The sequence below is a fragment of the Kitasatospora sp. NPDC096204 genome (assembly GCF_044763205.1).
Lineage (GTDB): Bacteria > Actinomycetota > Actinomycetes > Streptomycetales > Streptomycetaceae > Kitasatospora.
In genome coordinates this window covers 53,649-110,350 of the sequence record NZ_JBIWFT010000007.1, presented here as the reverse complement: position 1 = coordinate 110,350, position 56,702 = coordinate 53,649, and the positions used below count along the sequence as shown (strand labels likewise).

General features: G+C 74.1%; 48 protein-coding genes and 1 pseudogene (2 of these 49 cut by a window edge). 23 read left to right on the top strand and 26 right to left on the bottom strand.

The genetic code is table 11. The annotated features are described in order from the left end of the window. The 4 genes from ACIQ87_RS09790 to ACIQ87_RS09775 form a co-directional block, all read right to left on the bottom strand. A protein-coding gene (locus ACIQ87_RS09790) for an MFS transporter (RefSeq protein ID WP_402404149.1) crosses the window boundary here: on the bottom strand, positions 1-502 show its 5' end (the start). Its footprint begins 914 nt before the window's first position; only the first 502 of its 1,416 coding nucleotides appear in the window; it begins with the start codon at positions 500-502; its stop codon lies off the left edge, out of view. 375 nt (positions 503-877) lie between these two features. Further along, complete coding sequence (locus ACIQ87_RS09785; protein WP_402404542.1) at positions 878-1,543, bottom strand: TetR/AcrR family transcriptional regulator; 666 nt, start codon at positions 1,541-1,543, stop codon at positions 878-880. A 56-nt stretch (positions 1,544-1,599) separates the two neighbouring features. Further along, positions 1,600-2,562: a quinone oxidoreductase family protein gene (locus ACIQ87_RS09780; protein ID WP_402404147.1), complete on the bottom strand. Its 963-nt coding sequence runs from the start codon at positions 2,560-2,562 to the stop codon at positions 1,600-1,602. Between the two features lie 130 nt (positions 2,563-2,692). Next, the gene (locus ACIQ87_RS09775) at positions 2,693-3,580 is read right to left on the bottom strand and encodes a MerR family transcriptional regulator (protein ID WP_402404144.1); all 888 of its coding nucleotides are present in this window, start codon (positions 3,578-3,580) and stop codon (positions 2,693-2,695) included. A gap of 307 nt (positions 3,581-3,887) precedes the next feature. On the opposite strand from ACIQ87_RS09775, the gene ACIQ87_RS09770 reads away from it, so the two are divergent. Then, a complete protein-coding gene (locus ACIQ87_RS09770; RefSeq protein ID WP_402404141.1) occupies positions 3,888-7,796 on the top strand; it encodes a phosphodiester glycosidase family protein in 3,909 nt (1,302 codons plus the stop codon). A gap of 240 nt (positions 7,797-8,036) precedes the next feature. Then, positions 8,037-9,875, top strand: a complete 1,839-nt coding sequence (locus ACIQ87_RS09765; RefSeq protein ID WP_402404138.1) for a serine/threonine protein kinase — start codon at positions 8,037-8,039, stop codon at positions 9,873-9,875. A gap of 104 nt (positions 9,876-9,979) precedes the next feature. Here ACIQ87_RS09765 and ACIQ87_RS09760 read toward each other — a convergent pair whose 3' ends face one another. Further along, the gene (locus tag ACIQ87_RS09760; RefSeq protein ID WP_402404135.1) at positions 9,980-13,021 is read right to left on the bottom strand and encodes an AfsR/SARP family transcriptional regulator; all 3,042 of its coding nucleotides are present in this window, start codon (positions 13,019-13,021) and stop codon (positions 9,980-9,982) included. 200 nt (positions 13,022-13,221) lie between these two features. Here ACIQ87_RS09760 and ACIQ87_RS09755 point away from each other — a divergent pair, with 200 nt between their 5' ends. Beyond that, complete coding sequence (locus tag ACIQ87_RS09755) at positions 13,222-13,737, top strand: aegerolysin family protein (protein ID WP_402404132.1); 516 nt, start codon at positions 13,222-13,224, stop codon at positions 13,735-13,737. A 146-nt stretch (positions 13,738-13,883) separates the two neighbouring features. Here ACIQ87_RS09755 and ACIQ87_RS09750 read toward each other — a convergent pair whose 3' ends face one another. After that, entirely contained in the window at positions 13,884-14,744 is an 861-nt protein-coding gene (locus ACIQ87_RS09750; RefSeq protein ID WP_402404130.1) for an alpha/beta fold hydrolase, read from the bottom strand. A 157-nt stretch (positions 14,745-14,901) separates the two neighbouring features. Here ACIQ87_RS09750 and ACIQ87_RS09745 point away from each other — a divergent pair, with 157 nt between their 5' ends. The 3 genes from ACIQ87_RS09745 (at position 14,902) to ACIQ87_RS09735 (ending at position 17,040) form a co-directional block, all read left to right on the top strand. Continuing rightward, positions 14,902-15,207, top strand: a complete 306-nt coding sequence (locus ACIQ87_RS09745) for a hypothetical protein (protein WP_402404128.1) — start codon at positions 14,902-14,904, stop codon at positions 15,205-15,207. Positions 15,208-15,709: 502 nt separating this feature from the next. Then, the gene (locus tag ACIQ87_RS09740; RefSeq protein ID WP_402404125.1) at positions 15,710-16,720 is read left to right on the top strand and encodes a hypothetical protein; all 1,011 of its coding nucleotides are present in this window, start codon (positions 15,710-15,712) and stop codon (positions 16,718-16,720) included. Next, entirely contained in the window at positions 16,717-17,040 is a 324-nt protein-coding gene (locus tag ACIQ87_RS09735) for an RICIN domain-containing protein (RefSeq protein WP_402404122.1), read from the top strand. Before ACIQ87_RS09740 ends, ACIQ87_RS09735 begins: the two co-directional genes overlap by 4 nt. Positions 17,041-17,165: 125 nt before the next feature. On the opposite strand, the gene ACIQ87_RS09730 is transcribed toward ACIQ87_RS09735, so the two are convergent. The 5 genes from ACIQ87_RS09730 to ACIQ87_RS09710 form a co-directional block, all read right to left on the bottom strand. Continuing rightward, on the bottom strand, positions 17,166-17,690 hold the full coding sequence (locus ACIQ87_RS09730) for a GNAT family N-acetyltransferase (protein ID WP_402404120.1): 525 nt from the start codon (positions 17,688-17,690) through the stop codon (positions 17,166-17,168). A gap of 48 nt (positions 17,691-17,738) precedes the next feature. Next, complete coding sequence (locus ACIQ87_RS09725; RefSeq protein ID WP_402404117.1) at positions 17,739-18,131, bottom strand: hypothetical protein; 393 nt, start codon at positions 18,129-18,131, stop codon at positions 17,739-17,741. 9 nt (positions 18,132-18,140) lie between these two features. Then, positions 18,141-18,275 (bottom strand): hypothetical protein, encoded by a 135-nt coding sequence (locus tag ACIQ87_RS09720; RefSeq protein ID WP_402404114.1) that lies wholly within the window; start codon positions 18,273-18,275, stop codon positions 18,141-18,143. 266 nt (positions 18,276-18,541) lie between these two features. After that, entirely contained in the window at positions 18,542-19,093 is a 552-nt protein-coding gene (locus ACIQ87_RS09715; protein WP_402404111.1) for a hypothetical protein, read from the bottom strand. 14 nt (positions 19,094-19,107) lie between these two features. After that, complete coding sequence (locus ACIQ87_RS09710; RefSeq protein WP_402404109.1) at positions 19,108-19,527, bottom strand: ATP-binding protein; 420 nt, start codon at positions 19,525-19,527, stop codon at positions 19,108-19,110. A 159-nt stretch (positions 19,528-19,686) separates the two neighbouring features. On the opposite strand from ACIQ87_RS09710, the gene ACIQ87_RS09705 reads away from it, so the two are divergent. The 3 genes from ACIQ87_RS09705 (at position 19,687) to ACIQ87_RS09695 (ending at position 21,008) form a co-directional block, all read left to right on the top strand. After that, on the top strand, positions 19,687-20,517 hold the full coding sequence (locus ACIQ87_RS09705; RefSeq protein ID WP_402404106.1) for a helix-turn-helix domain-containing protein: 831 nt from the start codon (positions 19,687-19,689) through the stop codon (positions 20,515-20,517). Continuing rightward, positions 20,514-20,726 (top strand): DUF397 domain-containing protein, encoded by a 213-nt coding sequence (locus ACIQ87_RS09700; RefSeq protein WP_402404103.1) that lies wholly within the window; start codon positions 20,514-20,516, stop codon positions 20,724-20,726. Before ACIQ87_RS09705 ends, ACIQ87_RS09700 begins: the two co-directional genes overlap by 4 nt. A 72-nt stretch (positions 20,727-20,798) precedes the next feature. Continuing rightward, on the top strand, positions 20,799-21,008 hold the full coding sequence (locus ACIQ87_RS09695) for a DUF397 domain-containing protein (protein WP_402404100.1): 210 nt from the start codon (positions 20,799-20,801) through the stop codon (positions 21,006-21,008). Between the two features lie 8 nt (positions 21,009-21,016). Here the strand turns inward: ACIQ87_RS09695 and ACIQ87_RS09690 are convergent, their stop codons facing one another. Next, the gene (locus tag ACIQ87_RS09690) at positions 21,017-22,294 is read right to left on the bottom strand and encodes a serine hydrolase domain-containing protein (protein ID WP_402404098.1); all 1,278 of its coding nucleotides are present in this window, start codon (positions 22,292-22,294) and stop codon (positions 21,017-21,019) included. A 317-nt stretch (positions 22,295-22,611) separates the two neighbouring features. Here ACIQ87_RS09690 and ACIQ87_RS09685 point away from each other — a divergent pair, with 317 nt between their 5' ends. Both ACIQ87_RS09685 and ACIQ87_RS09680 read left to right on the top strand, forming a co-directional pair. Continuing rightward, the gene (locus ACIQ87_RS09685) at positions 22,612-22,821 is read left to right on the top strand and encodes a DUF397 domain-containing protein (protein ID WP_402404095.1); all 210 of its coding nucleotides are present in this window, start codon (positions 22,612-22,614) and stop codon (positions 22,819-22,821) included. A gap of 283 nt (positions 22,822-23,104) precedes the next feature. Continuing rightward, positions 23,105-25,645, top strand: coding sequence for a collagenase (locus ACIQ87_RS09680; RefSeq protein WP_402404094.1), 2,541 nt, complete (start codon positions 23,105-23,107; stop codon positions 25,643-25,645). A 562-nt stretch (positions 25,646-26,207) separates the two neighbouring features. Here ACIQ87_RS09680 and ACIQ87_RS09675 read toward each other — a convergent pair. From ACIQ87_RS09675 to ACIQ87_RS09665, 3 genes are all read right to left on the bottom strand, one after another. Then, positions 26,208-27,800 carry a methyltransferase domain-containing protein gene (locus ACIQ87_RS09675; RefSeq protein WP_402404092.1) on the bottom strand — a complete coding sequence of 531 codons (1,593 nt, stop codon included), beginning with the start codon at positions 27,798-27,800 and terminating at the stop codon, positions 26,208-26,210. A gap of 233 nt (positions 27,801-28,033) precedes the next feature. After that, the gene (locus ACIQ87_RS09670) at positions 28,034-28,756 is read right to left on the bottom strand and encodes a hypothetical protein (protein WP_402404090.1); all 723 of its coding nucleotides are present in this window, start codon (positions 28,754-28,756) and stop codon (positions 28,034-28,036) included. Between the two features lie 139 nt (positions 28,757-28,895). Next, a complete protein-coding gene (locus ACIQ87_RS09665; protein ID WP_402404088.1) occupies positions 28,896-30,284 on the bottom strand; it encodes a uracil-xanthine permease family protein in 1,389 nt (462 codons plus the stop codon). Between the two features lie 613 nt (positions 30,285-30,897). On the opposite strand from ACIQ87_RS09665, the gene ACIQ87_RS09660 reads away from it, so the two are divergent. The 6 genes from ACIQ87_RS09660 (at position 30,898) to ACIQ87_RS09635 (ending at position 36,773) form a co-directional block, all read left to right on the top strand. After that, positions 30,898-33,696 (top strand): BTAD domain-containing putative transcriptional regulator, encoded by a 2,799-nt coding sequence (locus ACIQ87_RS09660; protein WP_402404086.1) that lies wholly within the window; start codon positions 30,898-30,900, stop codon positions 33,694-33,696. Positions 33,697-33,786: 90 nt separating this feature from the next. After that, positions 33,787-34,269: a hypothetical protein gene (locus ACIQ87_RS09655; protein WP_402404083.1), complete on the top strand. Its 483-nt coding sequence runs from the start codon at positions 33,787-33,789 to the stop codon at positions 34,267-34,269. After that, on the top strand, positions 34,266-34,568 hold the full coding sequence (locus ACIQ87_RS09650; protein ID WP_402404080.1) for a hypothetical protein: 303 nt from the start codon (positions 34,266-34,268) through the stop codon (positions 34,566-34,568). The genes ACIQ87_RS09655 and ACIQ87_RS09650 overlap by 4 nt, the downstream gene beginning before the upstream one ends. Positions 34,569-34,764: 196 nt before the next feature. Next, positions 34,765-35,670, top strand: coding sequence for a SigB/SigF/SigG family RNA polymerase sigma factor (locus ACIQ87_RS09645; protein WP_402404078.1), 906 nt, complete (start codon positions 34,765-34,767; stop codon positions 35,668-35,670). Between the two features lie 85 nt (positions 35,671-35,755). Continuing rightward, a complete protein-coding gene (locus tag ACIQ87_RS09640) occupies positions 35,756-36,151 on the top strand; it encodes an STAS domain-containing protein (RefSeq protein ID WP_402404075.1) in 396 nt (131 codons plus the stop codon). 142 nt (positions 36,152-36,293) lie between these two features. Beyond that, entirely contained in the window at positions 36,294-36,773 is a 480-nt protein-coding gene (locus tag ACIQ87_RS09635) for an ATP-binding protein (RefSeq protein WP_402404072.1), read from the top strand. Positions 36,774-36,793: 20 nt separating this feature from the next. Here the strand turns inward: ACIQ87_RS09635 and ACIQ87_RS09630 are convergent, their stop codons facing one another. Further along, entirely contained in the window at positions 36,794-37,882 is a 1,089-nt protein-coding gene (locus ACIQ87_RS09630; protein WP_402404070.1) for a YihY/virulence factor BrkB family protein, read from the bottom strand. Between the two features lie 349 nt (positions 37,883-38,231). Between ACIQ87_RS09630 and ACIQ87_RS09625 the strand changes: the two genes are divergently transcribed. Further along, on the top strand, positions 38,232-41,351 hold the full coding sequence (locus ACIQ87_RS09625) for a phosphocholine-specific phospholipase C (protein ID WP_402404067.1): 3,120 nt from the start codon (positions 38,232-38,234) through the stop codon (positions 41,349-41,351). A 110-nt stretch (positions 41,352-41,461) separates the two neighbouring features. Next, positions 41,462-42,778 (top strand): M14 family zinc carboxypeptidase, encoded by a 1,317-nt coding sequence (locus ACIQ87_RS09620; RefSeq protein ID WP_402404064.1) that lies wholly within the window; start codon positions 41,462-41,464, stop codon positions 42,776-42,778. A gap of 15 nt (positions 42,779-42,793) precedes the next feature. Here the strand turns inward: ACIQ87_RS09620 and ACIQ87_RS09615 are convergent. The 6 genes and pseudogenes from ACIQ87_RS09615 to ACIQ87_RS09590 form a co-directional block, all read right to left on the bottom strand. Further along, positions 42,794-43,117: pseudogene (locus tag ACIQ87_RS09615) on the bottom strand (MMPL family transporter); the annotation flags it as partial. Positions 43,118-43,395: 278 nt separating this feature from the next. After that, positions 43,396-44,421, bottom strand: a complete 1,026-nt coding sequence (locus ACIQ87_RS09610; protein WP_402404062.1) for a TIGR03571 family LLM class oxidoreductase — start codon at positions 44,419-44,421, stop codon at positions 43,396-43,398. Positions 44,422-44,493: 72 nt separating this feature from the next. Continuing rightward, the gene (locus tag ACIQ87_RS09605; RefSeq protein ID WP_402404059.1) at positions 44,494-45,330 is read right to left on the bottom strand and encodes an aldo/keto reductase; all 837 of its coding nucleotides are present in this window, start codon (positions 45,328-45,330) and stop codon (positions 44,494-44,496) included. A gap of 88 nt (positions 45,331-45,418) precedes the next feature. Then, positions 45,419-45,844 carry a heme-binding protein gene (locus ACIQ87_RS09600; protein ID WP_402404056.1) on the bottom strand — a complete coding sequence of 142 codons (426 nt, stop codon included), beginning with the start codon at positions 45,842-45,844 and terminating at the stop codon, positions 45,419-45,421. Between the two features lie 47 nt (positions 45,845-45,891). Further along, entirely contained in the window at positions 45,892-47,094 is a 1,203-nt protein-coding gene (locus tag ACIQ87_RS09595; protein WP_402404054.1) for an MFS transporter, read from the bottom strand. Between the two features lie 252 nt (positions 47,095-47,346). Continuing rightward, positions 47,347-47,814: a MarR family winged helix-turn-helix transcriptional regulator gene (locus tag ACIQ87_RS09590; RefSeq protein ID WP_402404051.1), complete on the bottom strand. Its 468-nt coding sequence runs from the start codon at positions 47,812-47,814 to the stop codon at positions 47,347-47,349. A 358-nt stretch (positions 47,815-48,172) separates the two neighbouring features. Here ACIQ87_RS09590 and ACIQ87_RS09585 point away from each other — a divergent pair, with 358 nt between their 5' ends. From ACIQ87_RS09585 to ACIQ87_RS09575, 3 genes are all read left to right on the top strand, one after another. Then, positions 48,173-48,763, top strand: coding sequence for a lytic polysaccharide monooxygenase (locus tag ACIQ87_RS09585; RefSeq protein WP_402404048.1), 591 nt, complete (start codon positions 48,173-48,175; stop codon positions 48,761-48,763). Positions 48,764-49,017: 254 nt separating this feature from the next. Next, positions 49,018-50,115, top strand: coding sequence for a chemotaxis protein (locus ACIQ87_RS09580; RefSeq protein ID WP_402404045.1), 1,098 nt, complete (start codon positions 49,018-49,020; stop codon positions 50,113-50,115). A 361-nt stretch (positions 50,116-50,476) separates the two neighbouring features. Further along, on the top strand, positions 50,477-50,647 hold the full coding sequence (locus ACIQ87_RS09575) for a hypothetical protein (RefSeq protein WP_402404043.1): 171 nt from the start codon (positions 50,477-50,479) through the stop codon (positions 50,645-50,647). 68 nt (positions 50,648-50,715) lie between these two features. Here the strand turns inward: ACIQ87_RS09575 and ACIQ87_RS09570 are convergent, their stop codons facing one another. Both ACIQ87_RS09570 and ACIQ87_RS09565 read right to left on the bottom strand, forming a co-directional pair. Next, positions 50,716-53,604 carry an ATP-binding protein gene (locus tag ACIQ87_RS09570; RefSeq protein ID WP_402404040.1) on the bottom strand — a complete coding sequence of 963 codons (2,889 nt, stop codon included), beginning with the start codon at positions 53,602-53,604 and terminating at the stop codon, positions 50,716-50,718. Between the two features lie 238 nt (positions 53,605-53,842). Beyond that, a complete protein-coding gene (locus tag ACIQ87_RS09565) occupies positions 53,843-54,220 on the bottom strand; it encodes a recombinase family protein (protein WP_402404038.1) in 378 nt (125 codons plus the stop codon). Between the two features lie 262 nt (positions 54,221-54,482). On the opposite strand from ACIQ87_RS09565, the gene ACIQ87_RS09560 reads away from it, so the two are divergent. After that, positions 54,483-55,580: an alpha/beta fold hydrolase gene (locus tag ACIQ87_RS09560; protein WP_402404035.1), complete on the top strand. Its 1,098-nt coding sequence runs from the start codon at positions 54,483-54,485 to the stop codon at positions 55,578-55,580. A gap of 186 nt (positions 55,581-55,766) precedes the next feature. Here the strand turns inward: ACIQ87_RS09560 and ACIQ87_RS09555 are convergent, their stop codons facing one another. Beyond that, complete coding sequence (locus ACIQ87_RS09555) at positions 55,767-56,390, bottom strand: RICIN domain-containing protein (protein WP_402404032.1); 624 nt, start codon at positions 56,388-56,390, stop codon at positions 55,767-55,769. Between the two features lie 83 nt (positions 56,391-56,473). Next, on the bottom strand, positions 56,474-56,702 hold the end of the coding sequence (locus ACIQ87_RS09550; protein ID WP_402404029.1) for a ricin-type beta-trefoil lectin domain protein. The gene runs 386 nt beyond the window's last position; only the last 229 of its 615 coding nucleotides appear in the window; the start codon falls outside the window, past its right edge; its stop codon occupies positions 56,474-56,476.

Genomic DNA, 56,702 nt, shown 5'->3' with positions numbered 1-56,702 from the left:
CGGCCAGCTCCAGGAAGAGGTAGCCCACCACGTAGGCGAGCACGGAGCCGGCGTACCAGGCGATGATCTGCTGGCCGAGCAGCCGGCCGCGGTGCTTGGCGGGCAGCCACTCGGCGAGCAGCGAGGTGGCGATGGGGTAGTCGGCGGCCACGGCCATGCCGAGCACGAAGCGCAGCACGGCGATCGCCCACACCGCGTCCACCCAGAAGGAGAGCACCGAGCAGGCGACCATCACGAGCAGGTCGGCGGTGTACATCACCTCCCGGCCGATCTTGTCGGTCAGCACGCCGAAGAGCGCGCCGCCGACGAACATTCCGACCAGGGCGGCGGCGCCGATCAGGCTGACCTCGGCGGTGGACAGCCCGAGGTCCGGGCGCATCCCGATCAGGGCGACGCCGACGATGCTCAGGATGTAGCCGTCGAGCAGGGGTCCGCCGGAACAGGCGAGGGCCAGCCTGCGGTGGAACGCGGTATACGGGGCGTTGTCGATGGTCTGGGACATGTGCTTGGGGTCCTCCGGAGCGTACGGCGCGCAACCGCGCACCGTGCGCCGGGTAGACGGCAGGGGAAGACGCCGCCCACCTCGGACGGCGCCATCGCCCGGTCACAACGGGCGACCGTCCACGGTTGCCCGGCCGTCGTGGGGCCGCCACCGGGTCGAAGGTCGAGGGGATTCACGACCAAGGTCCCGAAGCGGACAGGGCCTTCGCCCGTGCCGGATCGCCGCCCGCCCAGTCCTGCCGGGACGAGGCGCCGTCGCGCGCCCCGAACGCGCACCGGGCGTGACCCTCGTCACCCGAAGCCCCCAACAGGCCTGGGAATGTGGCCCATTGCACACCCGGGCGGTTCCCGTCCGTACGGAAGCGACCCCGCTGCGTCACCCCCGGGGCGCTCGCGCGCGCCCCGCCGTCAGCTCCCCGTCAGCTCCAGGTCGGGACGTGAGCCCGAGCCGGGCGAGGCCCGAGTCCAGCGCCGCCTCCAGGTGGTCGATGGAGCCGGTGGTCATGAGGATCAGCACCCCGCCCTGGATCCCGGCCAGCAGCGCCGCCGCCTCCCGCTCGGCGTCCAGCCCGGCGGCGGCCACCCCGCCGGCCTGCAGGTGGCGCACGCCCGCGGCGAGCCGGCGCTGCCACTGCCCCAGCAGCTCGGCGGCCACCGTGCGGCCCGCGCCGGTGGCGGTGCCCAGCTGGGACAGCGCCACGTGCAGCGGGCAGCCGACGCCCTGGGCGCGGTAGCGGGCGAGGACCTTGTCGCGCCACTGCCACCAGGCCTCCCGGGTGGTGAGGGCGCCCAGTTCCGGCTGCTGGTCGTCGAGGATCCGGGCCGCCTCGAAGCGGGCCACGGCCAGCAGCAGCTCGTCCTTCCCGCCGGGGAAGTAGTGGAACAGCTGGCTCTTGCTGGTGGCGGTGCGGGCCATCACGTCCTCCAGGCGCAGCGCGAACACGCCTTCCGCGCGGATCTCCCGCGCGGCGCCCTCGATGATGCGCTGCCTGGTCGCGGCGCCCTTGCGGGTCGGCGGGACGTGCTCCTCCGGCGTGTTCACGGCGTTCACGGTGTTCACGGCGTTCGCGGCGTTCACGACCGCGCTCGCGAGGGCGTTCACGGCAGCAGGACCAGCTTGCCGGTGGTGCGCCGGGACTCCAGGTCCGCGTGCGCCCGGGCGGCCTCGGCCAGCGGGTAGCGGCCGGTGACCCGCGGGGTGAGCCCGCCCGCCAGGACGAGGTCGAACAGCTCGCCGGCGCGCCGTACCAGCGCCTCGCGGGTGGGGACGTGGTGGTGCACCACCGGGTACGTCAGCAGGATGCTGTTCGGCAGGTCGGTGGGCCGCAGCTCGGGCACGCCCATGAAGGGGCCGTAGTAGGCGTGCACCCCGTGCGGGCGCAGGGCCAGCTGGGAGGAGCGGAAGGTGTCGGCGCCGCCGCCGTCGTAGACGACGTCGGCCCCGCGCCCGCCGGTCAGCTCCCTGATCCGGTCCTCGAAGCCGCCGCCGGAGTGGACCAGCACGTGGTCGGCGCCGGCCTCCTTCGCGACGGCGGCCTTCTCCTCGCGGGAGACCAGGCCGATGACGTCGCCGCCGCGCGCCTTGACCAGCTGGGTGAGCAGCCGCCCGACGCCGCCCGCCGCCGCGTGCACCACCGCGGTGTCGCCCGGGGCGATCGGGTAGGTCTCGGTGCTCAGGTGGCTCGCGGTCAGGCCCTGCATCAGCAGGCCGCCCGCGACCTCGTCCGGCACCCCGTCGGGCACCGTGACCAGCGAGTCGGCCGGGACGGCGAGCAACTCGGCGTAGCTGCCCGGGTGGTAGAACCAGGCCACCCGTTCGCCGACGGCCAGGCCGTCCACCCCCGGGCCGAGGGCGGCGACGTACCCCATGCCCTCGGCGCCGAGCACCGCCGGCGCCGCCCAGCCCGGGCCGCCCTCGGCGCGGGCGCCGACGTCCATGTAGTTGACGCCGGCGGCGCCCAGGCGCACCAGCGCCTCGCCCGGGCCGGGGACCGGGTCCGGCAGCTCGGTCCAGCGCATGACCTCGGGGCCGCCGTGCTCCTCGATCCGGATCGCGTGCATGGGCTGACACCTTTCTGTACGGGCTCGTCCGCAGGAGTCCGAGAGGGGAGAAGGGGGGTGAACAGCACCGTAGGCAGCCGAAAATGGACCCACAAGTCCAGAAATCCGTACGGTGACGGGCAGTTGCCCGTCACCCCGCCGCCAGCGGCACGGCGACGTCCGCGACGTGCTCCTCCGGCCCGGCGGTCGCCCAGTTCGGGTAGTACACCTCCCGGTTGGGCCCGCCCCGCCCGTACCCGCGGGCGGCGACCCAGGCGCCCACCGCGTCGTGGGCGGCGGCCATCGCGGCGAAGCCCCGCCGGGGCAGGGCGGTGTACGCCTCGCGGTGCGCGGGCTCGATGCGCACCCCGAACGGGCCGTGCGGGCCGACGGCGTTCGGGGTGGGGGCGCAGACCTCGACCAGGGCGTCGCAGTCCTCGCCCACCAGGCCGTGGAACACCGCGAACAGCGGCCCGGACAGGCACGCGTCGACCTCCCGCAGCCGCCCGAGCAGCGACTCGCCGGCCTCGGAGAGGAAGCCGGGCAGTGCGGCGGCGTCCACGTGCCGCCGGACGAACAGGACGTGCTGCTCGGGCACGTCGCGCTCGGCGATCTCGAACATGGCGGTGCTCCTTCCGGTCAGAACCTCTCGGGCGTAGCCCACCGCCTCCCGGCGGGCCGCGTGCTCGGACTCCCGCTCCCGCCAGTACGCCAGCAGCGCCCGCTCGGCCGCTCCCGCGCCCGCGCCCTCGCCCGCGCCCTCGTCGGCGCCCGCGCCCGGGCCCTCGTCGGCGTCGCCGTCGCCGTCGCCGTCGACGTCCAGCACCGACGGGATCCGCGCCAGCGGCAGCCCGGCGGCGCGCAGCAGCGCGATGCGCCGGGCCCGCTCGACCTGCGCCGGGCCGTAGCGGCGCACCCCGGTGCGCGGGTCGACCAGGGCGGGCGGCAACAGCCCCCGCGCGCCGTAGAGCCGCAGGGCCTTGAGGCTGAGCCTGGTCCTGGCGGCGAGTTCGCCGATGGTGATCATGTCCTCCTGCACGCCCGCCACTGTGCCCCCTGCCCCAGGGGCAGGGGCAAACGGGCAGGGTTGGACCCGCGCCCCCTTCGTGGCGGTACGTCAGCTTTCCCGCCGGATCCGGCAGCCTGTTCGCGGCGCCGAGCGGGACGGTTCACCGGGCCGTGGACCACAGGTCGTCCGTGCACGGTTGACTTCCCGCGCCCGGGAGGAACCGCCCCGGGCCGCACCGTCCGCGGGCGAACGGCGACACACCCGGCGCCCCACACACCCGGCGCCCCGCACGCCGCCGCAAGCGCCCCAGCCCGCCGCCGCACGAGGAGGACCCCGCATGCCACCCCCACCCGCACCCGCCCGCACGGACGCCCGCACCCGCCGCACCCGCACCCGCACCCGCCGCGCCCTGGGCACGCTCGCCCTGGCCACCGCCCTGGCCGCCGGCCTGCCCGGCCTCGCCACCCCCGCCTGGGCCACCCCCGCCCCCGCCCCAACGACGGCGCCCGCCCCGGCTCCCACGACGGCCGGCACCCGGCCCCACGCCACCGACCCCGGCCCGGTCCTGGACCGCCCCGGGGAGTCCGTGGTCACCCGCCGCGAGGTCACCCCCATCGCCCCCGGCCTGACCATGACCGCCTTCGACCGCCTCGCCGCCGCCGGCTGGATCCGCGGCAAGGTCCTCGTCGCCGACCTGGACACCGAGGGCCTGAGCGTCGACTACCTGTCCTCCGGCAAGGTGACCACCCGCCGGACCGTCACCGACCTGGCCCGCGGCGCCGGAGCCGTCGCCGCGATCAACGGCGACTACTTCGATATGAACGCCTCCGAAGCCCCCCTCGGCGTCGGCGTCTCCCGCCAGGACGGCCTCATCCACGCCCCCGTCGAGGGCTGGAACCAGGCCGTCACCGTCGGCACCGACGGCCTCGCCCGGATGGCCCAGGTCTTCCTGGAGGGCCACGCGAACCTGCCCGGCGGCCGCCGGCTGACCCTCGACGGCGTCAACACCCACGGCCTGCCCGCCGACGGCGTCGGAGTCTTCACCCCCGCCTGGGGCGACGCCACCCGCACCCACGTCGCCGACGGCTCCACCGACGTCGCCGAGGTCGAACTGCGCGACGGCAAGGTCACCGCCGTACGGGACCGACTCGGCGCCGCCGTCCCCGAGGGCGCCACCGTCCTGGTCGGCCGCGAGGCCGGCGCCCGCGCCCTGCGCGACCTCAGGCCCGGCGACCAGGTCACCGTCGGCTACCGCCCCCGCGCCTCCTTCGGCGAGGTCGCCGTCGCCGTCGGCGGCCACCAGGTCCTCGTCGCCGACGGCGTCGCCCAGCGCTCCGGCGAGAACGACGCCAACCAGCCCAACGCCCGCACCGCCGTCGGCTTCTCCGCCGACAACCGGCGCCTGTACCTCGTCACCATCGACGGCCGCCAGGCCGACAGCCCCGGCATCAACCTCCCCGACCTCGCCGTCCTGATGCGCGACATGGGCGCCCACAACGCGCTCAACATGGACGGCGGCGGCTCCGCCGCCATGGCCGCCCGCCTGCCCGGCACCCAGCAGGCCGGCACCGTCAGCCACCCCTCCGACAACGGCGGGGAACGCGCCGTCGCCAACGGCCTCGGCCTGTTCTCCACCCCCGGCACCGGCACCACCAAGGGCTTCCGGCTGCGCCCGGCCGAACCCGTCGACACCGCCACCCGCCTCTTCCCCGGCCTGCGCCGCACCGTGCGCGCCCTGCCCCACGACGAGGCCTACGGCGCCGTCACCACCCCCGTGCCCGCCACCACCTGGTCCACCGCCACCAGCGACCGGATCGGCGTCGAGGGCCACGGCCTGGACGCCGTCGTCACCGGCCGCGCCCCCGGCCCCGCCGAGGTCGCCGTCACCGCCCGGGGCGCCCGGCAGTCCGCGCTGGCACTGACCGTGCTCGGCCCGGCCGTGCGCATCACCGCCGGCGACGAGCCGATCGCCCTCGACAGCGCCGGCGCCACCGCCCGCCTCACCGTCACCGGCCACGACTCCCTCGGCCACACCGCCCCCGTCGAGGCCGCCGACGTCAAGGTCACCGGCGGCGACGGCATCGTCGAGACGAGCACCGCCCCCGACGGCACCATCGCCCTCAAGGCCCTCACCGACGGAAAGTCCGCCACCCTCAAGCTGGCCGTCGGCCCGCTCGAGAGCGCCGTCGCCGTCACCGTCGGCATGACCGAGAAGCCCGTCACCGACTTCTCCGACGCCGCCGCCTGGAAGTCCGGCAACGACCGCGCCCCCGGCGGCTCGGTGGCCCCCGCCCCCGGCCCCGACGGCGCCCACGGCCTGCGCCTGGCCTACGACTTCACCCACTCCACCGGCACCCGCGGCCAGTACGCCGTCGCCCCCGACGCCATCGTGCTCCCCGGCCAGCCCCGCGCCCTCACCCTGTGGATCGAGGGCGACGGCAACGGCGCCTGGCCGCGCATCCAGTACCGCACCGCCGCCGGCGTCACCGCCAACCTCGACGCCCCGACGGTCACCTGGACCGGCTGGCGCAAGGTCGAGTTCCCCGTCCCCGCCGGCGTCCAGTACCCGCTCACCTTCCAGCGCTTCCGCCTGATGGAGACCAGCGCCGCCCGCTCCTACACCGGCGCCCTCACCCTCGCCGACCTGCGCGTCAAGGTCGCCCCCGACGTCGAACTGCCCGCCCGGCCACGCGTCACCGACCCCGTCGTGCTCACCCACGGCACCGTCGACCACCGCCCGCTGCGCGTCGCCGTCATGTCCGACGCCCAGTTCGTCGCCCGCGACCCCGACAGCGACATCGTCCGGGCCGCCCGCCGCACCCTGCGCGACATCGCCGCCGCCCAACCCGAACTGCTCGTCATCGACGGCGACTTCGTCGACGAGGCCACCCCCGCCGACTTCGCCCTCGCCCGCACCCTCCTCGACGAGTTCGACCAGCTCACCGGCCACAGCATCCCCTGGCACTACGTGCCCGGCAACCACGAGGTCATGGGCCCCGGCACCATCGACAACTTCAAGGCCGCCTTCGGCGACACCACCCAGGTCTTCGACGTCAAGGGCACCCGCTTCGTCACCCTCGACAGCTCCCTCGGCACCCTGCGCGCCGGCGGCTTCGACCAGATCGCCACCCTGCGCTCCGCCCTCGACGGCGCCGCCCAGGACCCGTCCGTCACCGGCCTGCTGCTCTTCGAACACCACCCCACCCGCGACCCCCTGCCCGACCAGGGCAGCCGACTCGGCGACCGCAAGGAAGCCGCCCTCATCGAACAGTGGCTCGCCGACCTCCGCACCCGCGGCAAGTCCGCCGCCATGGTCACCGGCCACGTCGGCGCCTTCCACGCCCAGAGCATCGACGGCGTCCCGCACCTGATCAACGGCAACTCCGGCAAGGGCCCCGCCGCCGAACCCGACCGCGGCGGCTTCACCGGCTGGACGATGCTCGGCATCGACCCCGCCGCCGGCCGCGTCACCGACCCCTACGCCCCCGCCGACGACGCCACCGCCTGGCTACGCGCCGAAGTCCACGCCCGCGCCGACACCGTCGGCCTCAAGGCCCCCACCGCGCTCGGCCTGCTCGAAACCGCCCCCGTGACCGCCACCTTCACCCAGGACGGCGAACGCACCGTACCCGTCGCCTGGCCCGTCACCGCCCAGTGGGGCGGCGCCGACGTCCACATCGGCACCGCCGCGAGCGCCCCGCGCACCGCCGTCGCCGCCTACGACCCCGCCACCGGCGCCCTGACCGGGCTGCGCCCCGGCACCGGGACGCTGAGCGTCACCGTCGGCGGGGTGAAGGCCGAACAGCCGCTCACCGTCGGCCCGGTGACCGCCTGCACCACCACCGTGCGCGGCAGGCACTCCTCGCTCGCCGTCACCTCGGGCGTCACCTGCCTCCAGGGCGCGAGCATCGACGGCCCGGTCCTGGTCCGGCCCGGCGCGTCCCTGGTGGCCGTCGACTCCACCGTGGGCGGCCCGCTGTCCGCCCGCGGCGCGGGCACCCTGCTGCTGAGCGACACCACCGTGGGCGGCCCGGTCGCCGTCAGCGGCACCACCGGCGCCACGGCGCTCCTGCGCACCACGGTCGCCGGCCCGCTGCACCTCGCCCTCAACCGGGGCGCCACCCTGCTGGCCGGCACCACCGTGCGCGGCCCGCTGGACTGCTCCGGCAACACCCCCGCCCCGGTCGACGGCGGCCTCGCCGACACCGTCGGCGGACCGAAGGGCGGCCAGTGCGCCGAACTGTGACGAACCGTCGGCAATGACCGCAGGCCCGGACCGTCCACGGTCCGGGCCTGCGGGCCGCTGATGGCCGGAGTTGAGCGTGATTCCTATGATGGTCAGTCAGTAAGTCGTTATGCCGGTGCCATGATCCTCGGAGTGTGCCCCGGGCCCAGGGCGCGCCCGGGGAACCGGGCCCGCCCCGGAACCGCTCCGGTCCTCGGCCTCGATTCCTCGGTTCCTCGGTTCCTCGATTCAAGGAGAAGCATGCGCGGCACCGTGCTCGCCGACCGCTACCGGCTGGTGGACTGGCTGGGCGGCGGGTCGATGGGCGACGTGTGGCTCGCCGAGGACGAGGTCCTCGGCCGCCGGGTCGCGGTCAAGGTGGTGAAGCCCGCCCTGCTGGACGAACCCGGCTTCGCCGAGCGCTTCCACGCCGAAGCCCGCGTCATGGCGCAGCTGCGGCACCCGGGCATCGTCGGCGTGTACGACTACGGGCACGACGGCGGGCCCGGCGAGGGGTACTCGGGCACGGCCGGGCGGCGCCCGGTCGGCTACCTGGTCATGGAACTGATCGACGGCCAGCCGCTGAGCGCCGTCCTGGAACGCCGCGGCGCCCTGCCGGCCGCGCAGGCCCTGCGGATGGCCCTGCAGGTGCTGGAGGCGCTGGAGGCCGCGCACGAGTCCGGGGTGGTCCACCGGGACATCAAACCGGCCAACCTGATGGTCCGCGGCGACCGGACGGTGATCGCGGACTTCGGCATCGCCCGGCCCGCCTGCGACGCCCGGCTCACCGTCCCCGGGATGGTGCTGGGCACCGCCGCCTACCAGGCACCGGAACAGGCCTCCACCGGGACGGTCACCGCCTCCGCCGACCTCTACGCGCTCGGCGTGGTCCTCTACGAGTGCCTTGCCGGCCGCCTCCCGTACGAGGGGGAGACCGCCCTCGAAGTGATCCTCAAACACCTCACGGAGCCCGTGCCGCCGCTGCCCGGGGACGTGCCCGCACCGGTGTGGGCGCTGGTCGAACGGGCGATGGCCAAGGAGCCCGGCGAACGCTGGCCGGACGCGGCGACGATGGCCACGGCGGTGCGGCGCGCCCTCGCGGCGGTCGAGGGGGCGCCACCTGAGCCTGCGCCGTCGCCCGCGCCGGGCCCGACCCGGACCCGGACCTGGACCCGGACCCGGCCTGCCGCCGTACGCGCGCCGCGTGCCCGGCGCCGCCTGCGGACGCTGGCCGGGCTGACGGCGCTGACGCTGCTCTGCGTGGCCGGGGCCGCCGGGGCCACGGTCGTGCGGCCCGGCCGGGACGGCGCGCCGCACAGCGCCGCCGCCCAGCCCCCGGTGCCGGAGCCGGTCGCGCTGGTGGAGACGGCCCGCCCGAGTGCCCAGCAGACGGCGGCCCCCCTGCCACCGGCCGGAGAGGGGCAGAGCCCCGCACCCACCGTCGGGCCCGAAACGCCCACCGGATCGCCCCTCGCCGCCCCGCCCCCGGCCCTGCCCACCGCCCCGGCCGCCGCCGTACCCGACCGGAGCCCCGCCCCGCCCCCGGCCGCACCACCTGCCGCCGGCCAGAACCCCGCTCCGCCCGCGCCGAGCCCCGCCGCCCCGGACCGGCCCGCCACCGGCGAACCGGCCCCGCCCAGCGCGAGCGCCACCGGTACGCCGCCGCCGCCGTCCGTGCCGCCCACGGCGCAGCCGAGGCCGCAGCTGCCCGCCGTGGCGCAGATCGCCGGTGCCAACGGCGCGTTGGACAACTACCAGTCCGCGGACGTGGACGGCAACATGGTCGGCACCTACGTCGTCAACGGCACCTCGGCGCAGCTGTGGCGGCTGGACAAGGTCGCCGAGGGGATGTACTACCTGCGCAACGCCTCCAGCAACTTCACCAAGGTGCTGGACCAGGACCGCACGAGCAGGCAGGTGCAGATCTGGTCGAGCCCGCCGGCCGTCTGGAACCAGGTCTGGGACATCGAGCCGGTCCCGGGCGGCTACCGGATCTACAACGTCGGCACCCGGCTGTGCCTGACGTCCGAGGGCATCGGCGCGGGCACCCACGGAGCGGACTGCACCGGCGCCCGGAACCAGCTGTGGACGATCAGCTGAGCCCCCGACCCGGCTGAGCCCCGACCGCCGACCCCCGACGCCGGGCCGCCGACCACCGATTACCGATTACCGACCGCCGACCGCTCGACCGGGCCCGCGGCAGGTCACGCCGGAAGCCAGGACGGCCACTGCCGGCGCGGCCGCACGACGGACCCGCCGGGGCCGATCAGGGCGCGCAGCCGGTTGGCCTCGGGGGAGCCGATGGAGGCCAGGATGTCGTAGGCCTCCGACCGGCGCGCCAGCGCCTCCTGCGGCGAGGTGCCGCACTCGGCGAGCGCGTCGCCGAGCGCCGCCAGCGCCAGCCCCCGCCCCCGGCGGTCGCCGTCGAGCGTCAGCACCTCCACCGCCCGCCCGGCCGCCGCCACCGCCTCCTCGCCGCGGCCCAGGGCGCGCAGCGACTCGGTGAGCCGCAGCAGCGTACGGCCCGTACGGCGCCGGTCGTCCGGCCGCAGCAGGGACAGGGCGTTGCGGTGGTGGCGCAGGGCCTGCTCGAACTCGCCGCGGTCGTGGGCGATCGTCCCCAGCGAGTCCAGGGCGAGCGCCTGCAGCTCGTAGTCGGCCAGCCGGTGGCAGATCAGCAGGGACTGGTCGACCACGCGCACCGCCGCGTCGTACCGGCCGAGTTCGGTGAACGCGCCCGCCAGGTTGAGCAGTTCGGCCGCCACCGAGCGCTGGTCGCCGAGCCGTTCCCAGACCGAGATCGCCGCGGTGAAGCCGCCGAGCGCGTCGCCCGGCCGGCCGACCTGGACGAACAGGGCGCCCAGCGCGGCGTGGGCCAGGGCGAGCAGCGGCCCCGGCAGGCCGTGGGCGGTGCACAGGTCGCGGGTCCTGAGCAGCTCGGCGAGGGCGGCGGGCTCGGAGCCGACCTCGGTCAGCAGCCGTCCGAGCACCAGCCGGGCCCTGACCTCGGCCGTCCGGTCGCCCGCCCGGACGGCGGCCTGGAGCAGGACCTTGGCCGCGTGCCCGAGTGGCCGGGTGGCCTGGCCGGTCTCGCACAACAGGCTGCAGCCGAGCAGCAGTTCGGCCGCCAGGTCGAGCCGGGGCGGTTCCGGGAGCCCGGCGTACTGGCCGACCAGCGCGCCGACGCCCTGGTAGTCGACGCGGCTGGGCCGCGCCGCCGCGCGGGGGCCGGTGCCGGCGCTCGCCCCGGGTAGGGCGGCGCGGGCCGCGGACGGGCCGAGGGCCGCGACGGTCTCCGCGTGCTGACGGGCCACCAGGCGGGTGAGCACGGCCGCCGGGCGGTCCTCCTCGCCCCGCACCCGCACCCGCACTCGCGCGTCCGCGTCCGCGTCCGCCGCTGCCTCCGCCTCCGCCTCCGCTTCCGGGGCGAGCCGCTGGGCGAAGGAGCGCAGCAGGTCGTGGTACCGGTAGCGGTCCGGCGGCGCCGTCTCCAGCATCGAGCAGTCGACCAGCGACTCGGCCAGCTCCTCGGCCTCGTGCTCGGGCAGGCCGAGCACCGCCGCGACCGCTCCCGGCGACAGGTCGGGCACCTCCGGCACCGCCAACAGCCGGAATGCACGGGCCTGTTCGGGCGTCAGCTGGTCGTAGCCGAAGCGGAACGCCGGCTCGACGGCGAGGTCCCCGGCGCGCAGCACGTCCAGCCGGCGGAGGTTCCCGGACAGCTTGTCGAGCAGCCGCTCCATGGCCCAGCCGGGTCGGCAGGCCAGGCGCGCGGCGAGGATGCGCACGGCCAGCGGGAGGTGCCCGCAGAGCCGGACGAGTTCCGCCGCCGTGTCCTCCTCGGCCCGCAGCCGCTGCTCGCCGATCACCTGGCCGAGCAGACCGAGGGCCTCCCGCGGGGCGAAGGCGGTCAGCTCGACGACCTGCGCGTTGGGCAGCGAACCGAGCCGGGCCCGGCTGGTGACGAGCACGGCGCAGCCGGGCCGGCCCGGCAGCAGCGGCCTGATCTGCTCGGCGTCCCGGGCGTTGTCGAGGACGACCAGCACGCGCCGCTCGGAGAGCAGCGAGCGGAACTGGGCGGAGCGTTCGGCGAGCCCGGAGGCCAGGGCGTCGGCCGGCACGCCGAGGGAACGCAGGAAGACGCCCAGCACCTCCTCGGGCCGGGTCGGGCGGCCGTCGGCCCCGTGCAGGTCGAGGTAGAGCTGGCCGTCGGGGAAGTCGGCGGCCAGCCCGTGCGCGACGTGCACGGCCAGCGCCGTTTTGCCCACCCCGCCCAGGCCCGCCACGACCGCCACGGGCACGGTGCGGGGGGCGAGCAGGACGGCCCGCAGCGCCTCGGTCTGCGCCTCGCGGCCGGTGAAGTCGGCGAGGTCGGCCGGGACCTGGGTCGGCCGCACCGGCGCCCGGTCCGGCGGGCGGGGCGCGGCCACGGCGGCCGTGCCGGCCGTGCCGGTGTCGGTGGTGGCGCCGGTGCCGGCGGCGGGCCGGGGCGGCGCGGGTGCCAGGAGGGCGGCGTCGGCCGCCAGGATCCGGCGCTGCAGCTCGCGCAGACCGGGCCCGGCGCTGACGCCGAGCTGCTCGCGCAGCCGCCGGTCCGTGGCGCGGTACGCGCCCAGGGCCTCGGCCTGTCGGCCGGTGCGGTAGAGGGCGAGCATCAGCAGTTCGCAGAACCGTTCCCGCAGCGGGTGTTCGGCCGTGACCGCGCTCAGTTCGGCGACGACCTCGCCGGACGGCCCGGCCTCGACCTCGGCCTCCAGACACGACTCCAGGACGGTCACCCGGCGTTCGGCCCACTCCCCGCGCTGGCGTTCCGCGTACGGGCCGGGCAGGGCGGCCATCGGCTCGCCCTGCCACAGGGCCAGCACCGAGCGGAGCGCGGCGGCGGCGCGGGCGTGCTCCCCGGCGGCGCGCAGCGTCTTCGCCTCGCCCACGAGCTCCTCGAGGCGGTGGGTGTCCAGCGCCCCGGCGTCCACGGTGAGCAGGTAGCCGCCGCTGAGCGTGCTCGGCGCCTCGGGCCCCAGGACGCGGCGCAGGCGGTGGACGTACGTGCGGATCACGGCGGACGGCTTGGCGGGCGGCTCCTCGCCCCACAGGTCGTCGACGAGTTGACCGCTCGACACGGGGTGGTTGGCCCTCAGCAGCAGCGCGAGCAGCAGGCTCCGCTGCTGCGGCGAGCCCAGCGCCAGCTCACCGTCGTCCCGCCACCCCCGCAGCGGCCCCAGCACCGCGAACCGTAAACCACCCACCGGCCGTCCCCCTCCACCCGCAAAAATCCCCCGGGGCATTTTACCGGCCGCATCACCCCTGGTCAGGGCGACGCACCCGGGCCGGGCCGGTTGCTTGTCCACCACCCGTCAACACACTGTCGACCATCTGTCGACGGGCGCGGCCGAGGCTTCGAGCAGCAGGCCGCACCGACGCGGTCCCAGAGCGAGAGGAACACCCGATGGCACAGCGGAAGTCCCTGGTCCGAGCAACCCTGGCCGCGGCCGGCGTCGCCGCCGCGCTGTTCACGGCCGCCGCCCCGGCCGGCGCGGCCACCGCGCCGCAGCAGCCCACCCAGGAGCAGACGCAGGAGCAGGCGCAGCTGCTGAGCGCGGCGCGCAGCACCGAGGTCCTGGTCGTCAACTGGACGGGCTGCGAACTGCGCCTGCAGAACAACTGGCTGGACCACGGCATCTGGACGAAGGCTCCGGACCCCGTCATCACCGACGGGAGCACCGCCCGCTGGCAGTCCGAGAGCAACGGCTTCATGACCGGCACCGAGGGCCACGTCATCTACGACGCGGCGAACTGCGGGAACCCGGGGCTCAACGGCAAGCGCGTCCAGCTCCACTGGAACAACCCGTACGTCGGCAGCAACGGCTACGACACCGCGGGCTCCGACCCGAAGTTCGGGTTCGCGCAGAGCGGGGGCAGCGGCAACAACGCCGCCGTGTACTGGACGGTCCGCGGCCTCTGACCGCCCCGACCCCTGACTGACGGGCCCTGACCGCCGGGCGCCCGGCCGGGACTTCCTCCCCCCGGCCGGGCGCCCGCGCGTGCTCGGCGACGCCGTCGGGTCAAGCGCCGTCGGGTCAAGCGCCCGTCGGGTCAAGCGCCGTCAGGTCATCCGGCGGGCAGCAGCGCGGCGACCTCCGCCAGGACGCGGGCCGCCGGCGCCGGGTCGACCAGCCACTTCAGGTGACTGCCGGCGAGGGTACGGACGTCGTACGGGTTCTCCGGCGTCAGCTCGTCGGCCTCACGGATCATCCGGTCCTGCATGGCGAGCGGTATGCCGGCGTCCTCGGTCAGCCGCACGTACGTCCGGGGGATCCGCCCCCAGGTGTCGGCCTGCGCCCGGTCCTCGGGCGTGCCGGCGTCGAGGTTCTCGTCGGGCTGGAAGGTGTTGAGGAGGACCAGGAACTCGTCGTCCGTCCCGTCGGCGAGGAAGGCCGCCTTGAACGCCGCGAGGACGGAGGGGTCGGCGGTGCGGAAGTTGGAGCGCAGCAGCCCCAGTTCGGCCGGGTTGCCGACCATCGCCGCCGCCATTCCCGCGGCGTCGATCGTGGCCATCTCGGGCTCGGCGTAGTAGGCGCCGACGTCGAGGTTGACGGGGGCCCAGGCGGAGACGTAGACGATGCGGTCGATCAGGTCGGGCCGCCGGTTGGCCGCGACGGTGGCCGTCAGGCCGCCGCGGCTGTGGGAGACCAGCACGACGGGCCCGTTGCGCTTGGCCCGCTCCAGTATCCCGACCAGGTGCGCGACGTTGTCGGCGAGCGTCACGCCCTTGATGGCCCCCGGCGCGGCGGCGAGCCCGTCGAGGTCCTGCGGCGCCTGGTAGGCGCGCGGGTATGTCGCGGCGAACCCGTGCCCGGGCAGGTCGACGGCGACGGAACGGTGCCCCAGGAGGCCGAGTTCGGCCTGGAGCGGCGCGAAGGAGAAGGAGTTCGCGAAAGCTCCGTGGACCAGTACGAACGTCGGTTGCATGTCTTTTTTGCTCACTTTCTGACCCGTGTTCAGTGAAAGATCATCGCACTGTCGGCAGGGGCCCGTCTCGGCCATTCGTGTCGTCGGTGGATACAACCGATCAGGACTCCGGCATGCTGACCGCAACGTTGTTCGAGACGCGACGAAGGAGAAGGCCATGCGACGGATTGCGGCTCTGGGGACCGGTGCGGCACTGCTGGTGGCCGCCGGGGTGATGGCGGCTCCGGGGGCGTCGGCGACCTCGTACTGCAGCACCACCCAGGGCACGAACTGGGGATCGGTCAGCTGTCAGACCACCGCCACGAAGAACCACTGGCAGCTGGTGCTGGTCTGCAACAACGACAACGTCAAGGGCAACCAGACGACGGTCATCGGGTCCTGGCACATGGGCAACGGCAGCGACACCCTGTACTGCCCGACCGGCTACAGCGCGGCGTACACCAAGGTCAACAACGACAACTGACGTGCCGCGCAAGGAAGTCGGCCCCCGCCGCCCGGCGGGGGCCGATTTCCTTACGGGCCGCGCATTCACTCTTCCGGCCTATTGGGCAAGGTGGTTCGAACCCGATACATTTCCTGTACCGGGACGTTTCCCCACGAACTCACACCAGGTGGCGATTCGCTCTCGGTGCGCCGTCACCCGCGACCTCCGGAACGGGCGCACCCGCCGTCCCGACCCGACAGGACCGACCCACCGACACCTCCGCAGGCCACGGACGTCGGCCGCCGACGAGGACGGCCCGCCCGGCCGACGGCGCGTGAGCCGACGCACGGCGTACGGCGTACGGCCTCCGATGCCCGGCGTACGGTGCCCGGCCTCCGACGCCCGGTCCCCGACGCCCGGCCTCCGGCCCGAAGACCCGCGTCCGGCGGGACCACCGCCGAAGACCCCGCACCCGGGCCTGTTCGGCTGTCCGGCACCCACCTTCGCCGTCCGGCACCCACCGTTCACACGGGGAGGAACCATGAACGCCGCCGCCAACTGGAACGACATCCTGGTCCGGGACAACTTCCAGGACACGGGACAGACCCCCACGTCCGACCCCGTCTGGGAATCCCCGGACATCATCCCGTTCGGCAGCGACATCCTCGACTTCGGCCTGCTGGAGTCCAGCTACGGCGGCCCCGACCTCGGCATCCGCCACCCCATCGTGCAGGGACGGCTCAACCGCATCTACGTCCGGGGGAAGAACCTGAGGACCGGGTGCCCCACCTCCGGCGACGTCAGGCTCTACTACGCCCCCGGCGGGCTGCTCCTGGACCCGCGGGCGTGGACCCCGCTCAACGCCGAGGGCGGCGGCACCACCGTGCCGTTCACCGTCCGCGGCGGCGGCAGGGAGATCCCTCCCGGGCAGATCTGCGTCAGCAGGTCCGCCTTCCTCTGGCCGAGCCAGAACCCGCCCGGCCACTACTGCACGATCACCACCGTGGACACCCCCGCCCACCCCATGCCCGCGACGCTGCCCACCTTCAGCTCGCTCGTCGACTACCTGAACTGGGTCAGGTACAACCCCAACGTCGGCTGGCGCAACATCGACGTCATCCCGTGCCGGCAGACCAACTACGTCCTCTCCAACCTCGCCATCTGCAACCTCAACAACACCCCGACGCGATTCGTCTTCGGGATCTCCGGCACCGACCTGCCCGCCGGCACCGCGACCTTCTCCAACACCGACCAGCAGGCCCCGTTCAGCCTGACGGCGCAGATCTACCCGCCCGGCGACGACGAGGGGTACACGCGCTCGATCCTGCTGCCCGCCAACTACTCCGGCACCGTCACGGTCGTGGTGCAGTTCGACACGCCCCTCCCGTGCGACGCCCGGATCGTGCTGCGCGCCTACAACCCGGTCAACAGCAACGCCGGAGCACTCGAACGGCGACTCGCCGTCCCGCTCACCGGCGTGCCCGGGCTCCACGACGCCCTGTTCCTCGAACTCGGCGCGTACACCTTCGTCGCGGCCGAGAGCGGCTCGTGACCCTCGGCGACTCCATCGAGTGGATCTTCCAGGAGGTGGCCCCCGGAACCTGCGAGATCCGGGCGACCAACCGGCCGGGCTTCCCGTGCGTCACGTCCTTCGGCGAAGGGGACCCCGTGAAGCTGGCCGAGTGCGGTCTCGGCTTCGGCAATCAGACCTGGAAGCTGCAGCCCGCGAAGCCGGGCCAGACCGAGCCCGTCCTCATCGAGTCCGCGGAGCGCCCCGGCGAGGTCCTGGAGCCGCACGGCCTCGGCGAGAAGGTCACCCTGGAACACCTGAGCGGCGACATCGCCCAGCAGTGGAAGGTCTACGGCCGGTAAGGGAAGCGATCCGCCCACGGTGAACGAGCCTGCGCACCCGGCGGGCTCGTTCCCGCTTTCCGGCGAGGGCCGGGGCGCACAGGAAGTCGGCGGGGCCGACTTCCTGCGTCGACTCCGGTGGCTTCTTACAGCCCGATTCCGGACATGAGGTCCGGTAGTTCCCGCACGGGCTCGGCCCGGCGCTGGAGGAGGTGGACCTTCGCCTCGGGGAGTTCGGCCACGCGCAGCAACTGCCAGCCCTGCTCCCGTCGGTAGTAGCGCGACAACTGTTCCTGGGCGGTGCCGCGACGCACCCAACGGACGTCGTCCGAGGAGGCGCGGTCGAGGGCCCACCAGGCGAGCAGGCGTCCGAGGCGGTACGGGTTCGGCCGCGTGAAGCTGGTCGTGAGGAAGAGGCTGGGCTCGGCGCGTTCCTCCTCCGTGAAGCCCCACCGGGGAAGGGCGCTCTCCCGCATGATCGTCGTGCAGCCGACCACACCGTGCTCCTGGTGTTCCAGCACCCACACCGGAATGTCAGGATGTGCGGCCTGGGCCCCGAACTCATCGGCCGCCGCCTCGCACTCGCCGAGCCCGCGTTCCGCCAGCCAGCGGGACCGCTCACGGACCAGGTCGGCGATCGCGCCGGCGTCGGCCTCGGTCGCTTCGCGCATCCGGAACACCGGTGTCTCCTGTCTCTCGTGTGATGGTTCTTCAGGCGGTCAACGCATTGTCGTTGCAGAGTCCGCGAGCAGGGCGAACACCACTTCACGGTCGGCGCGTTGGGCTCTTCCGGTGTCAAGCCGGTCCGCGACGGCGTGCAGCGCCTCCGGTTCGAGAAGCCGGGCCTCCAGGAGCGGGGAACCCTCGTCCACCGTGCTGACGGCCTTGTCGTACAGAGCGGCGTCGGCAGTGTGTGCGCGGCTCAGACCCTCAGCGGCCCCCGCGATGCGGGCCACGTTGATGAGTGCCGTACGTCTCCCGTCCGTCAGGAAGTGCTGGGCGGTCATGGGGTGGCAGAAGGGCTCGACCCGGGAACTGCCGCTGAACCATCGGCCTGCGGCCCATTCCCACGGGTGACGCATGTCGTCCGCAAGGATGCGTAGCTTGAGCATGGATTCCCCTCACACGGTGTTGTCGGGGTTGGTCGGACCGTACTGGTAGCGGTCCGTGGTCGGGGCGATGTAGTACTCGGGCTCGCCCTCGAACCATTCGCCGACCACCTCGGCCAGCTCCGCCAAGACCGTGCTGGGCAGCATGCTGTGCTCCTTCCTGCTTATCGGATGGTGTGCGTCGGATTGTTTTCTCTTTGATCGGGCGCCAACAAGGCTCTTCACGGGTGGAGTTGGGGGCCCGAGCGTTCCGTCGTGGCCTATGGCGCACGCCGGAGCCGTGGGGGCGTGCGGGAGGAAGGGCTCGGGCGCTGCTCGCATGCTGGCGATGGTGGACAGGCCCGGCCGATCAAGTACGGGCGACTGCGATGCACAGGAAGTCGGTCCCGCCGACTTCCTGTGCGCGGTGGGGTTCAGGTGCGGGTGGTTTGGGTGCGGCAGTGGGTGAGGGCGTAGCGGATGCGGGGGTCGGGGTTGGGGGTGGTGGTGAGGAGTTCGCCGGCGGTGGTGAGGGTGGTCCAGTAGGTGGTGGGGTCGCCGGTGCGGGGGAGGGGGTGGGTGGCGGTGAGGGAGAGGTAGGCGGCGGTGAGGTTGCCGGTGGTGAACCAGCGGGTGAGGCCGTGGTGGTGGCCGGGGCGGATGCCGCCGAGGGCGTCGATGGCGACCAGGAAGTGTTCGACGATGGTGTGTTCGGTGGGGGTGAGGGGCTTGGGGATGTCGAAGACGCCGAGGGCTTCGAGGAGTTCGCCGGTGTCAGCTTCGGAGTTGGGGCGAGGGTCGGCGAGGAGGGCGTCGTGGCAGTCGGCCAGGCGGCGGGTGGTCTCGGCGTGGGGGATGTCGAGGGCGAGGCAGACGGCGCGGGCGACGGGCAGGGGCTGGTGGCCGAGGCGGGCGAGGAGGGCATAGGTGGCGGCGGGGGTGGCGCCGCGGGAAAGGGTATGGCGGGCCAGGGTCGCGAGGTTCATGGGGGTTCGGGCTTTCAGGCGATGGTGGCGGGAGCGATCAGGACCCAGACGAACTTGCCGATGCCGCAGGGGCGGGAGGCGCAGCCCCAGCGTTCGGCGAGCTCGTTGACGAGGAAGAGTCCGCGCCCGTGCTCGTCGTCGGGGGAAGCGGTGCGGAGGGACGGCTGCCCGGAGCTGGCGTCGTGGACTTCCAGCCGGAGGCGGGAGTTGACGAGGGTGAAGCGGATCTCGATGTGCCGGTCGTCGGGGGCGTCCGAGTGCTGGACGGCGTTGGCGAAGAGTTCGCACAGCAGCAGCTCGGCGGTGTCGCGGTACCGGTCCCCGGAGGGCAGCCCGGAGAGGTACGCCCGAAGCAAGTAGCGGGCCAGGGGCGTGGATTCGGCGCAGGGGTCGAGGCGCGCGACGAACATGCGGGGACGCCGGGCAGTGAGCATGGGGGAGCACCTCAAGGGGGATTGCGTGCGAAAGGTTGCGCTGTGCACCCGGTGAATCACCAGGCGTAGCCATGGTGGCCTCTCGCCCGCTACGATCGGAAGGCTTCCCCACTTGACAGTTTCCCCGCGTGGAATTCGCGCAGCAGTGGAGGTCTGACGATGCGTGAGTCTCAGCTGGATCCGTCGGCTTCGCCCCTCAAGGCGTTTGGTGCTCAACTCCGCAGGTTGCGTAAGGCGGCGGGCTTGACGCAGACCCAGCTTGGTGAGCTTACTCATCTGAGTGATAGTCAGATTTCAAACCTCGAAAGAGGGGCTCGCAATCCCACGCTTGAGTGGGTCCGTGTTGCTGACAAGGTCCTTGGTACTGGTGGAACGCTTGAGCTAACGTATTGGAGTCTCCGGGGCTCTTCGTTCCTGCCGGGCTACCCGGAGTACGCAGCCAAGGAACGGGAAGCCAGGGGCATTCGAATCTTTGAGCTGGGCATCATCCCTGGCCTGGTGCAGACTCGCGGGTACGCCGAGGCTCTGGAGGCGGGTTCTGTTGCGAGAGGAAGTGTCACGGCTGAGCAGGGAGCCGAACGCGTCCGACTCCTCCTGAATCGACAGGAGCGAATCAACCGGGACCCAGCTCCGTCGATCCATGTGATCCTCGACGAGAGCTGCCTCCGGACCGTGGTTGGCAGCGAGACTGTCATGTCTCAACAGCTGGCGCATGTGGAGAAGTTGGCCCAGCGGCCCAACTACGTCGTCCAGGTTGCCCCCTTTGATCTGGGGGCGCATCGTCCGTTCATGCGGTCCATGTCGCTTCTCGACCTCGGCGATGGCACCTCGCTTGGGTACACCGAGACGCACCAGCGTGGATACCTGGAGAACGACCGGGCAATCGTGTCCGCCTGGGCAAGGGAATACGATTTGCTCCAGGTGGAAGCGCTGTCGCAGGCGGCATCGCTCAAAATGATCAGTAAGGCGCGAAGGGACTTTTCGGTATGAGCGGGAACGTTGACCTGACGGGTGCCTCCTGGAGCAAGAGCAGCTACAGCGGCAATGGCGGGCAGTGTGTCGAGGTGGCTTCCGGCTTCCCCGGCGTGATGCCCGTTCGTGACTCGAAGGACCCCCAGGGCCCGGCTCTGGTCTTCCCGGCCGGGGCCTGGGAGTCGTTCGTCGCCGCTGTCCGCGGTGGCGAGTTCGGCGAGGTCTGACGTCGGCCTGACGCCCGGCTGGGGTTCCCCAGCCGGGCGTTTTGCGTTCCTGGGGGAGGGCAGGCAAGGGCCATGAGTGCTCTGGAAGTTGACCTGGCCGGCGCCGTGTGGCGCAAGAGCTCGCACAGCAACAACGGTGGCAACTGCGTCGAGGTGGACGACGCGCGCCCGGGTAGGGTCCGCGACTCCAAGGACCCGAACGGGCCGATCCTTGCCTTCCCCGCCGAGGCCTGGGTGTCCTTCGTCACCGCCGTCCGCAGCGGTGAGTTCGGCGAGGTCTGAGGTCAGGGTCAGCCGGTGCAGGTCGCGGCGTCTACCAGTTTCTCGAAGGCCTTCCGGGTGGGCAGCGGGGTCGAGAGGCCACTGCCGTTCATCGAGACGGAGAGCTGACGGCGCAGGTCGGGGCTGGTGTACAGGAAGGTGCTGAAGCCCGGGATGCCGCCCGTGTGGCCCCAGAGCTCACCGCAGTCGGTGGTGGTCCGCTCCAGGCCCAGGCCGTACCCGCCCTGGCTCTGCGGGGTGACCGTCATCATCTCGGCGAGCTGCGGCCGGGGCAGCAGCCGTCCGCCGAGCAGGGCGGTGATGAAGGTGTTGAGGTCGGCGGTGGTGGAGATCCCGGCGCCGGACGCCCCCGCCATGCTCGGGTCCAGGTCGGTGACGTCCACGCGGCCGGTGGGCAGGTCGAAGTAGCCGTGCGCGTGCGGGCCGGGGACGGCCGTCTCGTGGTCGGGCATGGACGTGCCGGTCAGGCCCAGCGGGCGGATGATGCGACGCTCCACCTCCTGCTGCCAGGTGCGGCCGGTGGTCCGCTCGATGATCTGTCCGGCCAGGATGTAGTCGGTGTTGGAGTAGTGGTAGCCCTGGCCGGGCGGGAAGTACGCCGGGTGGTTGTTGGCCAGGGCGATGAGCTGCTGTGGTGTCCAGCGGGTGTAGCGGCCGGACTCCAGCCATCGTTCGAGGGAACCGGGCGCCGTGGGGTCGAAGGCGTGGTCCTCGGTGTAGTCGAACAGCCCGCTGGTGTGGTTGAGCAGCTGGCGCAGGGTGATGTCCGCGCCGTTCGGCACCGCGCCCGGCAGCAGCCGCTCCACCGGGTCGTCCAGGCCCAGCCGTCCCTCGGCGACCAGTTGGAGGACGACGGTGGAGACGAAGGTCTTGGTCACGCTGCCGATCCGGAACCGGCCGGTCGCCGAGGCGGGGGCGCCGGTCGCGTAGTCGGCGGTACCGGCGGCGCCCTTCCACCGGGTGCGGCCGTACTCGCCGACCCGGGCGAGTGAGGCCGAGGCGCCGCCGGAGTCGACGATGGCCTGCACCGCGGCGTCCAGGGCCCTGGGGTCGACGCCCGTGCGCGGCCCCCGGCCGGCGGCGTCCTGCGCCGGGTCCTGGGCGGCGGTCACGGTCACCACTCCGACCGGCCCCGCTGTGCCGAGGGCGCCGGCCGCCGGGGCCGTCACCCCGACCAGGCCCGCGCCCGCCAGCGCGAGCGCCACCAGGCGCGCGGCCGGGCGGCCGCGCCGGCGCCCCGTGCGCCCGCGACCGCCCGGACCCGCTCCGCCCCTGTGTTCCGCCATGCCCGTCCGCCTTCCCGTGTCCGTACCGAAGGTTGAATGCAACACCCATGTGAATTACGGCAATTGACACCTTGACAGTTGACGGATGCCGGGTCGTCAGCCCACGGTCCAGGCCGGCTCCGACCCTGGACCTACCTTCGAACGATGGGTCGCTCCCCCTCAGGGATGGGCCACCCCCTAGGGTCGGTCAGGGGCGCCCCTGCCCGCAGGGGCCGTCAGCCGACCGGGGCCTCGACCCGCAGCCGATCTGCCCTCAAGGGGTTCGGCGGGTCCCCGGCCGGGCGTTTTGCGTTCCTGGGGGAGGGCAGGCAAGGGCCATGAGCGTTCTCGAACCTGATCTGGCCGGCGCCGTGTGGCGCAAGAGCTCGCACAGCAACAACGGTGGCACCTGCGTCGAGGTGGACGACGCGCACCCGGGCAGGGTCCGGGACTCCAAGGACCCGAACGGGCCGATCCTCGCCTTCCCCGTCGAGGCCTGGGCGTCCTTCGTCGTCGCCGTCCGCGGCGGCGAGTTCGGCGACGTCTGACCTCACGCCCCGACGGAGGTCCTGACCTCACGCCCCGACGGAGGTCCTGGCGGGTGGCCCGGGAGCGGAACCGTTCCCGGGCCACCCGCCGTTCACGCAGCTCCGCTTCTTCTCCGTGGGCGTGAAACTGAGACACATGACATGTCACACCCCATTGATGGGTGTGATGCTCCTGTGAGACGGTGCGTCACGCACTCCGGATGCCTCCACACTTTCCCCCCTTCCGTGGTGCATCCATGTGCGTTTCCCCCACGAAGGAATGACGATGCGTCCCCTCTCACGCATGCCCAGGCTGCTGGCCGCAGTCGCCGCGGCAGGCACCGTCCTGCTCGGCATATCCGCCGGACCGAGCCAGGCCGCCCCCGCCCCCGCCTCCTCCCAGGCCGCCCCCACCTCGGCCGCTTCGAGCCCGGACCGAACCCAGGGCGGCCCGTCGGCGGTGACCGGCAGCGCCACCACGGACTCCGAGAGCCCCGCCGCACCCCAGACCCGTCGGCTCACCGCCGCCGAGCTGCCGCCGACCGCCCCGCCCAGCCAACCGGATTCCCCCGACACGGCCGCGCTCGCGCCCCGCACCCTGGCGGCGCCGGCCGCCGCCGCGTCCTGCAACCCGTCCGACTTCAGCAGCCGGACCGGAGCGGCCCTGGTCTCCGCCCTCACGGCCTCGACGCCCGAGTGCGTCGCCAAGCTCTTCTACACCGGCGGCAGCGCGAACGCTCCCGCGCTGTTCCGGCAGAGCCAGATGGCCATCGTCGCCGACGCCTTCCGCACCGCCGCCGCCACCTATCCGGGCGACAACTCCACCGGTGTCTGGCAGCTGGTCCTGTTCCTGCGCGCCGGCTACTACGTGCAGTCCAACGACCCGGCGCACGTGCCCGCCTTCGACGCCTCGCTGACCGCCGCCGTGACGCGCGGCATCGACGCCTTCGTGGCCGGCCCGCACTTCGCGGACGTCACGGCCGCCCACGCCAAGGTCGCGGCCGACGTCATCATCCTCACCGACAGCGCCGACGTGCAGGGCCGCTACCTCACCACCTACCGGCAGGTGCTGAACGGCTACAACAGCTCGTACGACACCTCCAGGGACCTGCTCAACCTGGTCAACAGCGTCTTCACCCCGCTGGACCGGGGCCACCAGAACCCCGCGTACGCCGCCGCCGTCACCGCGGACCCGGGCATCCTCGACACCCTCGACGCCTTCACCCGCAACCACCTCGACCTGCTGGGCACCGACCGCGGGTACCTGGAGGGCAACGCCGGCGTCGAACTGTCCCGCTACGTCGCGTACCCGGCCCTCCAGGCCAAGGTCCGCCCGCTGGTCAAGGGCCTGCTCGACGCCTCCTCGATGACCGGCCCGACCTCCCGGCTGTGGGTCGGCGCCGCCAACGTGGCCGACTACTACGACCGGGGCCAGTGCTCCTACTACGGCGTCTGCGACCTGAAGCAGCGCCTGGCCACGGCCGTGCTGCCGATGCGGCAGACCTGCAACCCCACCCTGACCGTCCTCGCCCAGGACCTCACCGCGGCCGAACTCGCCGCCGTCTGCGCCGACCTCAAGGGCGAGGACGCGTACTTCCACAGCCTCGTCCGCGACAACGGCCCCATCCCCGGCCAGTACGAGTCCTCCGTGCAGGTCGTGGTGTTCGCCAGCCAGGCCGACTACCAGACCTACGCCGGCGCGATGTACGGCGCCGCCACCAACAACGGCGGCATCACCCTGACCGGGATCCCGACCGACCCGGCCAACCAGCCCGTCTCGATCATGTACCGGCACCCGAACGACAACGGCTTCACCGCCCGGATCTGGAACCTCAACCACGAGTACGCCCACGTCCTGGACGCCCGCTACGACATGAAGGGCGGCTTCGACCAGCAGGTCAGCGTCCCCGACCTGTGGTGGATCGAGGGCTTCGCCGAGTACGTCTCCTACACCTACCGAGGCGTCACCGACACCAACGCCGTCGCCCAGGCGCCCAAGCACACCTACGCGCTGAGCACCCTGTTCCAGAGCACCTACCTGAACAGCGACGTCGTCCGCACCTACCACTGGGGCTACCTGGGCGCCCGCTACGTGATCGAGCGGTTCCCCGGCGTGGTCCAGACGATGCTCTACTACTTCCGCACCGGCGACTACGCCCGCGGCTACGCCTACTACAACTCCATCGGCACCGCCTACGACGCGAGCTTCACCAGCTGGCTCGACACCTGCGCCACCGACACCTGCCTGGCCCCGGGCACCCCGAAGGCCGCCTTCGACGCCACCGTGCGGGACCTGAACGTCCAGCTGACCGACCGCTCCACCGAGACCGACGGCAAGGGCAGCATCACCGCCTGGGCCTGGAACTTCGGCGACGGCACCACCGGCACCGCGGCCTCCCCGGCGAAGTCCTACCGCACGCCCGGCACCTACACCGTCACCCTCACCGTCACCGACAGCAACGGCAAGAGCGCCACCGCCACCAAGGCCGTCACCGTCACCGCCCCCGCCGCCCCCGCGGCCTGCACCGACCCCGACGCTCGGAAGATGGACTACAACTGCTTCCGCACCGACCGCGCCGCCGCGGCCGGCAGCCTGGACCAGATGTACATCTACATGCCGGCGGGCACCACCACCCTGACCGTCTCCACCACCGGCGGCAGCGGCACCGCCTACCTGTACTACAGCCCCGACGCCTGGGCCTCCAGCACCTCCTACGCCGCCTCCTCCACCAACAGCGGCACGACCCAGACGCTGACCGTCACCAACACCACGGCCGGCTACCGCTACATCAGCCTCTACGGAAAGACCGCCTTCAGCGGAGTCACCGTCACCACCCGGTACTGACCTACGCGTTGGAACCCGGCGCCTCCGGCCCCCGCATGCCACGGCATGCGGGGGCCGGGGCGTTCACCGGACTTCACCCCGAACCCGACTTGGGCCGTCGGTGCCGGTCGCACAGGCAGTCGGATGACCGATGCCTCCTCAGTGCCCCCGCCGCCACCGTGGTGTCGCTCCGCAAGCGATGTGCCGGAGCACCCCCCTGGGCATGCAGAGACACAGAGGAGATCAGGATGAACCTGCGGCGAACGGCGATGCGGCTCGCGATGGGTGCCGCCACGGTGGCCGGGGTGCTCGCCGCCACGACGACGAGCGCGAGCGCCGACGTCCTCACCACGATCCGGACCGGCGCCGGCAAGTGCCCCGCCAACTGGGTGTGCCTGTGGAGCGAGAACAACTTCATCGTGGGGAACCCGAAGGGCGGGGTCGACTACGGGGCCATCGGCGCGAACCAGAACATCCCGGACATGGGGGTCATCGGTACTGCTGACCCGACCGGCCACCGCACGTACCCGAAGCGCAGGCCCGGACCGTACCCCCGCGGTCCGGGCCTGCCGCCTGTTCCTTCTCACCTGCTGCCCACTGTCCATGACGGCCCGTCCGGACTGTCGAGCCACACCCGCTGTCCGGTCCCCGTGACGGTGATGCCGTACCGGTCGCGGGCCGGCCGGTCGTGGGCCCGGTAGGCGCGGTGCGCCGATTCGAGTTCGGACCACAGCGGGCGTGGGCCGGCCTCGGTCACGGTGCCGTCCGGCCGCAGTTCGGCGATCGAGCCGTCCGACGTCCACACCCGGGCGCCGGCCGGCGTCCCGTCGTCGCCGAGGTCGTACTGCCAGCCGAGCGGCGGCATGGCGATGCTGACCAGGAAGCGGAAGTCCTCGTCCACCAGGGCGTCGGCGCCGATGGCGGACGGCCGACGGTCGCCGTCGGAGAGCTGCGGCCGACGGACGACCCCGCTGTCTCCGGCCGCCCGCAGGGGCATGAAGTAGGCAGGAGTGGTGAGGAACCGCCCGCCGGCCTCGGCTTCGCCGGTCCGGTGGAGGCGCGCGATGCCGTATCCGACGGGCGCGACGATCACTCCGCCGGGGGCGAGTTCGGGCAGCCACGCGAGCGGGATGCGGGCGAGCCCGCACGTGGCGATGATCGCGCCATAGCGGCGCGGTTGCGATCGCCCCGGCTCGGCGGGCAGGTGGGCGGCGGCGCCGTCGCCGGTGATCACGGTCGGCCGGTAGCCGGCGCGGCCGAGGCGGCGCCGTGCCGTCTCGGTGATGTCCTGGTCGACGTCGACGGTCACCACCTGGTCGTCGCCGTAGCGATGGGAGAGCAGCGCGGCGTTGTAGCCGGCTCCCGTGCCGATCTCCTTCACCCGGACGTCCGCCCGCTCGCCGAGCGCTTCGAGCATCACCGCCATCAGGGACGGCTGGCTGGACGACGACGCGGCGTTCCCGTCGATCAGGTGGGTGACCAGCGCCCGGTTCGCGTACACGGCCTTCAGCCACTCGGCAGCGTGTCCGGGGTCGTCACCGCCGACCCGCTGCTGACTCCCGTCGGCGCCCTGCCGGTAGAAGTACGGCACGAACAGGTGCCTGGGTACGTCCCGGAACGCGCGCTGCCAGCCCGGATCGGTCAGGGAACCGTCGGCGGTGAGGGCGTCGACCATGGCGTGGCGCAGGCTCTCGGCGGTCGGCTCGGCGGTGTCGGTCACGTGGTGCCCTTCTGGAGGAGATCGGCGATCGCTTTGGCCCCGCTGTCCGTTCTCGGTGTGGACGATCCCGCCGAGCACCTTCGTGACGACCCGGCCGCCGCACCGCCCGGCGAACTCGCGCACCGCCCCGGGGGAGTTGGTGATCAGCGTTGCGGGCACGGGCAGCCGGGCCCCGGCAGCGGCGGCCAGTTGTGCGGGCTTCGTGCAGTCGGCGTTGCGCTCGGGGCGGTTGACCCACAGCACGCCGGGCAGCGAGCCGAGTACGCCGGCGAACGCTCGCTTGGCCTGTGACGCGGCGAACCCCTGCTCGGGGCCGGACATGCCGTCGGCGAACCGGAAGGTGGTGGGCTTGCGCCACCACACGGACGCGAGTTCGGACAGGTCGACGCCCCGCAGGGCGCCGTCCAGGGTGCCGCTCCACTGACCGTCCGGCCCCAGCTCGGCCGTCATGGTCATGCGCTGCGGTCATCCTGGGTCCCTCCGGGTGCACGGCCGTACCCGGAAGGTACCCGCCGTGCCCGGTGCGACGGGCCACGGTCCGGCGGCTCATAGCGGCCCGCTGGCCGCCGGGTCGCCGCAGGCTGTCCGGTTACCGCCGTCCGCGCCCGGCCGCCCGGTGCGTGGATGAACCGACGGGCCCGGACCGCACGTTGTGGCGGTCCGGGCCCGTCGGTGGACTCGGCGGGGCGTCAGGAGCCGGCGGTGGCCGCCTCCAGGGTCGTCGCCATCACCGGGCTGGTGAAGGTGTTCGTGGCGTCGCCCGTGGCGGGGTGGTAGGAGCCCCACTTGAGGTAGTTGCGGTCGCCGTCCCAGGTGGTGCCCTTGAAGGTGCCCGAGCCGGTGGTGAAGGTCTGCTTGACCCCGTCGAACCAGAAGTCGATGGTGCCGTCCGTGCGGCCCAGGTGGATCTTCAGCGCGTACGAGTGCCAGGTGTTGTTGGCCGTCTGCGCGGTCCACAGCGAGTGCGCCACGTGGGCGGTGTCCCACTCCTGGAGGCGGACGCGGCCGTTGACGATGTCGATCTCGATCGGGTGGTTGGCCGTGTCGGTGCTCGGCGAGCACTTCAGCTGGAAGACGTACCGGCTCTCGGTGTCCTTGATGTCCACCTTGGACGACCAGCCCAGGTAGAAGGTGTCGCCCTCCTTCAGGTCGGGGCTGAGCGTCTCGCAGCGCTCCTCCCCGGCGGCCTGGAAGGCCCGCCACACGTTGCCCTTGGTCGCGTCCTTGACGACGCCGAAGTTGCCGGCCGCGCACTGGACGGCCTTGAAGGAGGACGGGCCGGTACTGGTGCTCGGCGTCCAGATGACCTGGCCGGCCGCGCTGGAGGGCGTCACTCCGGCGCAGGTGATCGCGAGGGTGCCGAGGGCGACGGCCGCGGTGGCGGCCTTGCGGCGGTGGTTCAGACGGGACATGCCTCTCCAAGGTGGATGAGTGGCCGGTGCGGACGGGCAGTGATTCGACCACCGGGCCGGCCCGTCCGGCCAGACGAAACGGCTGGCGGAAGATCCTTTTCGGACACTTCCGCCGGCCGTTCCACCCCGCGCTTGTCGGTTACGCGCCGGGCCGGCTCTGCTCGTCGTACGAGGAGGTGCCCTCGTCCAGCAGCGGCTCCTGCGCCTTGAGGTGCGCCGGGGCCAGCGCCCGCAGCACGTGGTAGCCGGTGATGACGACCAGCGTGCCGAGCGCGATGCCGCTGAGGCTGAAGGTGTCGGTGAACTTCAGCGTCACGTTGCCGATGCCGATGATGATGCCCGCCGCGGCCGGCACCAGGTTCAGCGGGTTGCGCAGGTCCACCTGGGCCCTGGTCCAGATCTGCGCGCCGAGCAGGCCGATCATGCCGTACAGGATGACGGTGATGCCGCCGAGCACCCCGCCCGGGATCGCGGCCACGATGGCGCCGAACTTCGGGCACAGGCCGAACAGCAGCGCGAAGCCGGCCGCGCACCAGTAGGCGGCCGTCGAGTAGACCCGGGTGGCGGCCATGACGCCGATGTTCTCCGAGTACGTGGTGTTCGGCGGGCCGCCGACCGCGGTGGAGAGCATGGAGCCGATGCCGTCCGCGGAGATCGCGGTGCCCAGCTTGTCGTCCAGGTTCGTGCCGGTCATCTCGCCGACCGCCTTGACGTGCCCGGCGTTCTCCGCGACCAGCGCGATCACCACGGGCAGCGCCACCAGGATCGCCGACCACTGGAAGGACGGGCCGTGGAACGTCGGCAGGCCGATCCAGTCCGCCTTGCCGACGCCCGACAGGTCCAGGCGCCAGTGGTCGGTCATCTGCCCGGCGCCGTTCACCGAGTGGATCTTCCCGAAGACCTGGTCGAACAGCCAGGAGATCCCGTAGCCGAACAGCAGCCCCAGGAAGATCGCCACCCGCGACCAGAAGCCGCGCAGGCACACCACGGCCAGACCGGTGAACAGCATCACCAGCAGCGCCGTCCACTGGTCCTGCGGCCAGTACACCGAGGCGGTCACCGGGGCGAGGTTGAAGCCGATCAGCATGACCACCGCGCCGGTGACGATCGGCGGCATCGCGGCGTGGATGATGCGCGCCCCGAACTTCTGGACAGCCACACCCACCAGGAACAGCGCCACGCCCACCACGAACACCGCGCCGGTCACCGTCGCGCTGGTGCCGCCCTGCGCCCGGATCACCGCGGCCACGCCCACGAAGGACAGCGAGCAGCCCAGGTAGCTGGGCACCCGGCCCTTGGTGGCCAGCAGGAAGATCACGGTCGCCACGCCGGACATCATGATCGCGAGGTTCGGGTCGAGCCCCATCAGCACGGGCGCCACGAAGCTCGCCCCGAACATCGCCACCACGTGCTGGGCGCCGAGCCCTACCGTGCGGGGCCAGGAGAGCCGTTCGTCGGGACGGACCACCGCCCCCGGTGCGGGCGTGCGCCCGTCACCGTGCAGCTTCCAGCGCACGCCGAGATCCATGGTGAGGTTTCGCTTTCTCTGTACTTCCGGGGAACTGTCCGCACCATTGTCGTGGCCGCCGGGTGTCCCGGCGATCACACGCACCCGCGTGAGCTGCGGAGACGTGTGGGTGAGGCCTGACGGGCCCGGTGCTTCGGGGGATCTTACGGCCACCGCCCCCGCGCCACGGATCCGGCCGGGGCCGAGTACCGGTCGGGCCCCACCCCGGACGCCCCTTCCGCCGCCCGGCTCAGCCCGTGTTCACCGCCGCCCGTTCCCCACGTCCCATCCACGCGTTCCAGGGCTCCGGCATTCCCCCAGCTCAGAGCCCGTCCCGGTGTCCCAGCGTCCCTGATCGGCCGTAGACCGTGGCGCCCGGGACGGATCACCGCGCAAGCTCCGGTCAAGCGTCGGCGCCGGAAGCAACCCCACGCTGCCCGCCAAGGGTCTCCACATCGACGACTCGCTCAAGGTCACCTACTGGCAGCAGTCCATGGACGACGCCGTCACCTGGTAGTTCCCGGACGCGGCGGGGCCCGGCCCGGTCCCCGCCGCCCGCGGGCCGGGGGCGACGCTCCGCGATCGAAAGATCGCCTGCCGTCATATGATTGTCATATACATCTAAGGAGGGTGCGTGGAGTTCCGACTGCTGGGCTCGGTGGCCGTGGTGGCCGAGGACGGCCGGGAGCTTCCGGCCGGATCGGCCAAACGCCGCAGCCTGCTGGCCATGCTGCTGCTGAACCCCGGAGCACCGGTCACCGTCGAACGGCTCACCGAGGCCCTCTGGGCGGACGAGGCGCCGCCCCGGCACTCGCGCACCGTCATCCACAACCACGTCTCCGGACTGCGCGCCCTGCTCACCGCCCACGACGCCCCCGCCGCCGGCATCGAACTCGTCACCGACAACAGCGCCTACCTGCTGCGGACACCCGACCACGCGGTGGACACCGTACGGTTCGAACAGCTGGTGGCCCGCGCCCGCAGCCTGGACGACGCCGGCCGGGCCGCCGCCGCCCTGCGCGAGGCACTCGCCCTGTGGCGGGGCCCCGCCCTCACCGGCACCACCCCCGGCCTGCCGCTGCAGTGCGCCGCCCAGACCCTGGAGGAGCTGCGGCTGGCCGCCGTCGAGGAACTCGCCCGCGCCCACGGCCGGCTCGGCGACCACGGCGCCGCCGCGCACCTGCTGCACACCGAGGCCACCGCCCACCCGCTGCGCGAACCGCTGGTCGCCGAACTCATGCACGCGCTCGGCCGCGCGGGGCGCCGCTCGGAGGCCCAGGACTGGTTCCACCGCACCCGCCGCGCCCTGGCCGAGGAACTCGGCATGGACCCCGGACCCGCACTCACCGACGCCTACGACCGGCTGCTGCGCACCGACGCCCCGCCGAGCCCGCCCGTACCGGCCCCCACCGCCGGCGGACCGGCCCCCGAAGCCGCCCCCGCCCCCGTCACCGTCCCGGTCCAGGTCCCGGTTCCCGTGCTCATCCCCGTCCCCGAGCCCACGCCCGCCCCCGCGCCCTGGCCCTTCCCCCGCCGCCCGCGCGGCTTCGCCGGCCGGGAGGACGAACTGGCCGCCCTCGACCGGGCCACCGCCGCCCCCGGCGCCGTCGCCGTGCTCACCGGCGGCGCCGGCGTCGGCAAGACCGCCCTCGCCCTGTACTGGGCGCACCACCGCCACCGGGACTTCCCCGACGGCCGGGTCTTCGTCGACCTGTGCGGCCACAGCACGCTGCCGGAGCGCGACACCGCCGCCGTGCTGCGCGAACTGCTGCTCGCCCTCGGCCTGCCCGCCGAACGGATGCCCGCCACCCCCGAGGCGATGGCCGCCCGCTACCGGGAGCTGACGGCCACCCGCCGGATGCTCATCGTCCTGGACAACGCCCGCCGCTCCGAGCAGGTCCGCCCGCTGCTGCCCGACGGCGACGACTGCGTCACCCTGGTCACCAGCCGCGACCGGCTCGGCGGCCTGGTCGCCTCCGACGCCGCCCGCCCGGTGCCGCTGGCCGAACTGTCCTCGCCCCAGGCCGTCTCCCTGCTCGCCGCGACCCTCGGCCCCGACCCGGTCGCCGCCGAACCCGAGGCCGCCGCCCGGCTGGCCGGCCTGTGCGACGGCCTGCCGCTGGCCCTGCGGCTGGCCGCCGCCCGCCTCGCCACCGGCCCGGCCCGCACCCTGGCCGCCCTGGCCGACGAACTCGCCGACGAGCAGGACCGCCTGGACCTCCTGGACGTCGAGGACACCAGCGTCGCCGCCGCCCTCGCCCTGACCGTCCAGCACCTGAGCGACCCCGCCCGCCGGATGTTCCGCCGCCTGGGCGCCCACACCGGCACCACCCTCGACAGCCGCACCGCCGCCGCCCTGGCAGGCTGCCGCCCCGAGGAGGCCGCCGACGCCCTGGCCCAACTGGCCACCGCCCACCTGATCGTCCAGATCGGCCGGGACGCCTACGCCCTGCACGACCTCGTCCGCCTCTACGCCCGCAGCCTGCCCGGCGACACCGACGCCCAGGTGCTGCCCCGCCTGCTCGACCACCTGCACAACACCCTGCTCACCGCCTGCGCCGCCGCCGAACCCGGCAGCGAACCCTGCTGCACCCTGCCGCCCGGCACCCGCCGCCCCGCCGAGGTCCGCCCCTTCCCCGACCGGGCGAGCGCGCTCGCCTGGTACGCCGCCGAACGCGACACCCTGCGCGGGGCGGTCGAGGCGGCGGTCGCCGCCGGACTGCACGACCGGGCCTGGCGCCTGGTGCTGCTCCAGTGGCCGCTGATCGTCTGGCAGGTCCGGGACGGCTGGGTGCCGTTGCTCGAACACGGCCTGGCCGCCGCCGAGGCCGACCGCGACCCCGGCGCCCAGTCCCGCGCCCGGGCCCTGCTGGGCTGGGTGCTGCTGGAGGAGGGCCGCCCCGGGCAGGCCCTCCTCCACCTGGACCGCGCCCCCGACCTCGCCGCCCGGGCCGGCGACGGCACCGCCCAGGCCGTCGCCCTGGTCAACCTCGCCGTCGCCCTCGCCCGCCACGGCGACACGGCCGGCCGGGCCAGGGTGGGCGGCCTGCTGCTGGAGGCCCTGTCCCTGGCCGAACGGGCCGACCGCGCCGACCTGGTGGCCCTCGCCCGCCAGCACCTGGCGGGCCAGTGCCTGGCCAACGGCGCCGCCGAGGAGGCCGCCCACCACGCCGCCCGCGGCCTGGCCGTCGCCGAACCGCCCTTCCCGGCCGCCCGCCGGGTGGTCCTGCAGACCCTCTACGGCCGCGCCCTGGCCGCCATCGGCCACCCGGAGCAGGCCGCCCGCCACCTCGGCGCCGCGCTGCGCGAGGCCCGCGCCCACCAGTACGGGGAGGGCGAGGCGCAGGCCGAGGCGGCCCTGCGCGCCCTGCCGGCCGGCACCGCCACCACCACCCTCGCCATGGCGGCCGCCGCCGTCGGCGCGCAGCACTGACGGGCCGACCCACAGGGAAGGATGGACACGTCGGGCCGAGCCCGGGCAGTGGGCGAAGCCGGCACACCACCCGCCCGAGGGGGCCGCGCGATGACCAAGCCGCAGGAGCCGAACCGGTCCGAAACGCTGGAACTGTACCTGCTCGCCGTGGAGATGGCCGACCGGATCTCCGCCCGCCGGGGCAGCGCCAACACCTTCTTCCTGTCCGTGCAGACCGCGCTGGTCACCCTGATCGGCTTCGGCATACCGAAGTTGTCGGAGTCCCCGTGGTGGGTGGCGACGGCCGTCGCGCTGGCCGGCATCACCCTCTCCGGCGCCTGGTGGATGCAGCTGCGCAGCTACCGGGACCTCAACGGCGCCAAGTTCCGGGTCATCAACACCCTGGAGGAGAAGCTGCCCGCGCGGATCTACACCGAGGAGTGGGACGTCCTTCGGAACAGCGCCGCGACCGGCCGGCGCCACCGGCACTACACCGAACTCGGCACCACCGAACGGCTCGTACCCGTGATATTCGCCCTGGCCCACCTGATCCTGCTCACCGGCACGCTCGTCACCGGCACACTGGCCGTATGAGCCACCTCGACCCCATCGCCGACCTGATCCGCTCCTGCCTGCCCACCGAGGCCAGACCACCCGCGGGCTCCGACGACCTCTTCCGCATCTACGCCGTGCTGCTCCAGGCCAAGGGCGAGCAGGTCACCGACGAGGACGTCCACAACGCCTGGACGGCCTGGACCCAGACCACCGACGACAACCACCGCGCCCTGGTGCCCTTCGACGACCTCGACGCCCCCACCCGCGCCCTCGACGCCCCGTACACCCTCGCCATCCGCACCGCCGCCCGCCGGCTCCACCACCCCACCGCTCCCTAGGAGTCGGGTCCTCTCCGCAGCGGCACCTCCGCCCACGACCCGGCCGGACCGGGCCGCGTCCTTCCCCGGGCCGGCGACCGGCCCGGCCCGAACGCCCGCCCGGGATTCACCAAACCTCCACGCGCAGCCACTGCATCGATCGGCCGAGGCGGGGTAACCGGGGCGTTCGACCGTGCCGACACGAGGAAGGACTCCGATGGTCACGACCACTGGTGAACTGACCGCCTCCGCCGCTTCGCCGACGAAGGACCCCTCCCGCACGGCCGCCCCCGCCGCCGCGCCGGCGCTGCGCGACCTGCTGCCACCGGAACTCGCCGCGGCCGGGGACCCGCGGGAGGTCCCGCCCGCCGACGCCCGCGAACTCACCCGGGTGCTGCTGCGCCGCCTCGCCGTCCTGGAGGAGGGCACCCGCGAGTACTCGTACGTGCGGGCCACCCTGGTGGAGATGAACCTGTCCCTGGTCCGGTTCGCGATCCGCCGCTTCAACGCCCACCGCGAGCCGCAGGAGGACCTGCTGCAGGTCGGCGCCGTCGGCCTGATCAAGGCCATCGACCGCTTCGACGCCGAACTCGGCGTCGAGTTCACCACCTTCGCCCTGCCCACCGTGCTCGGCGAGATCCGCCGGCACTTCCGCGACACCACCTGGGCCGTCCACGTGCCCCGCCGCCTCCAGGAGCTGCGCATCGTCCTGGCCAAGGCCCAGGAGCGCCTGGCGCAGGAACTGGACCGGGCCCCCACGGTGGCCGAACTCGCCAACCACCTCCAGCTCGCCGAGGACGAGGTGATCGAGGGCCTGACCGCCGCGAACGGGCACACCGCCGGCTCCCTGGACACCGGCGCCGAGGACGACGACCGCCCCGGCAGCCTGGGCGAGCGCATCGGCGAGGAGGACCCGGACCTCTCCCGGGTCGAGGACCTCGTCGCGCTCAAGCCACTGGTCGGCGCCCTGTCGGAACGCGAGCGGCTGATCCTGTCGATGCGCTTCTGCGAGGACCTGACGCAGTCGCAGATCGGCGCCCGCCTCGGGCTGTCCCAGATGCACGTCTCCCGCCTCCTCGCCCGCACCCTGCGGCGCCTGCGCGAGGGACTGGAGGAGGACTGAGCCACCGTACCGGCGCCGACCCCCCGCTTGGCCGCGGGACGGTGGCTACGTAAGGTCGGAGGGCACGGACATGGAGGGGACGACGATGATGCCATCCGACGACGGCCGGCGGGACCTCGCGCCGGCGGCCTCCCCGTACCGCGCCGAGCTGGCGGTACGCACCCGCCCCGCGGCCGCCGGCGCGGTGGTCTGCGCCCTGGCCGGCGACCTCGACATCGAGACGCTCGCCCCCGCCGCCGACATCCTCACCGCCCTGGTCGCGCAGCGGCCCGGCGCCGTGGTGATCGACCTCGCCGAGGTCGGCTTCTGTGACTCCTCCGGCCTGAACCTCCTGCTCAAGACCCGCCTCGCGGCGGGGGAGGAGGGCGTGGACCTGCACCTGGCCGCGGTGCCGCCCACCGTGATGCGGGTCCTCGAACTGACCGGCACCCGCGCGGTGTTCTCCATCCACGCCTCGGCCGAGGAGGCCCTGGCGGCCTGAGCCGGTCCACGTTCCGCGGGACGCGGCGTCCCGGCGTGCCGCGCCGCGGGGACCGCGCACCCCGCGCCGGCGCAGGCATAATCCCGAAAGCGCCGGGAAACCGACCATGCGAACCGCCGTCGATCCGAAAGGGCGCCCTCACATGACGATGAGCCGGGGAACCCTGGACGGCGACGCGCACCGGTCCGGCCCGGCGCTGCCGCCCGGCGGCCAGCGCAGACGGCTGTCCCTGGCCGGCCTCCCCAAGCCCGTCGCCCGGGCCCGCGCCTTCACCGCCGAGGCCGTCGGCGACTGGTACGCCCCCGCAGGCGCGCCCGGCACCCACGAGGGCGTCGGCGCGGACGTCGTGCTGCTGGTCGCCGAGCTGGTGGCCAACGCCATGCTGCACGGCGGCGGCCCGCTGGAGCTGGTCCTGGACGCCACCGGGCAGCGCCTGCGGGTGGAGGTCAGCGACCGCAGCCCGGCCCTGCCCGCGCTGCGCCTGCCGCACGAGCCGGCCCTGCCCGGCGGCCACGGCCTGTTCATCGTGGAACGCACCGCCGACCGCTGGGGCGCCGAGCCGCACGGCCAGGGCAAGGCGATCTGGGCCGAGTTCGACGCCCACCGGCTGACCCGCGGCTGAACCGCGGCCCGCGCCGGCCCTCACGCCGACCGGCCGCCGCCGTCCTTCCCGCCGCCGTCCTTCCCGCCGCCGTCCTTCCCGCCGCCGTCCTTCCCGCCGTCCCCCTCCCGTTCCTCCGGCTCGTCGCGCTCCTGCGGTTCCTCGGCCGGTGACGGCTCGTCGTGGAAGAACACGTCGACCCGCTGCTCGGGCCGGCGCTCCTCCTGCCGGGCGACCGAGGACAGCACCGCCACGTCGGCCTGCGTCAGCGGCGGCTGCAGCAGGCTGCGCGGCCACAGCCGCCGCACGAGCACCACGTTGACCTCGGCCGCGTACACGGTGACCTGCGCGGCCAGGTAGAGCCAGAACAGCAGCCCGATCACCGTCGCGAAGAACCCGTAGACCTGGCTCGCGTGCCGCAGCTCGTGGGCGACCAGCAGCGAGCCGGTCGCCTGCAGGACGGTGAACAGCGGCCCGGCGAGCGCGCAGCCCGGCCACAGCGACCGCAACGGCACCTCGCGCGGGGTGAGCACCCGGAAGCAGGCCAGGCACAGCGCGGCGTTCACCAGCGCCGAGACGACCAGCCCCCCGACCCGGGCGGCCGGCCCGGCCAGCGTGCCGCCGACCAGCGAGGCGGCGGCCGTGCCCAGCACCAGCCCGCCGCCCAGGACCGCGAACAGCAGCATGCTGCGCGCCAGCCGCGGCCAGTAGCCGGGCCGCTTCACCCCCGGCACGTTCCAGACCTCGGCCATGGCGTGCTGCAGCACCTGCGCGATGCCCAGCGCGCCGTACAGCAGCCCGAGCACGCCGACCAGCACCGCCAGGCCGCTGCCCTGCAGCGAGTGGACGTTGTGGCGCAGCTGGTCGCCGATGATCGGGAAGTCGGCGAGCGCGGAGTCCAGCACCGCGTGCTGCGCCCCGGGGTGGCCGTGCAGGACGAAGCCGAGGGCGGTGCTGAGCAGGAGCAGCAGCGGGATCAGGGCGACGAAGCCGTAGTAGGTGATCAGGGCGGACAGCAGCCCGCCCCGGTCGTCGCCGTACTTGCGCACGACGCCGATCACCAGGCCGGGGGCCCGGTGGTGCTGCTGGAAGCGGTCCACGGCCCGCAGGCCCCGCTCGATGGGGTTCACGCCGCGCGTCTGCCCGGGTCCGCGCGGCCCGACACCCCGGCTGCGGCACACGGGTGACGGGGGAGTGCGCGGGGCTCCTGACGACCGGTCCGGGCTTGTTGACGGATCAACTGATTGATCAACTGGCGTCAAGTTGTCTGTACAGCCCGGAGTCGATTGCCGGTCATCGACCCGTCATCGGACACCACGGCTGCGTCCACCTCGGTCTCGTACACATAACGGGTCCGGTCCGAACCGCGCGACCGGCCCCCGTACCGAAGACCCGTACCGAAGACCCGTACCGAAACCCGCCCGTACCGAAGCCCCCGGACCGAAGACCCGCGGTCCGTCAGCAAGGAGCCCCACCCCCATGAGTCCGAAGCCCGAACTGTCGCGCCGCAGCATCTTCGGCGGCGCGGCGGCGGCCGCGGTGCTGTCCGCCCTCCCGATCAGCGTCCGGCAGGCGCTCGCCGCACCGGCCCGGCCCGGACGGCTGGCGGACATCCAGCACGTCGTGGTGTTCATGCAGGAGAACCGCGCCTTCGACCACTACTTCGGCACCCTCGCGGGCGTGCGCGGCTTCGGCGACCGCACCGCGGTGCGCGGCGTCGACGGCCGCTCGGTGTTCCACCAGCCCGACCCCGGCCGCAAGGAGGGCTACCTGCTGCCCTTCGCGATGAACGCCGCCCACACCAACGCCTACCAGCAGGGCGCCCCGTCCTTCGGCTACGGCGACTCCATGAACGCCTGGAACGACGGCCGCGCCGACGGCTCCGTCACCCGCCGCTCCTCCGGCTGGCTCGGCCAGGGCTACTACGAGCCCGCCGACATGCCCTTCTACCACGCCCTCGCCTCGGTGTTCACGGTCTGCGACGCCTACTACGCCTCCGTGCAGTGCAACACCAACACCAACCGCGACCACCTGATGACCGGCACCAGCGGCGGCACCGTCCGCGACACCCCGGTGACCGACAACACCGAGATCCCCGGCGGCTACGAGTGGACCACCTACGCCGAGCGCCTGGAACAGGCCGGCGTCAGCTGGAAGACCTACCAGGCCATCGACAACTTCGACGACAACGCCCTCGCCTGGTTCGCCCCCTTCGTCAAGGCCAAGCCCGGTGAGCCGCTCTACGAGCGCGGCATGCGCGCCGTCGGCGACCCGGCCAAGAAGAACGACCCGTTCGCCATGGGCGACGCCCTGGTCGAGGCCTTCACCGCCGACGTCCAGGCCGACCGCCTCCCGCAGGTCTCCTGGATCGTCGCCCCCGCCGCCCTGTCCGAGCACGCCAACTACGCGCCGCCGAACGGCGAGCACCTCACCTCCCGGCTGCTGTCCGCGCTCGCCGCCAAGCCCGAGGTGTTCCAGAAGACCGTCTTCATCCTCAACTACGACGAGCACGGCGGCTTCTTCGACCACCAGCTGCCGCCCGTCCCGCCGCTGGCCGACGGCCGCGGCAAGTCCAACGTCCCCGTCGACGGCGAGGTCGTCGTCCGCGTCTCCAAGGGCTCCTCCACCTACCACCGGGTCGTCGGCCAGGACGGCAGGTACCGGGTCAAGGCCGCCGACGGCACCCTCACCTGGTCCGACACCCTCCCCGCCGGCGAGACCCTCGTCTCCGGCCCCTACCCGATGGGCCTGGGCGTGCGCGTGCCGATGGTCGTCGTCTCGCCCTGGACCCGCGGCGGCGTCGTCGACTCCACCGTCTACGACCACACCTCCGTGCTGCGCTTCCTCGAACAGCGCTTCGGCGTCCAGGAACCCAACATCAGCGCCTGGCGGCGCGCCGTCTGCGGCGACCTCACCAATGTCTTCGACTTCTCCGGCCGCAACCCCGCCTGGCCGCAGCTGCCCGACACCAGCGGCAACCGCCAGAAGGTCACCGACACCGGCAAGCTCCCCGCCCCCACCGTGCCCAGCCCGCAGACCTTCCCCCGCCAGGAACGCGGCACCCGCTCCTCCCGCCCCGCCCCCTACAACCTGCTCGTCAAGCCCCGCCTCAAGGGCGACGAGCTGACCCTCGACTTCGTCAACCAGGGCCGCCAGGGCGCCGTCTTCGCCGTCTACCCCGCCCCCGGCGAAGCCCCCAAGCACTACACCGTCGCCGCCAGGAGCCGCCTGTCCGACGTCTGGAAGGTCGGCCCCGCCGGCTACGACCTGCGCGTCCACGGCCCCAACGGCGCCCTGTGGCACCTGCGCGGCGACACCGCCTCCGCCTACGAGATCTCCCTGTCCGAGGAGAGCGACGGCAAGGTGCTGGAAGTCGACGTCATCAACCGCTCGCGCACCGCCCGGACCTTCCTCGTCGGCGACCTCGCCTACGGCGACGGCCTGCGCGAGATCCGCGTCGCGGCCGGCGACGACCGCACCGTCAACCTCAAGGTCGGCCCCGAAGGCTGGTACGACGTCGCCGTCGGCGTCCAGGGCGACCTCGGCTTCCGCCGCCGCATCGCCGGCCGCTTCCCCTGGGACGACCGCACCGTCACCGACCCCGCCCTCGGCCTGGCCGACCCGCTCACCGTCGACCTCGCCCTCGGCGCCGCCTCCACCACCATCGACGAACCCGTCCTGCTGCCCGCACGCCCCGCCACGATCACCGCCACCCTCACCGCCACCACCGCCCTCACCCGCCTGGAAGCCCAGCCGCTGCTCCCGCCCGGCTGGAGCGCCACCGCCGTCACCGCCGCACCCGACAAGCTCGCCGCCGGCGCCACCGCCACCGCCGTCTGGCAGGTCACCCCGCCCGCCCAGCTGCCCGCCACCGCCACCCACCGCCTGCTGGTCACCGCCCGCGCCCAGGCCGACGGCCGCCACGCCCTCGCCGACGGCGAACTCGCCGCCCGCCCCGCCCCGGTGATGACCGGCCACCTCCTCGACGAGGACTTCGAATCCCTCGCCGACGCCCTCAAGCCCGAAGCCGGCCTGCTCGGCTGGACCGCCCAGGCCCCCAAGGGCTGGACGGTCGTCAACGCCCCCGCCATGCCCCAGGGCACCACCCGCCTCCAGGGCTGGACCTTCCACACCAAGCGCGAATGGGCCGCCCTCGGCGCCCAGGACCGCGGCAACTTCACCCGCGCCCTCGGCGTCGTCGCCGTCGCCGACCCCGACGACTGGGACGACACCGGCTCCCCCTCCCGCAAGGGCGTCTTCGACTCCACCCTCGCCTCGCCCGCCGTCACCATCCCGGCCGGCACCGACACCCTCCACCTCGCCTTCGACTCCCACTACCGCCAGGAAGCCCCGCAGAAGGCCTCCGTCACCGCCGTCTTCGACAACGGCACCGAGACCCGCCTGCTCACCTACGGCTCCGACCCCACCGGCAACGACAACGCCGGCAAGGACGCGCAGAACACCCGCATCACCCGCAGCTTCGCCGTCCCCGCCGGAGCCCGCACGGTGACCCTCAGGTTCCGCATGTACGACGCCGGCAACAACTGGTACTGGGCCGTCGACCACATCCGCCTCGACACCCGCCCCATCACCGGCTGACACCCCCCGGTCCCACCCGGGCCCGTCCGAGCCTTCGCGCCCGGGCGGGCCCGGCCCCCTCCCGCAGCAGGTACAACTACTGCCACGACCACCAGGGGAGGACACCGAAGATGACCGACACGACGACACCCGCCGGCCGGGCCGCCCGACTCCACGACCACTACCCCAGCCTCGACGAACTCACCGCCACCGCCCACCGGTTGGCCGCCCAGCGGCCCGACCTGTGCCGGGTGCGCACCATCGGCACCTCCCGCGCCGGACGCCCCCTCACCCTGCTCACCGTCGGCCGCGACGCCCCCCACAACCTCCTCGTCGTCGCCGGCGCCCACGCCGACGAGTTCGCCTCCCGCGCCACCGTCACCGACCTCGCCCACCACGCCCTCACCACCCGGCGCCCCGACCTCGCCTGGCACTTCCTGCTCTGCCTCGACCCCGACGGCGCCCACCTCGCCGACGGCAGCCGCACCGCCCGCACCCTGCCCGCCTACTTCGCCCACTACTACCGCCCCGCCGCCGAGGACCAGCCCGAATGGGCCCCCGCCATCGGCGCCGACCTCCCCGAGAGCCGCGCCCTCCTCGACCTCGTCGACGAACTGCGCCCCACCCTCCAGTTCTCCCTCCACAGCACCGACGTCGGCGGCACCTTCCTCCAGGCCACCATCGACCCCGCCCCCCTCGCCCACCCCTTCGCCCGCTCCGCCGCCCACCACGGCATCCCCGTCGAGACCGGCAACTTCGACACCTTCCACCTGCACGAATCAGGACCCGGCGTCTACCTGATGGCCCCCCACCACATCGACCACCAGGAGACCGCCACCGGCATGCTCACCCCCCACCAGGACACCGGCGGCGGCCAGGCCGCCACCTGGTTCGCCCCCCAGCGCCACGGCGGCCAGACCGTCCTCGTCGAAGTCCCCGCCTTCACCAGCGCCCACCTCGGCGACACCCGCCGCGCCGACGCCACCCGCCCGCACCTGCGCACCAGCGCCGACCGCCTGCGCCACCGCGGCACACTCCTCACCGCACTCCTCGACGCCGCCACGCCCCACCTGCGACACCCCGACACCCCGCTGCTGCGCGCCGCCCGCACCCCGCTCACCGCCCTGCACCAACTCGCCGACCGATGGGACCCCGACGTCCACGGACACGACCTCCTGCACACCCCGACGACCCGCGCCCGCCTCGCCGGCATCGACCTCTGGGCCCACCGCGTCCCCGTGCGCGCCGCCGCCCTGCTGCGCCGCGCCGTCCGTCCGGCCGGCGCCCCCGCCGCCCGCGAGGCCGCCCGCCTCGACCACCTCCTGCGGGACTGGTGCGCCCAGTACCAGCAGCGCTTCCAGCCCGTCTGGCTGCCCGTCGCCCGCCAGGCCGCCCACCAGGCCGACACCGTGCGCGCCGCCGTCGCCCTGCGCCACCCGGAGTACTAGGGAGGACCAGGAGCACTACGCGTTCGTGCCCTCGGTGTCGATGTGCGGCAGCACCCGGTCCAGCCACCGCGGCGTCCACCACGCCGCCGCCCCCAGCAGCGTCATCACCGCCGGCACCAGCAGCAGCCGCACCACCGTCGCGTCCACCAGCACGCTCACCGCCAGACCCACCCCCATCATCTTGATCACCACGTTGTCGCCGACGATGAACGCCGCGAACACGCTCACCATGATCAGCGCCGCACAGGTGATCACCCGCGCGGTGATCTCCAGCGCGTGCGCCACCGCGTCGTGGCTGCGCCCGGTGCGCAGCCACGCCTCGTGCACCCGGGAGAGCAACGGGGTGCTGCTCGGCCGCACCGGGCAGGCCCGCCAGCGCCCCCTGCACCGAGGCCTGCACCCCCGCCCGCGCCCAGGCGCCGCAGCGCCGCACGCCCGACGGGCCGTTCGGGGGCCGAGGGGGCTGACGGGGCGGACGGCGGCATGGAAGGCTCCCGGGTCTCCTGCACGGCGGTGCGCCGATCGGCGCAGCGTTCCCGGCGCCGGGCCCCGCCCACCGGTACCGGCGGGTAGTCGCCCCCGCGGCCCCGGGCGGGTGCCCGGGGCCGTTCCCCGGCTCAGCCGCGCTGCCCGGCGGGGGCCGTGGCGGCGGGGGCGGCGAAGCGGGGCAGGACCTCCTCGGCGAGCTCCTGCAGCAGCTCGTCCACGGGGCGGTCGTTGGGGCGCAGGTTGAAGGAGACGTGGGCGACGCCGAGCTCGGACATCAGCTCCAGGTGCTCGATCAGGGCGGTGCGCCCGGTGTCGAGGCCGAGGCGGATGGGGCGCGGCGCGGTGGCCGGGTCCTCGGCGAGGGTGAGCACCATCGGCGTCAGGTAGGGCTTGTCGCCGGCGAGGTCGCGCCACTGGCGCATCCGCAGGCGCAGCGCGCCCGGATCGCGCGGGTAGTTGAGGGAGGCGTCGGCGTGCTCGGCGATCCACTCGGGGCTCTGCTGGGCGCCGCCGGCGACGGCGATCGGGATGCCCGCGGGGTGGACGGGCCGGGGCAGGACCTCCAGCTGCCGTTCGGCGCCGAGGCCGAGGGCGGGCAGGTCCAGCGGGCCGGGGCGCCAGGCGGCGCGCAGGGTCTCGACGCCGGTGCGGAAGGCGGCGCCGCGGCCGTGGAAGTCGCGGTCGAACAGCGGGTACTCCACGGGGCGGTCGCCGCTGGCCAGGCCGAGCAGCAGGCGTCCGCCGGAGAGCACGTCGACGGTGGCGGCGGCCTTGGCGACCAGCAGCGGTTCGCGCAGCGGCAGGACGATCGCGCCGGTGGCGAGGACCGCGTCCCGGGTGAGGGCGGCGAGGTGGCCGAGGTGGGTGAAGGTCTCGAAGACGCTGCCGGCGTCGCCGAACTGCACGGGGTCGTAGAGCGGGACGTCGCGCACCCACAGGGCGGCGAAGCCGAGGCGGTCGGCGAGCCGGGCGAGGCGGGCGTGCTCGGCGAGGTCGGGGACGCCGAAGGGGCGGCCGGCCTCGTGGTCGGCCCGGCCGCGCTCCCGGCCCCAGTCGTTGTCCAGGGGCAGTTCCAGGCCGATGGTCAGCCGGCCGTCGGCGGGGGCCAGTCGGGCGAGTGCGGGGTGGGCTGGTGCGGGGTGGGGCAGTGCCATGGCGAGTCCTTGCAAAAAACCCGTCCCGGGCGGCGGTGCGACCGCCCGGGACGGGAGTGGTGGGGCGGCGGGTCAGCTCGCGTTGAACTGGTCCGGGTGCGGGCCGGTACGCAGGTCGCGGTCGCCGGCGGCGATCGCGGCCATGTCCTGCTCGGTCAGCTCGAAGCCGAAGACGTCGAGGTTCTGCCGGATGCGGGCCGGGGTGACCGACTTGGGGATGACGATGTTGCCGAGCTGCAGGTGCCAGCGGAGCACGACCTGGGCGGCGGACCTGCCGGTGCGCTCGGCGATGGCGGTGATCGCCGGGTCGTCCAGGACGGCGCCCTGGGCGAGCGGGCTCCAGGCCTCGGTGGCGATGCCGTGCCGGGCGTGGAAGGCGCGCAGCTCGGCCTGCTGGAGGCCGGGGTGCAGCTCGACCTGGTTGACGGCGGGCACCAGCGAGCTGTTGTCCAGCAGGCGCTGGAGGTGGGCGGGCTGGAAGTTGGACACGCCGGCGGCGCGGATGCGGCCCTCCTCGGCGAGGCGCTCCAGGGCGCGCCAGGAGTCGAGGTAGAGGTCACGGGCCGGGGTGGGCCAGTGGATCAGGTAGAGGTCGACGTGGTCCAGGCCGAGCTTGGCGAGGCTGGCGTCGAAGGCGCGCAGGGTGGCGTCGTAGCCCTGGTCGGCGTTCCACAGCTTGGTGGTGACGAACAGGTCCTCGCGGGCCACGCCGGAGGCGGCCAGGGCGCGGCCGACGCCGGTCTCGTTGCCGTAGACGGCGGCGGTGTCGATGCTGCGGTAGCCGGCCTCCAGGGCGGAGGCGACGGCGGCGGTGGTCTGGTCGTCGGGGACCTGGAAGACGCCGAAGCCGAGCTGGGGGATCTCGACGCCGTTGTTCAGCTTCACGGTGGGGACGCTGGGGGTGGTCATGGTCGCGTGTTCCTTCAGGCGGTGCGGTCGGTGAGGGTGTGGTGGACGGTCCGGGCGCTGATATCCCGGGGGCCGCGGGTGGAGGTGCTCACCGGTCGAGCCGGTCGAGCGCGGCGGTGGCGAAGGAGTGGTCCTGCTCCGGGGAGCCGCCGCCGACGCCGATGGCGCCGATCAGCCGGCCGTCGCGGTGGACCGGGATGCCGCCGGCGATGAACAGCAGCGGGCGGTCCAGGGCGGTGGGCAGGGAGTGGAACGGCCCGTCGGGCTTGACCAGGTCGACCAGGTCGGCGGTCGGGGCGTTCAGCTGCAGGGCGGTGTAGGCCTTGCGGGTGCTGGTCTCGCCGGAGATCAGCACGGCGCGGTCGTCGCGGCGGAAGGCGAGCAGGTGGCCGCCCGCGTCCAGGACGGTGACGCTGACCGGCACGCCCGCGGCCTCGGCGGCGCTCCGGGCGGTCTCGACGAGGAGTTCGGCGTCGGCGGTGCCGAGCGGGGCGACGGCGGTGGTGGTGCTCATGGTGGTGCTTCTCCCGGTGGTGGGGTGGGTTCCGGTCGGATCGATGGTCAGTGGCGCAGGGCGGCGTGACGGGGAGCCGTGCCCGTGGTGACGGCCTCACGGGTGCGGTCGCGGCGTTCCAGGGCGGCGGACCAGAGGGCCAGCAGCAGGGCCGCCGCGGCGAGGGCGGCGCCGACCCAGTTCGGGGCGGTGTAGCCGAGGCCGGCGGCGATCACCATGCCGCCGAGCCAGGCGGCCAGCGCGTTGCCGAGGTTGAAGGCGCCGATGTTGACGGCGGAGGCCAGGGTGGGGGCGCCGTGGGCCTGGTCCAGGACGCGCTTCTGGAGCGGGGGGACGGTGGCGAAGCCGAGGGCTCCGACCAGCAGGACGCTGACGGCGGCGAGGACCTTGTTGTGGGCGGTGAGGGTGAACAGCGCCAGCACCACGGCGAGGCCGCCGAGGGTGGTGTAGAGCATCGGCATCAGCTTGCGGTCGGCGTAGCGCCCGCCCAGCAGGTTGCCGAGGAACATGCCGACGCCGAACAGCACCAGCAGCCAGGTGACGGAGCCGTCGGCGTAGCCGGCGACGTTGGTCATCATCGGAGCGATGTACGTGATCGCGGCGAAGACCCCGCCGAAGCCGAGCACGGTCATCGCCATGGCGAGCAGCACCTGGGGATTGCGGAACGCGGTGAGCTCCCGGCGCAGGTGGGCGCCCTCGGGCCGGGGCATGGCGGGCACGAGCTTGGCGATGCCGAGCAGGCCGATGACGCCGAGCGCGGCGACGCCGGCGAAGGTGGTGCGCCAGCCGACGGCCTGGCCGATGAAGGTGCCCAGCGGCACACCGACGATGTTGGCGATGGTCAGCCCGGTGAACATGGTGGCGATGGCGCCGGCCTTCTTCTGCGGGGCGACCAGGTCGGCGGCGACGACGGAGCCGATGCCGAAGAAGGCGCCGTGGGCCAGTGAGGTGACGATGCGGCCGGCCAGCATCACGGGGAAGGACGGGGCGAACGCCGAGAGCAGGTTCCCGGCGACGAACAGGCCCATCAGCAGCATGAGCATGGTCTTGCGGCTGATCCGGGTGCCGAGGGCGGTCATCAGCGGGGCGCCGATGACCACGCCGAGGGCGTAGCCGGTGACCAGTAGGCCCGCGTCGGGGATGGAGACGCCGTAGTCGCCGGCGATCTGGGGCAGGAGACCCATGATCACGAACTCGGTGGTCCCGATCCCGAATGCGCCGATGGCCAGGGCGATGAGAGCGAGAGGCATGGGCCCGAACCCTTCTGTGATTGCTTGAGCTAGCGCCTTGCGTGCTTAAACAATAGTTGCAGACGCGCGATAAGTGCAAGCGCGGATATGGCGCATGCGCTGAGGGCTGGGCGGCCGCGCGGTGTCGGGGCCCGGGGGTGGGCCGGCGGGGCGGGATGCCGCGGAACGCGACCGGGCCCGGCCCGTCCGAACCGTGGGTGCGGTTCGGACGGGCCGGGCCCGGGGGAGTGGCGGTGCGGGGGCCGGCCTGGGTCAGCGGGCGGGCGCGAGGGCGTCCACGGCCTCGACCGCGCGGACCAGCGAGGTCAGCTCGGGGTTGCGGGCGGCCTCGTCGAGCGCCTCGCGCAGGGCGGCGTCGTTGGTCGGCCGGGCCTGTTCCAGGAGCTTCAGGCCGGCCTCGCTGACGTTGGTGTAGATGCCGCGGCGGTCGGTCGGGCACAGGTAGCGCGACAGCAGTCCGCGGTCCTCCAGTCGGGTGACCAGGCGGGTGGTGGCGCTCTGGCTGAGCACGACCGCGTCGGCGACCTGCTTCATCTGCAGGTGCCCGCCCACGCCGTCGTGCTGGCGGCTGAGGACGTCGAGCAGTGAGTACTCGCGCACGCTCAGGTCGTGCTCGGCCTGCAGGGCGCGTTCGATGTGCGACTCGATCCTGCCGTGCAGGAGGGACAGGGCGCCCCAGCCGTTGGCGAGGGCGGTGAGCGCGGGGTCCGTGGCGGTCATGGGGCCCGGCCTCCTTCCAGGTGTGGCTGGGTACAGGATAAGCCATGATTTAAAATATCGGCTAGAGCTTGTATAGCGCTTGTGCAAGCAATCTTCCCGGGCCGGACCCGGGCCGGACCCGCACCGGTCCGGCGCGGGTGTCGAGCGCGGGATGTCGGTCGGCGCCCAGTGTCCACGGGGCTTCGGCGCAAATGGTTCAGACCATTGACGCGGAGGGAAGGCAGCTCCTACGGTGTCGGGCAACCGGTCTGGCGCGGGCATGCCATATCTCGGGCAGGCCGCCGTGCGCACCCCCACCACGCGCACGCGTACGCCCCGCGCCGGGCGCACACTCCATCCACCCCCACGGAGGAGCACCATGCGCAAGCGCCACCTGATCGCCGCCGCCGCGGCCGCGATCACCCTGCCGATCGCGGCGGCCCTGCCGGCCCAGTCGCACGGCTTCATCAACCTGCCGCCGAGCCGTTCCGCGCTCTGCGGCGCCAACGCCGTCCCGTGGGACTGCGGCGACATCCAGTGGGAGCCGCAGAGCGTCGAGGGCCCCAAGGGCTTCCCGAGCCGCGGCCCGGCGGACGGCACCATCTGCGCCGGCGGCGACGCCCGCTGGGCCCCGCTGGACAACCCCCGGGGCGGCGCCTGGCCGACCACCAAGGTGACGGCGGGCCAGCAGCTCACCTTCACCTGGGAGATCGAGGCCCGGCACTCCACCACGAACTTCAAGTACTACCTGACCAAGCCCGGCTACGACGCGAGCCAGCCGATCACCCGCTCCGCCCTGGACCTGACCCCCTTCCTGACCGTCCCCTACAACGGCCGCCAGCCCGCCGCCACCACCACCCACACCGCGACCCTGCCCACCGGCCGCACCGGCCACCAGGTGATCGTCGCCGTCTGGGAGATCGCCGACACCGCCAACGCCTTCTACTCCTGCACCGACGTCCAGTTCTGACGGCCCCGACCGTCGCGTCCCGCCGACGCCGCCGCCCGACCCCGGACGGCGCCGGCGGGCCGCCGCCCGACCCCGGACGGCGCCGGCGGGCCGCCGCCCGCCACCGGAGACCCCGACGCCCGGCCCCGGTCGTGCGCGCGCCGCAGAAGCCGTGAATGGATACATTGACGACATTTGGCAGCAGTGCCCAGCGCCCAGTGCCCAGGCTTCGCGCGTCCACGAAAGAAGGCCGACCGCCTTCGGAAAGGGTCTCCATGCGCCCCGACCTCAGCCCCGCCGTCCTCGCCGAGCTGCGCCGGCCGCGGCCCTATCCGGCGGTGTCGATCCTGATGCCCACGCACCGCCGGGAGCCGGACAACGCCCAGGACCCGGTCCGGCTGCGCAACCTGCTGGCCGAGGCGAAGGAGCGCGTCCAGGCCGACCCGAAGGTCTCCCGCGCCGAGCGGATCGACGTGCTGGAGCAGCTCGACCGGGCCCTCGCCGAGGTCGACCTGGTGCACGCCGAGGACGGCCTGGCGGTCTTCGCCGCGCCCGGCGAGCACCACGTCTGGTCACTCGGTCGCACCGCCCCCGCCCGGGTGGTCCTGTCCGACACCTACCTCACCCGCAACCTGGTCGCCGCGCACGCCGCCGAGCGCCCGTTCTGGGTGCTCGCGGTCGCCGCCGACAAGGTGGTGCTGTGGGGCGGCACCGAGGAGCGGGTCGCCGAGGACAAGGGCAACGGCTTCCCGCTGGTGCGCGTCTTCGACAACCCCGACCCCGAACGGCAGGAGCAGATCGGCGACACGCCCAGCACCTTCCGCGACGAGGCGACCAAGACCTTCCTGCGCCAGGCCGACACCGAGGTCGGCAAGCTGCTGGCCGCCGCCCCCCGCCCGCTGTACGTGGTCGGCGAGGCCGCCGCGCTCGCCCTGCTGGACGCCGTCGGCCCGATCGCCAAGGAGGCCACCGCGCAGCTGCCGCACGGCGGCCTGGCCCAGGCCGACGCCGAGACCGTCCGCAAGGTGGTCGAGCCCGCCGTGCGCGCCCACGCCCAGCGGGAGATCGACGAGAGCCTCGCCCAGCTCGACAAGGCCCGCGGCGCCCAGCAGTTCGCGGCCGGCCTGGACGAGATCTGGCAGACCGTCGGCGAGGGCCGGATCGCCCGTCTGGTGGTCGAGGAGAACTACCGCGCCACCGTGCGCGACGACGGCGAGCACCTCGTGCCCGCCGAGGCCGACCAGCCCGGGGCCCGCGAGGACATCGTCGACGAGGTGATCGAACGCGCCCTGGACACCGGCGGCCGGATCGGCTTCGTCCCCGACGGCACCCTCGCCGACTCCGGCCGGATCGCCGCCGTCCTGCGCTACTGACCGGCCCTCAATCCCGGCTCCGCCGCAGCCGCCCCCTCCCCGGTGGGCGGCTGCGGCCCGTCCACGGCACCCCGCACGGTACTGGCCGCTCGCCCAGTGGGCCGAGAACCAGGCCGGGCGCACCGTCCCCGCCGACCGGGCCGCCCTGCTCGCCGCCGAGGCCCGCGCCCCGGACGCCTGACCCGGACCCCCTCGCGGCCCGTACCGTCCTTGGACGGTACGGGGCCGCGGCGCGCCGAGGGGTAGCGGTACCCAGCGTTCGGTAGGGGATTGGGTAGCGGTACGCATTGATCCCACCCCGGCCCGGCCGGTTTCCTGGAGCCCGCCCCAGCCGACGACCCTCACCCCCCAGGAGGTCGCCATGACCCGCCGCGAGCGCCTTCGCCTCTACGCCGACGAGCACTTCACCGCCCCCGACCCCGGGCTGGTCCTGCCCGCCCGCCGCAGCAGCGGCCTGCGCCGCCCGGGCCTGGCCCGACTGGCCCGGCTCTCCCGGCTCGTCGAACGCTCCGGACACCACCGGCACGGCTGACCCGGACCGGGTCCCGCCCCCTTGAGGGAGCGGGGCGGGACCCATTTCCCAGGCGGCGTCAGGAGGCGTCAGGAGGCGTCGTCCTCCGCCGCCAGCGCCTCGCCCAGCCCCGCCCGCCCCACCCCGAGCTTGCGCAGCGCACCGGCCACATGGTGCTCGACCGTACGGGTCGACAGGAACAGCGCCCGCGCGATGTCCTGGTTCGCCGCCCCCTGCGCGGCCAGCGCCGCCACCTGCCGCTCACGCGGCGACAGCCGCTCGCCGTAGCCACGCCGCCCCGGCGAGGCCGCCCGGCCCAGGCCCAGCTCCCGCCGCAGCCGCTGGCAGCGGGCCGCGTCCGAGGCCGCCCCCAGCGCCAGGTACGCCCGCTCCGCGGCGGCGATCCGCTCCCCGGCCGCCACCCGGTCCACCCCCGCCGCCACGGTCGCCGCCCGCTCCCCGGCCCGCGCCGCCTCGTACGGGCGCCCGATCTCCTGCCAGAGCCCGCCCGAGCGGACGAACTGCGCGCCCGCGCCCGCCGGATCCCCGGCCGCCAGCAGCAGACCACGGGCGAAGGCCAGCGCCGCCAGCGCGGCCGGCGCGTCCCGCCCCTCCAGGTGCGCCCCCGCCTGCCCGGCCAACTCCTCGGCCCCCGCCCGGTCGCCGTCCGCCAGCAGCACCTCCACTGCCACCGGCAGCAACTCCGCCGCCCGCGGCCACGCCCCGGCCCGCCGCAGCGCCGTCAGCGCCGGCTCCAGCGTGGCCGCCGCCCGCGCCACGTCCCCCTCCGCCAGCTGCAGCGCCGCCAGCCCCGCCGCCGCCCGCAGCGCCCCGGTCACCTGCGACTCCCGCTCCCCGTACGGGCCCGCCTCCGTGAAGTGGGCGTGCGCCACCGCGAGCCGGCCGCGCGCCGCCGCCAGCCGGCCCAGCAGCAGCGCCTGCTCGACCCCGGCCATCGCGAGGTCGGGGAACTCCGCGCCCAGCGCCGCCAGCCGCTCCTCCAGCCCCTCCCACTGCCCGGCCAGGCCGTCCAGCCGCACCAACGCGATCCGGCTGTAGCACTCCAGATACGGGATCGCCGCCTGCCGGGCCAGCCGCCGGCTCTCCTCCAACAGCCGCGCCGCCCGCCGGTCGTGGCCCAGCTCGACGGCGATCTCACCCGCGTTGTACAGCGCCCGGGTGGTCTGCCGGACGATCTCCGGCCGCCGCGAACTGCGCGGCAGCTCCTCCAGCCGCTCCCACACCGACGGGTCGCCCTCGCGCGCCAGGAACGTCAGCCGGGTCGCCCGCACGGCCGCCGCCACCTCCTCGTCCGGGTGCGCGGCCAGCGTCCGCTCGGCCCGCTCCAGCCACTGCCAGGCGCGCTCCCCGGCGCCGTCGCGCTCGTTCATGGCCAGTGCCACCATCGCCCTGGCCGCCCGGCCCGGGCGCTCCTCCAGCTCTTCCAGGGACTCCTCCATCCGGGCGAAACCGGCCCGGTCCCCGCCGTGCACCGCCATCAGGAAGCCCAGCGAGAGCCGGATCTCGCCGCGGTCCGGCACCGGCAGCCGCGGGTCGGCGATGATCGCCGTCAGCACCGCCGCACTGGCCACCGAGTCCACGCCGTCGGCGGCGATCCGCGCCAGCGCCAGCGCCGCCCGCCCCCGCCGGTGCGGATCGAGGTCGGGCTCGTCCAGCAGCCGGCGCAGCAGCGCCCCCGCGCTGCCGCTGTCCCCGAGCGCGACCGCCTGGTCCGCGGCCGCCTCGGCCACCTCCTGCCACGCCGCCCGGTCGCCGAGCGCCAGGGTGTGGTGGGCGATCTGCACCAGCGGCCTCGGCTCGCGCGCGCCCAGCGCCGCCACCGCCCGCCGGTGCAGCGCGGTGCGCCGCGGCCCGGGCAGCCGGCGGTACGCCACCTGCTGCGCCAGCACGTGCCGGAAGCCGTAGTGGGCCAGCGGACGCTCGTGGAGCACCGCCGCCCGCAGCGCCTCGGTCAGGCCGTCCGCCGCGGCCTGCGCCTCCAGGCCGGCCACCGCCGCCAGCAGCTCCTCCCCGGCCGGCACGCCGAGCACCGCGGCCGCGGAGGCGATCGCGGCGGCGTCCGCGGACAGCGCCGCGAGCCGCTCGGTGACGGCGTCGCGCAGGCCCCGCGGCACCTCGGACTGCTCCAGGTCGGCGGCCAGGTCCGCGGCGTTGGTCAGCGCCCCGGCCCCGCGCCGCTCGCCCAGCGTGATCAGGTCCTCCTCGGCGACCAGCGGCAGGCCCTCGCTGCGGTCGAACAGCACCCGGGCCAGGGCCGGCGTCGCGCGCGGGCCGAGCGCCGCCCGGGCCAGCTCGTCGACCTCGGCCTCGGCGAGCGGGGCCAGGCGCACCAGCGCGCCGCCCACCCCGGCCGGACGCCGGTAGGCGGCGCCGAGCACGGGGGTGTCCGGCGGCAGGTCCTCGGCCCGGTAGGTGAGCACCAGGGCCAGCCCCGCCGGCACGTCCCGCGCCAGCAGCAGGAGCAGCTCCCGGGTGGCGTCGTCCACCCAGTGCAGGTCCTCGACGACCAGCACCGTCTCGCCGAGCGCGCCCAGCAGCGCCCGCACCGCCTGCACGAGCAGCCGCAGCCCCGGCGTCCCGTCACCGGCGGCCGCGGGCAGCTGCGGCAGCCGGTCGGCGAGGTCGGGCAGCAGCGGGCGCAGCGCCCCGGCACTGGCCGCGATGCGGTCGGCGGGCGGCAGGAACGGGCCGACGCCGCGCAGCGCGTCCACCACCGGGCCGAAGGCCAGCGGCTCGCGCAGCGGGTGGCAGAAGCCGGTCAGCACCCGGCGGCCCGCCGCGGCGGCGTCGGCGGCGGCCTCGGCCACCAGACGGGACTTGCCGAGACCGGCCTCGCCCTCGACCAGGACGACGGCGGGCGGGTGGAGCATCGCCTGGGTGAGGCGTTCCAGTTCGGGGCGGCGCCCGACGAACGCGAATCCGGCGCCGGGCGATCCCGGCTCGACGGGCCGGCTCACGGCCGTCCGGTCGGTCCGGGTGCGCGGCGCTCGCCGAGGAGGGTTGCGAAGGCCATGGGGCCCATCATGCCGTGACGGCTCCCCGCGCAGCCCGCCGGGGCACCGTCGCGGTACGGGCGGTGCGAGGGTGTGCGGGTGGTGTGTCCAGGCGGTGTGCGTGGGTGGTGTGTTCAGGCGGTTTCGTTCGGTCTGTTTCGTTCGGTCTGTTTTGTTCGGGCGGTGCAGGCGGGCTGTCCGTTCAGGCGGTGCAGGCGGGGGCCGGCCGCCGCTGCGGCAGGGCGGCGCGGCCGGGCAGCTCCAGCACCGTGCAGCCCAGCGCCTCCAGCCGGCGCACGGCCGCCCTGGCACTGCGGTCGTCCAGGGAGAAGACGAACGGGCCGGGCACCAGCACCACGTTCACCCAGCCCTGCCCGGCCCGCTCCAGCAGCCGCTCCAGGGCGGGGCACCGCTTGCCGGAACGCACCCCGTCGTCCAGGAACCCGGCGGGCACCGGCAGGCCGCGCTGGCGGGCCAGGCGCTCCAACGCGGCGCGCTGGTACTCCAGGCCCGCCGCGTCGGCGGGGTAGCAGCGCAGGTACAGCGCGGGGCGGGGCGGGCGGACGGAGGGGTCGAGCATGTCGTTCACCTGACCTGTTCGGTGAGGAGTGCGACGGGCCTGGGGGAGCCCGTCCACTCCAGCAGGCCCCGGTGAACGGTGCGCAATCAATAGCGGTCGCCACCCAATCGTGCGAGCGCCGGGCAGGCTGCGGCGCGCCCCACGGGGCCCATGAGCCCCATGGGCCCCGCAGGCCCTGGGCGTCACTGACGGCGGTCCGGGACGTTGACAAGGTGTCAACCCATCGGCCCGAGCGGCCCATTCGTACGACGGAGGAACCGGCATGATCGACAGGCGCGCCTTCACCAGGACCGTCGGACTCGGCGCGGGCACCACCGCGCTGTCCCTGGCCGCCCTGCCCCGGACCGCCGGGGCCGCACCGGCCGGTACCCCCGCGCCGGCCGGTGCCCCCGCCGGTGCCCCCGCACCGGCCGCCGCCCCCGCCGGCGCCCCCGCCCCCGCCCCCGCTGCCCGGACCGGCTTCGCCCGCCTGGCCCAGGTCCGCGCCGGTGTCCTCGACGTCGGCTACGCCGAGGACGGACCGGCCGACGGCCCCGCCGTCATCTGCCTGCACGGCTGGCCGTACGACATCCACAGCTACGTCGACGTCGCCCCGCTGCTCGCCGCCCGGGGCTACCGCGTGGTCGTCCCGTACCTGCGCGGCCACGGCAGCACCCGCTTCCTGTCGGACCGCACGATGCGCAACGCCCAGCAGTCCGCCGTCGCCCTGGACGTGCTCGCCCTGATGGACGCGCTGGGCGTCAGGCGGGCGGTGCTGGCCGGCTTCGACTGGGGCTCGCGCACCGCCGACATCATCGCCGCGCTGTGGCCGGAGCGGGTCAAGGCCCTGGTCTCGGTCAGCGGATACCTCGTCACCGACGTCGAGATGCAGAAGCAGCCGCTGGCCCCCGCCGCCGAGCACACCTGGTGGTACCAGTTCTACTTCGCCACCGAGCGCGGGCGCGCGGCCATGGAGAACCGGGACAAGCGCCGCGAGCTGTGCCGCCTGGTGTGGCGGCAGGTCTCACCGACCTGGGCCTTCGACGACGCGCTCTTCGACCGGACCGCCGCCGCCTTCGACAACCCGGACTACGCGGCGATCGTCATCCACAACTACCGCTGGCGCCTCGGACTGGCCGACGGCGAGCACCGCTACGACCAACTGGAGCGCAGGCTCGCCGCCCGCCCGAAGATCGCCGTGCCCACCGTCACCCTCGACCCCGGCCGCGACCCCTTCACCGCGCCCGGCGACGGTTCCACCTACCGCGACTTCTTCACCGGGCCGTACCTCCACCGCGCCCTGCCCGAGGTCGGCCACAACGTCCCCCAGGAGGCCCCGGAGGCCTTCGTCCGGGCCGTCCTGGACGCCGACCACCTCTGACGGGCTTGACGGGCTGACGGGCTGACGGGTGGCGGTGCGGGGGCGGGTCTCGCGGCTTCGTGGGGGTTCGTGGGGGAGAAGCCGCGAGACCCGGTCACCGGGCGCCGGTGTCCGGCCGTCCGGCGGTCACGCGTCCGGCGGTCACGCGTCCGGCGGTCACGCGTCCGGCGGTCACGCGTCCGGCGGTCACCCGGAGGTCGTCCACCGCTGCTCGGAACCGCCCGTGCAGGGCCACTGGACGACCGGGGCGCCCGGCGTCGTGCTCGAACCGCCGACCGCGGCGCACAGGTTGCTCGCCCGGTTCCTGATCTGCGCGAAGCCCGTGTCCGGGTTCGAGTCGAAGTACCAGGTCTGCTCCGGCCCCTTGTCGCAGCCGTACTGGATCAGCTGGACCCCTGCGTTCGTCGAACTCGCCGGATCCGCAAGGCACTTGCCGCTGTTCTTGTTGACGATCTCGTAGCCGCCGCCGGAGTTCGGCATCGGGTAGAGGCCCCAGTACTGCTCGGCGCCGCCGTAGCAGGACCACTGGATGATCCCGGCCCCGCCCGCCGTGCTCCCGGCCCCGACCGACAGGCAGTGCTGGCTGTTGAGGTTCCAGAGCTCCACGATCTCCCCGTCCCTCACCGAGGGGGAGGAGGTGCCGCCGCCCTGCTGCGCCACGCCCGGCGCCATGCCCGGCGTCACGTTCGGCGCCGCCGCCGACGCCGGCGTCATTCCTGTGGCGAACGCGATCGCGGCGGCGAGCCCGACGGCCGCCGTGCCGAGCCTCGTCCGGGTGCGTGCCGCCGTGCCGTGGTGGGCGATTCCCATGGGTGTTTCCTCCGTGTCGGGACGTCATGGTCACCGGGCGCCGGCGCGGACGGCGTGGTCACCGGCCGTCCGCGCCGAAGGCGTCACGCGGTGCGGATGTCCCACCACTGCTGGGACTGGAAGTTCTTGCCCCACAGCTGGGTGCGGGCGCCGTCGCCGGCCACGTTGATGTCGCGGTCCAGCACGGTGTTGTTGCCGTTGTTGTAGCGGTAGTTGTAGATGGCCAGGTCCCCGGAGGGGTGGTACCACTTCTGCTGGGTGGTGCCGTTGCACTGCCACAGCTGCACCCGGGTGCCGTCGGCGCCGCCGCCG

Excerpts from the sequence above, each read along its gene's own strand:
- ACIQ87_RS09700 (WP_402404103.1), top strand. The coding sequence starts at position 20,514 with ATGAGCGGGAACGTTGACCTGACGGGTGCCTCCTGGAGCAAGAGCAGC.
- ACIQ87_RS09560 (WP_402404035.1), top strand. The coding sequence starts at position 54,483 with ATGATCGACAGGCGCGCCTTCACCAGGACCGTCGGACTCGGCGCGGGC.
- ACIQ87_RS09780 (WP_402404147.1), bottom strand. The coding sequence starts at position 2,562 with ATGCACGCGATCCGGATCGAGGAGCACGGCGGCCCCGAGGTCATGCGC.
- ACIQ87_RS09585 (WP_402404048.1), top strand. The coding sequence starts at position 48,173 with ATGCGCAAGCGCCACCTGATCGCCGCCGCCGCGGCCGCGATCACCCTG.
- ACIQ87_RS09650 (WP_402404080.1), top strand. The coding sequence starts at position 34,266 with ATGAGCCACCTCGACCCCATCGCCGACCTGATCCGCTCCTGCCTGCCC.
- ACIQ87_RS09720 (WP_402404114.1), bottom strand. The coding sequence starts at position 18,275 with ATGCTGCCCAGCACGGTCTTGGCGGAGCTGGCCGAGGTGGTCGGCGAA.
- ACIQ87_RS09620 (WP_402404064.1), top strand. The coding sequence starts at position 41,462 with ATGACCGACACGACGACACCCGCCGGCCGGGCCGCCCGACTCCACGAC.
- ACIQ87_RS09640 (WP_402404075.1), top strand. The coding sequence starts at position 35,756 with ATGATGCCATCCGACGACGGCCGGCGGGACCTCGCGCCGGCGGCCTCC.
- ACIQ87_RS09770 (WP_402404141.1), top strand. The coding sequence starts at position 3,888 with ATGCCACCCCCACCCGCACCCGCCCGCACGGACGCCCGCACCCGCCGC.
- ACIQ87_RS09690 (WP_402404098.1), bottom strand. The coding sequence starts at position 22,294 with ATGGCGGAACACAGGGGCGGAGCGGGTCCGGGCGGTCGCGGGCGCACG.
- ACIQ87_RS09605 (WP_402404059.1), bottom strand. The coding sequence starts at position 45,330 with ATGACCACCCCCAGCGTCCCCACCGTGAAGCTGAACAACGGCGTCGAG.
- ACIQ87_RS09580 (WP_402404045.1), top strand. The coding sequence starts at position 49,018 with ATGCGCCCCGACCTCAGCCCCGCCGTCCTCGCCGAGCTGCGCCGGCCG.
- ACIQ87_RS09655 (WP_402404083.1), top strand. The coding sequence starts at position 33,787 with ATGACCAAGCCGCAGGAGCCGAACCGGTCCGAAACGCTGGAACTGTAC.
- ACIQ87_RS09645 (WP_402404078.1), top strand. The coding sequence starts at position 34,765 with ATGGTCACGACCACTGGTGAACTGACCGCCTCCGCCGCTTCGCCGACG.
- ACIQ87_RS09635 (WP_402404072.1), top strand. The coding sequence starts at position 36,294 with ATGACGATGAGCCGGGGAACCCTGGACGGCGACGCGCACCGGTCCGGC.
- ACIQ87_RS09590 (WP_402404051.1), bottom strand. The coding sequence starts at position 47,814 with ATGACCGCCACGGACCCCGCGCTCACCGCCCTCGCCAACGGCTGGGGC.
- ACIQ87_RS09730 (WP_402404120.1), bottom strand. The coding sequence starts at position 17,690 with ATGCGCGAAGCGACCGAGGCCGACGCCGGCGCGATCGCCGACCTGGTC.
- ACIQ87_RS09750 (WP_402404130.1), bottom strand. The coding sequence starts at position 14,744 with ATGCAACCGACGTTCGTACTGGTCCACGGAGCTTTCGCGAACTCCTTC.
- ACIQ87_RS09600 (WP_402404056.1), bottom strand. The coding sequence starts at position 45,844 with ATGAGCACCACCACCGCCGTCGCCCCGCTCGGCACCGCCGACGCCGAA.
- ACIQ87_RS09695 (WP_402404100.1), top strand. The coding sequence starts at position 20,799 with ATGAGTGCTCTGGAAGTTGACCTGGCCGGCGCCGTGTGGCGCAAGAGC.
- ACIQ87_RS09680 (WP_402404094.1), top strand. The coding sequence starts at position 23,105 with ATGCCCAGGCTGCTGGCCGCAGTCGCCGCGGCAGGCACCGTCCTGCTC.
- ACIQ87_RS09595 (WP_402404054.1), bottom strand. The coding sequence starts at position 47,094 with ATGCCTCTCGCTCTCATCGCCCTGGCCATCGGCGCATTCGGGATCGGG.
- ACIQ87_RS09670 (WP_402404090.1), bottom strand. The coding sequence starts at position 28,756 with ATGTCCCGTCTGAACCACCGCCGCAAGGCCGCCACCGCGGCCGTCGCC.
- ACIQ87_RS09715 (WP_402404111.1), bottom strand. The coding sequence starts at position 19,093 with ATGAACCTCGCGACCCTGGCCCGCCATACCCTTTCCCGCGGCGCCACC.
- ACIQ87_RS09675 (WP_402404092.1), bottom strand. The coding sequence starts at position 27,800 with ATGACCATGACGGCCGAGCTGGGGCCGGACGGTCAGTGGAGCGGCACC.
- ACIQ87_RS09740 (WP_402404125.1), top strand. The coding sequence starts at position 15,710 with ATGAACGCCGCCGCCAACTGGAACGACATCCTGGTCCGGGACAACTTC.
- ACIQ87_RS09565 (WP_402404038.1), bottom strand. The coding sequence starts at position 54,220 with ATGCTCGACCCCTCCGTCCGCCCGCCCCGCCCCGCGCTGTACCTGCGC.
- ACIQ87_RS09705 (WP_402404106.1), top strand. The coding sequence starts at position 19,687 with ATGCGTGAGTCTCAGCTGGATCCGTCGGCTTCGCCCCTCAAGGCGTTT.
- ACIQ87_RS09625 (WP_402404067.1), top strand. The coding sequence starts at position 38,232 with ATGAGTCCGAAGCCCGAACTGTCGCGCCGCAGCATCTTCGGCGGCGCG.
- ACIQ87_RS09555 (WP_402404032.1), bottom strand. The coding sequence starts at position 56,390 with ATGGGAATCGCCCACCACGGCACGGCGGCACGCACCCGGACGAGGCTC.
- ACIQ87_RS09610 (WP_402404062.1), bottom strand. The coding sequence starts at position 44,421 with ATGGCACTGCCCCACCCCGCACCAGCCCACCCCGCACTCGCCCGACTG.
- ACIQ87_RS09665 (WP_402404088.1), bottom strand. The coding sequence starts at position 30,284 with ATGGATCTCGGCGTGCGCTGGAAGCTGCACGGTGACGGGCGCACGCCC.
- ACIQ87_RS09755 (WP_402404132.1), top strand. The coding sequence starts at position 13,222 with ATGGCACAGCGGAAGTCCCTGGTCCGAGCAACCCTGGCCGCGGCCGGC.
- ACIQ87_RS09575 (WP_402404043.1), top strand. The coding sequence starts at position 50,477 with ATGACCCGCCGCGAGCGCCTTCGCCTCTACGCCGACGAGCACTTCACC.
- ACIQ87_RS09745 (WP_402404128.1), top strand. The coding sequence starts at position 14,902 with ATGCGACGGATTGCGGCTCTGGGGACCGGTGCGGCACTGCTGGTGGCC.
- ACIQ87_RS09725 (WP_402404117.1), bottom strand. The coding sequence starts at position 18,131 with ATGCTCAAGCTACGCATCCTTGCGGACGACATGCGTCACCCGTGGGAA.
- ACIQ87_RS09765 (WP_402404138.1), top strand. The coding sequence starts at position 8,037 with ATGCGCGGCACCGTGCTCGCCGACCGCTACCGGCTGGTGGACTGGCTG.
- ACIQ87_RS09710 (WP_402404109.1), bottom strand. The coding sequence starts at position 19,527 with ATGCTCACTGCCCGGCGTCCCCGCATGTTCGTCGCGCGCCTCGACCCC.
- ACIQ87_RS09685 (WP_402404095.1), top strand. The coding sequence starts at position 22,612 with ATGAGCGTTCTCGAACCTGATCTGGCCGGCGCCGTGTGGCGCAAGAGC.